Origin of the sequence: Pseudomonas sp. UW4, assembly GCF_000316175.1 — a bacterium.
Lineage (GTDB): Bacteria > Pseudomonadota > Gammaproteobacteria > Pseudomonadales > Pseudomonadaceae > Aquipseudomonas > Aquipseudomonas laurylsulfatiphila.
The window spans coordinates 55,867-110,000 of record NC_019670.1 but is presented as its reverse complement, the minus strand read 5'-3'; the positions used below and the strand labels follow the sequence as shown (position 1 = coordinate 110,000).

The 54,134-nt window shown below is 59.7% G+C and carries 57 protein-coding genes (2 of these 57 only partly in view); 30 read left to right on the top strand and 27 right to left on the bottom strand.

Going from position 1 to position 54,134, the window contains the following annotated elements; all coding sequences use genetic code 11:
* Together PPUTUW4_RS00545 and PPUTUW4_RS00540 are read right to left on the bottom strand one after the other, a co-directional pair.
* Nucleotides 1-635, bottom strand: the 5' portion of a protein-coding gene (locus PPUTUW4_RS00545) for a CaiB/BaiF CoA-transferase family protein (RefSeq protein WP_015092940.1). The gene continues 586 nt to the left of window position 1, outside the view; 635 of the gene's 1,221 nt are visible here — the first part of the coding sequence; the start codon lies at nucleotides 633-635; its stop codon lies beyond the left edge, outside the window.
* Between the two features lie 13 nt (nucleotides 636-648).
* The gene (locus PPUTUW4_RS00540; RefSeq protein WP_007992884.1) at nucleotides 649-1,830 is read right to left on the bottom strand and encodes an acyl-CoA dehydrogenase; all 1,182 of its coding nucleotides are present in this window, start codon (nucleotides 1,828-1,830) and stop codon (nucleotides 649-651) included.
* 157 nt (nucleotides 1,831-1,987) lie between these two features.
* Here PPUTUW4_RS00540 and PPUTUW4_RS00535 point away from each other — a divergent pair, with 157 nt between their 5' ends.
* The 11 genes from PPUTUW4_RS00535 to PPUTUW4_RS00485 all read left to right on the top strand — a co-directional run bounded on the left by PPUTUW4_RS00535 (nucleotide 1,988) and on the right by PPUTUW4_RS00485 (nucleotide 12,152).
* Nucleotides 1,988-2,887 (top strand): LysR family transcriptional regulator, encoded by a 900-nt coding sequence (locus PPUTUW4_RS00535; RefSeq protein ID WP_015092939.1) that lies wholly within the window; start codon nucleotides 1,988-1,990, stop codon nucleotides 2,885-2,887.
* Between the two features lie 435 nt (nucleotides 2,888-3,322).
* Nucleotides 3,323-4,444: a Re/Si-specific NAD(P)(+) transhydrogenase subunit alpha gene (locus PPUTUW4_RS00530; protein ID WP_007969746.1), complete on the top strand. Its 1,122-nt coding sequence runs from the start codon at nucleotides 3,323-3,325 to the stop codon at nucleotides 4,442-4,444.
* 11 nt (nucleotides 4,445-4,455) lie between these two features.
* Nucleotides 4,456-4,812, top strand: a complete 357-nt coding sequence (locus PPUTUW4_RS00525; RefSeq protein WP_007992881.1) for an NAD(P) transhydrogenase subunit alpha — start codon at nucleotides 4,456-4,458, stop codon at nucleotides 4,810-4,812.
* Nucleotides 4,809-6,242 carry an NAD(P)(+) transhydrogenase (Re/Si-specific) subunit beta gene (locus PPUTUW4_RS00520; RefSeq protein WP_007969748.1) on the top strand — a complete coding sequence of 478 codons (1,434 nt, stop codon included), beginning with the start codon at nucleotides 4,809-4,811 and terminating at the stop codon, nucleotides 6,240-6,242. Before PPUTUW4_RS00525 ends, PPUTUW4_RS00520 begins: the two co-directional genes overlap by 4 nt.
* Before the next feature lie 213 nt (nucleotides 6,243-6,455).
* Nucleotides 6,456-7,949 carry an acetyl-CoA hydrolase/transferase family protein gene (locus PPUTUW4_RS00515; RefSeq protein ID WP_015092938.1) on the top strand — a complete coding sequence of 498 codons (1,494 nt, stop codon included), beginning with the start codon at nucleotides 6,456-6,458 and terminating at the stop codon, nucleotides 7,947-7,949.
* A 320-nt stretch (nucleotides 7,950-8,269) separates the two neighbouring features.
* A complete protein-coding gene (locus tag PPUTUW4_RS00510; RefSeq protein WP_007969750.1) occupies nucleotides 8,270-8,485 on the top strand; it encodes a DUF1127 domain-containing protein in 216 nt (71 codons plus the stop codon).
* 259 nt (nucleotides 8,486-8,744) lie between these two features.
* Nucleotides 8,745-8,954 (top strand): DUF1127 domain-containing protein, encoded by a 210-nt coding sequence (locus PPUTUW4_RS00505; protein ID WP_015092937.1) that lies wholly within the window; start codon nucleotides 8,745-8,747, stop codon nucleotides 8,952-8,954.
* 145 nt (nucleotides 8,955-9,099) lie between these two features.
* On the top strand, nucleotides 9,100-9,420 hold the full coding sequence (locus PPUTUW4_RS00500) for a DUF2388 domain-containing protein (RefSeq protein WP_015092936.1): 321 nt from the start codon (nucleotides 9,100-9,102) through the stop codon (nucleotides 9,418-9,420).
* Between the two features lie 107 nt (nucleotides 9,421-9,527).
* The gene (locus tag PPUTUW4_RS00495) at nucleotides 9,528-9,845 is read left to right on the top strand and encodes a DUF2388 domain-containing protein (protein WP_015092935.1); all 318 of its coding nucleotides are present in this window, start codon (nucleotides 9,528-9,530) and stop codon (nucleotides 9,843-9,845) included.
* A 28-nt stretch (nucleotides 9,846-9,873) separates the two neighbouring features.
* A complete protein-coding gene (locus tag PPUTUW4_RS00490; RefSeq protein ID WP_008045884.1) occupies nucleotides 9,874-10,194 on the top strand; it encodes a DUF2388 domain-containing protein in 321 nt (106 codons plus the stop codon).
* Nucleotides 10,191-12,152 (top strand): DUF4105 domain-containing protein, encoded by a 1,962-nt coding sequence (locus tag PPUTUW4_RS00485; RefSeq protein WP_015092934.1) that lies wholly within the window; start codon nucleotides 10,191-10,193, stop codon nucleotides 12,150-12,152. The genes PPUTUW4_RS00490 and PPUTUW4_RS00485 overlap by 4 nt, the downstream gene beginning before the upstream one ends.
* Nucleotides 12,153-12,300: 148 nt before the next feature.
* Here the strand turns inward: PPUTUW4_RS00485 and trpA are convergent, their stop codons facing one another.
* Complete coding sequence (trpA, locus tag PPUTUW4_RS00480) at nucleotides 12,301-13,113, bottom strand: tryptophan synthase subunit alpha (RefSeq protein WP_015092933.1); 813 nt, start codon at nucleotides 13,111-13,113, stop codon at nucleotides 12,301-12,303.
* Nucleotides 13,113-14,333, bottom strand: coding sequence for a tryptophan synthase subunit beta (gene trpB / locus PPUTUW4_RS00475; RefSeq protein WP_015092932.1), 1,221 nt, complete (start codon nucleotides 14,331-14,333; stop codon nucleotides 13,113-13,115). Before trpB ends, trpA begins: the two co-directional genes overlap by 1 nt.
* Before the next feature lie 124 nt (nucleotides 14,334-14,457).
* Between trpB and PPUTUW4_RS00470 the strand changes: the two genes are divergently transcribed.
* On the top strand, nucleotides 14,458-15,351 hold the full coding sequence (locus tag PPUTUW4_RS00470; RefSeq protein ID WP_015092931.1) for a LysR family transcriptional regulator: 894 nt from the start codon (nucleotides 14,458-14,460) through the stop codon (nucleotides 15,349-15,351).
* Here the strand turns inward: PPUTUW4_RS00470 and PPUTUW4_RS00465 are convergent.
* Nucleotides 15,348-15,671: a DUF883 family protein gene (locus PPUTUW4_RS00465; RefSeq protein ID WP_015092930.1), complete on the bottom strand. Its 324-nt coding sequence runs from the start codon at nucleotides 15,669-15,671 to the stop codon at nucleotides 15,348-15,350. The two genes, PPUTUW4_RS00470 and PPUTUW4_RS00465, sit on opposite strands and share 4 nt — an antisense overlap.
* Nucleotides 15,672-15,828: 157 nt before the next feature.
* On the opposite strand from PPUTUW4_RS00465, the gene PPUTUW4_RS00460 reads away from it, so the two are divergent.
* Together PPUTUW4_RS00460 and PPUTUW4_RS00455 are read left to right on the top strand one after the other, a co-directional pair.
* Nucleotides 15,829-16,044 (top strand): dodecin, encoded by a 216-nt coding sequence (locus PPUTUW4_RS00460; protein ID WP_015092929.1) that lies wholly within the window; start codon nucleotides 15,829-15,831, stop codon nucleotides 16,042-16,044.
* A gap of 121 nt (nucleotides 16,045-16,165) precedes the next feature.
* On the top strand, nucleotides 16,166-16,390 hold the full coding sequence (locus PPUTUW4_RS00455; RefSeq protein ID WP_015092928.1) for a DUF1161 domain-containing protein: 225 nt from the start codon (nucleotides 16,166-16,168) through the stop codon (nucleotides 16,388-16,390).
* A 67-nt stretch (nucleotides 16,391-16,457) separates the two neighbouring features.
* Here the strand turns inward: PPUTUW4_RS00455 and PPUTUW4_RS00450 are convergent, their stop codons facing one another.
* Nucleotides 16,458-17,459: an LLM class flavin-dependent oxidoreductase gene (locus PPUTUW4_RS00450; protein WP_015092927.1), complete on the bottom strand. Its 1,002-nt coding sequence runs from the start codon at nucleotides 17,457-17,459 to the stop codon at nucleotides 16,458-16,460.
* Between the two features lie 239 nt (nucleotides 17,460-17,698).
* On the opposite strand from PPUTUW4_RS00450, the gene PPUTUW4_RS00445 reads away from it, so the two are divergent.
* Both PPUTUW4_RS00445 and PPUTUW4_RS00440 read left to right on the top strand, forming a co-directional pair.
* Entirely contained in the window at nucleotides 17,699-18,130 is a 432-nt protein-coding gene (locus tag PPUTUW4_RS00445) for an OsmC family peroxiredoxin (RefSeq protein WP_015092926.1), read from the top strand.
* 183 nt (nucleotides 18,131-18,313) lie between these two features.
* A complete protein-coding gene (locus tag PPUTUW4_RS00440; protein ID WP_015092925.1) occupies nucleotides 18,314-18,547 on the top strand; it encodes a DUF1161 domain-containing protein in 234 nt (77 codons plus the stop codon).
* 4 nt (nucleotides 18,548-18,551) lie between these two features.
* On the opposite strand, the gene PPUTUW4_RS00435 is transcribed toward PPUTUW4_RS00440, so the two are convergent.
* Together PPUTUW4_RS00435 and PPUTUW4_RS00430 are read right to left on the bottom strand one after the other, a co-directional pair.
* Nucleotides 18,552-18,974, bottom strand: a complete 423-nt coding sequence (locus tag PPUTUW4_RS00435) for a lipoprotein (RefSeq protein ID WP_015092924.1) — start codon at nucleotides 18,972-18,974, stop codon at nucleotides 18,552-18,554.
* Nucleotides 18,975-19,014: 40 nt separating this feature from the next.
* Entirely contained in the window at nucleotides 19,015-19,437 is a 423-nt protein-coding gene (locus tag PPUTUW4_RS00430) for a hypothetical protein (protein ID WP_015092923.1), read from the bottom strand.
* 59 nt (nucleotides 19,438-19,496) lie between these two features.
* Between PPUTUW4_RS00430 and PPUTUW4_RS00425 the strand changes: the two genes are divergently transcribed.
* Nucleotides 19,497-20,594, top strand: a complete 1,098-nt coding sequence (locus PPUTUW4_RS00425; protein ID WP_015092922.1) for an aminopeptidase — start codon at nucleotides 19,497-19,499, stop codon at nucleotides 20,592-20,594.
* Here the strand turns inward: PPUTUW4_RS00425 and PPUTUW4_RS00420 are convergent.
* The 4 genes from PPUTUW4_RS00420 to PPUTUW4_RS00405 form a co-directional block, all read right to left on the bottom strand.
* On the bottom strand, nucleotides 20,576-21,805 hold the full coding sequence (locus PPUTUW4_RS00420; RefSeq protein ID WP_015092921.1) for a spore maturation protein: 1,230 nt from the start codon (nucleotides 21,803-21,805) through the stop codon (nucleotides 20,576-20,578). The genes PPUTUW4_RS00425 and PPUTUW4_RS00420 overlap by 19 nt on opposite strands.
* Nucleotides 21,806-22,005: 200 nt before the next feature.
* Nucleotides 22,006-23,337, bottom strand: coding sequence for a glutamate/aspartate:proton symporter GltP (gltP, locus tag PPUTUW4_RS00415; protein WP_015092920.1), 1,332 nt, complete (start codon nucleotides 23,335-23,337; stop codon nucleotides 22,006-22,008).
* Between the two features lie 840 nt (nucleotides 23,338-24,177).
* Nucleotides 24,178-24,342, bottom strand: coding sequence for a DUF1328 domain-containing protein (locus tag PPUTUW4_RS27675; RefSeq protein WP_003177151.1), 165 nt, complete (start codon nucleotides 24,340-24,342; stop codon nucleotides 24,178-24,180).
* Nucleotides 24,343-24,413: 71 nt separating this feature from the next.
* Entirely contained in the window at nucleotides 24,414-24,701 is a 288-nt protein-coding gene (locus tag PPUTUW4_RS00405; protein WP_015092919.1) for a hypothetical protein, read from the bottom strand.
* Between the two features lie 438 nt (nucleotides 24,702-25,139).
* Between PPUTUW4_RS00405 and algB the strand changes: the two genes are divergently transcribed.
* On the top strand, nucleotides 25,140-26,486 hold the full coding sequence (gene algB, locus PPUTUW4_RS00400; RefSeq protein WP_015092918.1) for a sigma-54-dependent response regulator transcription factor AlgB: 1,347 nt from the start codon (nucleotides 25,140-25,142) through the stop codon (nucleotides 26,484-26,486).
* A gap of 10 nt (nucleotides 26,487-26,496) precedes the next feature.
* Nucleotides 26,497-28,287, top strand: coding sequence for an ATP-binding protein (locus tag PPUTUW4_RS00395; protein ID WP_015092917.1), 1,791 nt, complete (start codon nucleotides 26,497-26,499; stop codon nucleotides 28,285-28,287).
* 7 nt (nucleotides 28,288-28,294) lie between these two features.
* Here PPUTUW4_RS00395 and PPUTUW4_RS00390 read toward each other — a convergent pair whose 3' ends face one another.
* The 7 genes from PPUTUW4_RS00390 to PPUTUW4_RS00360 form a co-directional block, all read right to left on the bottom strand.
* The gene (locus tag PPUTUW4_RS00390; RefSeq protein ID WP_015092916.1) at nucleotides 28,295-29,911 is read right to left on the bottom strand and encodes an EAL domain-containing protein; all 1,617 of its coding nucleotides are present in this window, start codon (nucleotides 29,909-29,911) and stop codon (nucleotides 28,295-28,297) included.
* 76 nt (nucleotides 29,912-29,987) lie between these two features.
* Nucleotides 29,988-30,767 (bottom strand): N-acetylmuramoyl-L-alanine amidase, encoded by a 780-nt coding sequence (locus PPUTUW4_RS00385; RefSeq protein ID WP_015092915.1) that lies wholly within the window; start codon nucleotides 30,765-30,767, stop codon nucleotides 29,988-29,990.
* 104 nt (nucleotides 30,768-30,871) lie between these two features.
* Complete coding sequence (locus tag PPUTUW4_RS00380) at nucleotides 30,872-32,851, bottom strand: GGDEF domain-containing protein (RefSeq protein WP_015092914.1); 1,980 nt, start codon at nucleotides 32,849-32,851, stop codon at nucleotides 30,872-30,874.
* A complete protein-coding gene (locus tag PPUTUW4_RS00375) occupies nucleotides 32,848-33,726 on the bottom strand; it encodes an endonuclease/exonuclease/phosphatase family protein (protein ID WP_015092913.1) in 879 nt (292 codons plus the stop codon). Before PPUTUW4_RS00375 ends, PPUTUW4_RS00380 begins: the two co-directional genes overlap by 4 nt.
* A gap of 14 nt (nucleotides 33,727-33,740) precedes the next feature.
* Nucleotides 33,741-34,382, bottom strand: a complete 642-nt coding sequence (dsbA, locus tag PPUTUW4_RS00370) for a thiol:disulfide interchange protein DsbA (protein WP_015092912.1) — start codon at nucleotides 34,380-34,382, stop codon at nucleotides 33,741-33,743.
* A 199-nt stretch (nucleotides 34,383-34,581) separates the two neighbouring features.
* Nucleotides 34,582-35,211: a c-type cytochrome gene (locus PPUTUW4_RS00365; RefSeq protein ID WP_015092911.1), complete on the bottom strand. Its 630-nt coding sequence runs from the start codon at nucleotides 35,209-35,211 to the stop codon at nucleotides 34,582-34,584.
* Nucleotides 35,212-35,256: 45 nt separating this feature from the next.
* Nucleotides 35,257-35,547, bottom strand: coding sequence for a c-type cytochrome (locus PPUTUW4_RS00360; RefSeq protein WP_015092910.1), 291 nt, complete (start codon nucleotides 35,545-35,547; stop codon nucleotides 35,257-35,259).
* 191 nt (nucleotides 35,548-35,738) lie between these two features.
* On the opposite strand from PPUTUW4_RS00360, the gene yihA reads away from it, so the two are divergent.
* Nucleotides 35,739-36,383, top strand: a complete 645-nt coding sequence (yihA, locus tag PPUTUW4_RS00355; RefSeq protein ID WP_008018454.1) for a ribosome biogenesis GTP-binding protein YihA/YsxC — start codon at nucleotides 35,739-35,741, stop codon at nucleotides 36,381-36,383.
* A gap of 404 nt (nucleotides 36,384-36,787) precedes the next feature.
* On the opposite strand, the gene polA is transcribed toward yihA, so the two are convergent.
* Nucleotides 36,788-39,592 (bottom strand): DNA polymerase I, encoded by a 2,805-nt coding sequence (polA, locus tag PPUTUW4_RS00350; protein WP_015092909.1) that lies wholly within the window; start codon nucleotides 39,590-39,592, stop codon nucleotides 36,788-36,790.
* A gap of 74 nt (nucleotides 39,593-39,666) precedes the next feature.
* Between polA and PPUTUW4_RS00345 the strand changes: the two genes are divergently transcribed.
* Entirely contained in the window at nucleotides 39,667-39,957 is a 291-nt protein-coding gene (locus tag PPUTUW4_RS00345) for a DUF2782 domain-containing protein (RefSeq protein ID WP_015092908.1), read from the top strand.
* 57 nt (nucleotides 39,958-40,014) lie between these two features.
* Entirely contained in the window at nucleotides 40,015-40,965 is a 951-nt protein-coding gene (locus PPUTUW4_RS00340) for a homoserine kinase (protein WP_015092907.1), read from the top strand.
* Between the two features lie 90 nt (nucleotides 40,966-41,055).
* On the opposite strand, the gene PPUTUW4_RS00335 is transcribed toward PPUTUW4_RS00340, so the two are convergent.
* Nucleotides 41,056-41,976 carry a zinc ABC transporter substrate-binding protein gene (locus PPUTUW4_RS00335; RefSeq protein ID WP_177325091.1) on the bottom strand — a complete coding sequence of 307 codons (921 nt, stop codon included), beginning with the start codon at nucleotides 41,974-41,976 and terminating at the stop codon, nucleotides 41,056-41,058.
* Between the two features lie 66 nt (nucleotides 41,977-42,042).
* Between PPUTUW4_RS00335 and zur the strand changes: the two genes are divergently transcribed.
* The 4 genes from zur to PPUTUW4_RS00315 are packed head-to-tail and all read left to right on the top strand — an operon-like array spanning nucleotide 42,043 to nucleotide 44,845.
* Nucleotides 42,043-42,525 carry a zinc uptake transcriptional repressor Zur gene (zur, locus tag PPUTUW4_RS00330; protein WP_008045818.1) on the top strand — a complete coding sequence of 161 codons (483 nt, stop codon included), beginning with the start codon at nucleotides 42,043-42,045 and terminating at the stop codon, nucleotides 42,523-42,525.
* Complete coding sequence (gene znuC, locus PPUTUW4_RS00325; protein WP_015092905.1) at nucleotides 42,525-43,310, top strand: zinc ABC transporter ATP-binding protein ZnuC; 786 nt, start codon at nucleotides 42,525-42,527, stop codon at nucleotides 43,308-43,310. The genes zur and znuC overlap by 1 nt, the downstream gene beginning before the upstream one ends.
* A complete protein-coding gene (gene znuB, locus PPUTUW4_RS00320) occupies nucleotides 43,303-44,091 on the top strand; it encodes a zinc ABC transporter permease subunit ZnuB (RefSeq protein WP_015092904.1) in 789 nt (262 codons plus the stop codon). Before znuC ends, znuB begins: the two co-directional genes overlap by 8 nt.
* A gap of 37 nt (nucleotides 44,092-44,128) precedes the next feature.
* The gene (locus PPUTUW4_RS00315) at nucleotides 44,129-44,845 is read left to right on the top strand and encodes a PA5502 family lipoprotein (RefSeq protein ID WP_015092903.1); all 717 of its coding nucleotides are present in this window, start codon (nucleotides 44,129-44,131) and stop codon (nucleotides 44,843-44,845) included.
* A gap of 121 nt (nucleotides 44,846-44,966) precedes the next feature.
* On the opposite strand, the gene katE is transcribed toward PPUTUW4_RS00315, so the two are convergent.
* A complete protein-coding gene (katE, locus tag PPUTUW4_RS00310; RefSeq protein WP_015092902.1) occupies nucleotides 44,967-47,105 on the bottom strand; it encodes a catalase HPII in 2,139 nt (712 codons plus the stop codon).
* Between the two features lie 210 nt (nucleotides 47,106-47,315).
* Here katE and PPUTUW4_RS00305 point away from each other — a divergent pair, with 210 nt between their 5' ends.
* From PPUTUW4_RS00305 to PPUTUW4_RS00295, 3 genes are read left to right on the top strand one after another with little or no spacing between them, the layout of a single operon-like run.
* A complete protein-coding gene (locus PPUTUW4_RS00305) occupies nucleotides 47,316-48,323 on the top strand; it encodes a methionine ABC transporter ATP-binding protein (RefSeq protein ID WP_015092901.1) in 1,008 nt (335 codons plus the stop codon).
* The gene (locus PPUTUW4_RS00300; RefSeq protein ID WP_008002212.1) at nucleotides 48,323-48,997 is read left to right on the top strand and encodes a methionine ABC transporter permease; all 675 of its coding nucleotides are present in this window, start codon (nucleotides 48,323-48,325) and stop codon (nucleotides 48,995-48,997) included. Before PPUTUW4_RS00305 ends, PPUTUW4_RS00300 begins: the two co-directional genes overlap by 1 nt.
* Before the next feature lie 60 nt (nucleotides 48,998-49,057).
* Nucleotides 49,058-49,831: a MetQ/NlpA family ABC transporter substrate-binding protein gene (locus PPUTUW4_RS00295; protein WP_015092900.1), complete on the top strand. Its 774-nt coding sequence runs from the start codon at nucleotides 49,058-49,060 to the stop codon at nucleotides 49,829-49,831.
* 173 nt (nucleotides 49,832-50,004) lie between these two features.
* Here PPUTUW4_RS00295 and PPUTUW4_RS00290 read toward each other — a convergent pair whose 3' ends face one another.
* From PPUTUW4_RS00290 to PPUTUW4_RS00270, 5 genes are read right to left on the bottom strand one after another with little or no spacing between them, the layout of a single operon-like run.
* Complete coding sequence (locus PPUTUW4_RS00290; RefSeq protein WP_015092899.1) at nucleotides 50,005-50,640, bottom strand: SCO family protein; 636 nt, start codon at nucleotides 50,638-50,640, stop codon at nucleotides 50,005-50,007.
* On the bottom strand, nucleotides 50,637-51,536 hold the full coding sequence (gene cyoE, locus PPUTUW4_RS00285; protein WP_015092898.1) for a heme o synthase: 900 nt from the start codon (nucleotides 51,534-51,536) through the stop codon (nucleotides 50,637-50,639). The genes PPUTUW4_RS00290 and cyoE overlap by 4 nt, the downstream gene beginning before the upstream one ends.
* Nucleotides 51,524-52,597, bottom strand: a complete 1,074-nt coding sequence (locus PPUTUW4_RS00280) for a COX15/CtaA family protein (protein WP_015092897.1) — start codon at nucleotides 52,595-52,597, stop codon at nucleotides 51,524-51,526. The genes cyoE and PPUTUW4_RS00280 overlap by 13 nt, the downstream gene beginning before the upstream one ends.
* A gap of 10 nt (nucleotides 52,598-52,607) precedes the next feature.
* Nucleotides 52,608-53,201 (bottom strand): hypothetical protein, encoded by a 594-nt coding sequence (locus tag PPUTUW4_RS00275; RefSeq protein WP_015092896.1) that lies wholly within the window; start codon nucleotides 53,199-53,201, stop codon nucleotides 52,608-52,610.
* Complete coding sequence (locus PPUTUW4_RS00270) at nucleotides 53,167-53,907, bottom strand: SURF1 family protein (RefSeq protein ID WP_015092895.1); 741 nt, start codon at nucleotides 53,905-53,907, stop codon at nucleotides 53,167-53,169. Before PPUTUW4_RS00270 ends, PPUTUW4_RS00275 begins: the two co-directional genes overlap by 35 nt.
* Nucleotides 53,908-53,978: 71 nt before the next feature.
* Between PPUTUW4_RS00270 and PPUTUW4_RS00265 the strand changes: the two genes are divergently transcribed.
* Nucleotides 53,979-54,134: the 5' portion of a twin transmembrane helix small protein gene (locus PPUTUW4_RS00265; protein WP_015092894.1), read on the top strand. The gene runs 48 nt beyond the window's last position; 156 of the gene's 204 nt are visible here — the first part of the coding sequence; its start codon is at nucleotides 53,979-53,981; the stop codon falls past the right edge of the window.

Sequence of the window (54,134 nt, the reverse complement as noted above, 5' to 3'; positions counted from 1 at the left end):
TCCAGCAGCGCCATGTCGATATGCTGACCACCACCGTCGTGATCCCGATGCGCAAGCGCAGCCAGGATCGCCACGGTCGAGTAGAGCCCGGTCAGGATGTCCGTCAGTGCCACGCCAACCTTCACCGGCCCCGCACCTTCTTCGCCTTCAGGTCGCCCCGTGAGGCTCATGAGACCGCCCAGCCCCTGGATCATGAAGTCATAACCCGCACGCCTGGCGTAAGGACCGGTCTGGCCAAACCCGGTGATCGAGCAATAGATCAGGTCCGGATTGATCGCCTTCATCGATTCATAGTCCAGGCCATAGGCCGCCAGACCACCAACCTTGAAGTTTTCGATCAGGATGTCCGACTTCGCCGCCAGTTCACGCACCAGCTTCTGCCCTTCGGGGCGAGTGAAGTCGATGGTGACCGATTGCTTGTTGCGGTTGGCCGACAGGTAATAGGCAGCCTCGCTGGTGTTTTCCCCGTAAGCGTCTTTTAGGAACGGTGGCCCCCAGGCGCGCGTGTCATCACCATTACCGGGGCGCTCGACCTTGATCACTTCAGCGCCGAGGTCGGCCAGGATCTGCCCGGCCCAAGGCCCGGCCAGCACCCTCGATAAATCCAGTACCCGTAGATGCGATAGCGCGCCCATGGACGTCCTCCTGTTAATAGAACGCCTGGATGCCGGTTTGCGCGCGACCGAGGATCAGTGCATGAACGTCGTGTGTACCTTCATAGGTATTCACCACTTCCAGGTTCACCAGATGGCGAGCAACGCCGAACTCATCGGAGATGCCGTTGCCGCCCAACATATCGCGAGCCATGCGCGCGATGTCCAGGGACTTGCCGCAAGAGTTGCGCTTCATCATCGAAGTGATTTCGACCGCCGCAGTACCTTCATCCTTCATACGCCCCAGACGCAGGCAGCCTTGCAGCGCCATGGTGATTTCGGTCTGCATGTCGGCCAGTTTCTTCTGGATCAACTGAGTGGCTGCCAATGGACGGCCGAACTGTTGACGATCCAGGGTGTACTGGCGAGCGGTGTGCCAGCAGAACTCGGCCGCACCCAATGCGCCCCAGGAGATGCCGTACCGTGCCGAGTTGAGGCAGGTGAAAGGACCTTTCAGGCCACGGACATCCGGGAAGATGTTCTCTTCCGGTACGAACACGTTGTCCATCACGATTTCACCGGTGATCGATGCCCGCAGGCCAACCTTGCCGTGAATCGCCGGAGCGCTCAGGCCTTTCCAGCCTTTCTCCAGAACGAAGCCGCGAATGTCGCCGGCATCATCCTTGCCCCAGACCACGAACACGTCGGCAATCGGGCTGTTGGTGATCCACATCTTGCTGCCGGTGAGGCTGTAGCCGCCTTCCACTTTGCGCGCACGAGTGATCATCGAGCCCGGGTCGGAACCGTGGTTAGGCTCGGTCAGACCGAAGCAGCCGATCCACTCGCCCGAGGCCAGTTTCGGCAGGTACTTCTGCTTCTGCGCTTCGGTACCGAACTCATTGATCGGCACCATCACCAGCGAGGACTGAACACTCATCATCGAGCGATAACCGGAGTCGATACGCTCGACTTCACGGGCGATCAGGCCATAGCTGACGTAGTTCAGGCCGCTGCCACCGTACTGCTCGGGGATGGTTGCACCCAACAGACCCACTTCGCCCATTTCGCGGAAGATCGCCGGATCGGTCTTCTCATGGCGGAAAGCTTCAAGAATGCGCGGCGCCAGGCTCTGCTGAGCGAACTGCGCAGCCGTGTCGCGAATCATGCGTTCTTCTTCAGTGAGCTGTTGATCCAGCAGCAGGGGATCGATCCAGTTGAAGCTAGCTTTACCGCCCATGAGTGTGTCCTCTCGAATCGGGTCAAATAACGTGGAGTGATCCTAGGCCTGGATCGGCGCTACGGCAAACGAGGATTTCGCATACTGTTGTGCTAATTTCTCACTCCGAAACGTCGCAAAAGAGCTTTTATGCGATGCATTAGTGAGGTTGACGTACATGCGCAGGAAGATACCCAGCACCACCGCCCTGATCAGCTTCGAGGCCGCGGCGCGCCATGAAAGCTTCACCAAGGCCGCCCAGGAGCTTTCGCTGACCCAGGGGGCGATTTGCCGACAGATCGCCAGCCTTGAGGAGTTCCTCAGCGTAGAACTGTTCCGACGTTCGCGGCGTGGAGTGAAGCTGACGGAGGCCGGGCTTTCCTACAGCCGCCGGATCGCCACTCAACTTGATGCGGTTGAGCGCGACACCTTGTCCGTGATGGGCCAGCAGGGCACCAACGTAATCGAATTGGCCGTGGTTCCGACCTTCGGCACCCAATGGCTGCTGCCACGACTCAAGGACTTCCAGCACAAGCACCCGGAAGTGACGGTCAACCTGACCAACCGCACACGCCCCTTCCTGTTCGCCGACACTGATTTCGATGCCGCGATCTACTTCGGCGACGCGGATTGGTCAGGTACAGAATCCCACAGGCTGATGGGTGAAAATCCGATGCCCGTTTGCAGCCCCAACCTGCTCGGAAACAACAACAGCCTTACGCCCGGCGAAATCGCCGATTTGCCCCTGCTGCAACAAACCACCCGTCCTTATGCCTGGCGCCAGTGGTTCGATTCCCAACACCTGAATGTCCCGCGAGACATGACAGGCCCCCGCTACGAGCTATTCTCCATGCTCGCCCAAGCGGCCATGCATGACATGGGCATTGCCCTGATTCCGCCGTTCCTGATTCAAAGGGAGTTGAAAGAAAAACGTCTGGTGATCGCCAACCCGCAAGCACTGTCCAGCATCAAGGCTTATTACCTGATGATTCCTGAGCGAAAGGTCGAATCCGCGTCTTTAAGGGCATTTCGTGACTGGCTGGTAAACCAGGCGCACAGCTACAGCCTAGAAGAATAAAGGCTCCACCGCGTTACCTGACTACGTAGTCAACAAAAACAAAGCCCTACAGATGTACGTATTTGTCGCATAACAGCAAACTGTATCGAAAAGTCGTACAAACGTCCCACAAGCGCCAGATCACGCGGCTTTGGGCCACTATTTCGAGGCGATGCCGCATCATTCATACGGCCGATGTATAAATTCTTCAATTTCGGCCAGAATCCTTGTAAAGCACGGTTTGCAAGGGATCGAGCCGGTTGGTTGCGACATTCGGTCACGGGGTGACTTGTAGTTAATTTTCCGTCACCCGTCATAATCCCTTGAAGGGCACAAAGTTCGCCTGCAAAATGCCGCGCCCCGCCCTGATTTGGCGGGATCGTGCTGATCGGCCGCCCCAGCCGCACCATCCGTAGTGCATGGGTTTACTCAATAAGATCACGCAGGAGATTTGACGTGCACATTGGTGTTCCTCTCGAAACCCAGACCGGTGAAACACGGGTTGCTGCAACCCCGGAAACCATCAAGAAGCTGATCAGCCAGGGTCATAAGGTCACTGTACAAAGCGGCGCCGGCGTTAATGCCAGCGTTGTCGACAGTGCCTATGAAGCGGCAGGCGCAACCATTGGCAGCGCCAATGATGCGTTTGGAGCAGAGCTGATTTTGAAGGTGGTCGCCCCCAGCGACAGCGAGCTGGCGCTGATCAAAAGCGGCACCGTTGTGGTGGGTATGCTCAATCCGTTCAACAACGAAACCATCGCCAAGATGGCCGAGTGCGGCATTACCGCCTTCGCCCTGGAGGCTGCGCCACGCACCTCCCGCGCCCAAAGCCTGGATGTGCTGTCGTCGCAAGCCAACATTGCCGGTTACAAGGCTGTCTTGCTGGCCGCTCACCATTACCCTCGTTTCATGCCGATGCTGATGACGGCTGCGGGCACCGTAAAAGCGGCGCGCGTGCTGATCCTTGGTGCCGGTGTGGCTGGATTGCAGGCCATTGCCACGGCAAAACGCCTGGGTGCGGTGATCGAAGCCTCTGACGTGCGTCCTGCGGTGAAAGAGCAGATCGAATCCCTCGGCGCGAAGTTCGTCGACGTGCCTTACGAGACCGACGAAGAGCGTGAATGCGCCGTTGGTGTCGGTGGTTACGCCCGGCCGATGCCGGCCAGCTGGATGCAGCGTCAGGCCGCGGCCGTGCACGAGCGCGCCAAGCAGGCTGACATCGTCATCACCACAGCACTGATTCCCGGTCGCAAGGCACCGACGCTGCTCAGCGCAGAAACCGTGGCACAGATGAAACCGGGCTCAGTAGTCATCGACCTCGCGGCCGCCCAGGGCGGTAACTGCCCGCTGACCGTGGCCGATCAGGTGGTCGTCGAAAATGGCGTGACCATCGTTGGCCCGACCAACCTGGCGGGCGCAGTGGCGGCCGATGCTTCGGCGCTGTACGCACGCAACCTGCTGGACTTCATGAAACTGTTGTTCGATAAAGAAGGACAACTGGTGATCAACCTTGAAGACGATATCGTCGCCGCGTGCCTGATGTGCCGCGACGGCCAGATCGTGCGCAAGAACGGCTGAGGATAAAAACAATGGAAGACATGCTGATCTCTCACGGTATCTACAACCTGATCATCTTCGTGCTGGCCATCTATGTCGGCTACCACGTGGTCTGGAACGTTACACCTGCACTGCACACGCCACTGATGGCTGTCACCAACGCCATCTCGGCCATCGTGATTGTCGGCGCCATGCTCGCCGCCGCCCTCACTGTGACCCCGCTGGGCAAGACCATGGGCACCCTGGCCGTGGCCCTGGCCGCGGTCAACGTCTTTGGTGGCTTCCTGGTCACCCGACGCATGCTGGAGATGTTCAAGAAGAAAGCGGCCCCGGCAAAAGCTCCGGCCGCCAAGGCCGAAGCAGTCAAGGCTGAGGTGCAGCAAGCATGAGCATGAACCTGGTTACTTCCCTGTATTTGATCGCCTCGGTTTGCTTCATCCAGGCGCTCAAGGGCCTTTCGCATCCCACCACGTCGCGTCGCGGCAATCTGTTCGGCATGCTCGGCATGGGCCTGGCGATCCTCACCACGGTCGGCCTGATCTACAAACTCGGTGCCGAACTGGCCCATGACGGTATCGTCTACGTGATCGTCGGCCTGCTGATCGGCGGCACTGCCGGTTCGATCATGGCCAAACGCGTTGAAATGACCAAGATGCCCGAACTGGTCGCCTTCATGCACAGCATGATCGGCCTGGCCGCGGTGTTCATCGCCATTGCAGCGGTCGTCGAGCCGCAGTCGCTGGGTATCGTTGCGCAGCTGGGTGACGCGATCCCGGCCGGTAACCGCCTGGAGCTGTTCCTCGGTGCCGCCATTGGTGCGATCACCTTCTCCGGCTCGGTCATCGCCTTCGGCAAGCTGTCGGGCAAGTACAAGTTCCGCCTGTTCCAGGGCGCACCGGTACAGTTCACCGGTCAACACAAACTGAACCTGCTGCTGGGCGTGGCTACTCTGGGCCTGGGCATCACCTTCATGTTGACCGGCGACCTCAGCGCCTTCGCCTTGATGCTGGCCCTGGCCTTCATCATGGGTGTGCTGATCATCATCCCGATCGGTGGCGCGGACATGCCAGTGGTCGTGTCGATGCTCAACAGCTACTCCGGCTGGGCAGCGGCAGGTATCGGCTTCTCGCTGAACAACTCGATGCTGATCATCGCGGGTTCGCTGGTAGGTTCGTCCGGTGCGATCCTCTCGTACATCATGTGCAAGGCGATGAACCGCTCCTTCTTTAATGTACTGCTCGGCGGTTTCGGCAATACAGCCGACGCAGGTCCGGCAGGCGCCAAGGAAGCACGCCCGGTGAAATCCGGCTCGGCTGACGACGCGACTTTCCTGCTGACCAACGCCGACACCGTGATTATCGTTCCGGGCTATGGCCTGGCGGTAGCACGGGCGCAGCATGCACTGAAGGAACTGACCGAGAAGCTGACCCATCGCGGCGTGACCGTGAAGTACGCGATCCACCCCGTTGCCGGTCGTATGCCGGGCCACATGAACGTGTTGCTGGCCGAGGCCGAAGTGCCTTACGACCAGGTGTTCGAGATGGAAGACATCAACTCCGAGTTCGGTCAGGCCGACGTGGTGCTGGTGCTGGGCGCCAACGACGTGGTCAACCCGGCCGCGAAGAACGATCCGAAATCGCCGATTGCCGGCATGCCGATCCTCGAAGCGTTCAAGGCCAAGACCATCATCGTCAACAAGCGTTCGATGGCCAGCGGCTATGCCGGCCTGGACAACGAACTGTTCTACCTGGACAAAACCATGATGGTGTTCGGTGACGCCAAAAAGGTCATCGAAGACATGGTAAAAGCCGTCGACTAATCCTCTGCGGCACACACAACGCCCCGACTCGTCGGGGCGTTTTTGTTTGCGCAAATCGTCGGACAAACTATTCTTTTGTTACCGATCCGGTAACGGTGTTTTGCTTGAAAGGCCCGGAATAGACGCCTCGATTGCGACCTTGGTAGCGGGACAGAAGTCGACGCAATTCACTAGACTGCACGTCCTGCTACCTGTTGCCCGAGATAACAATCCATGTACCGTGACCGTATTCGCCTGCCTTCGTTGTTGGACAAAGTGATGAGCGCTGCCGACGCTGCCGCCCTGATTGAGGACGGCATGACCGTCGGCATGAGTGGTTTTACTCGCGCCGGCGAAGCCAAGGCCGTTCCCCAGGCGCTGGCCGAGCGCGCCAAGGTCACGCCGCTGAAGATCAGCCTGATGACCGGCGCAAGCCTGGGCAACGACCTCGACAAGCAGTTGACCGAAGCTGGTGTGCTATCGCGGCGCATGCCGTTTCAGGTCGACAGCACCCTGCGCAAGGCGATCAACGCCGGTGAAGTCATGTTCATCGACCAGCACCTGTCGGAAACCGTGGAGCAGTTGCGCAACCAGCAATTGAAACTGCCGGACATTGCCGTGATTGAAGCCGTTGCGATCACAGAGCAAGGGCATATCGTGCCAACCACTTCGGTAGGCAACTCGGCCAGCTTCGCGATTTTCGCCAAGCACGTGATCGTCGAGATCAACATGGCACACAACCCGAACCTCGAAGGCCTGCACGACATCTATATCCCGACCTATCGCCCGACCCGCACCCCGATTCCATTGGTCAGAGTCGACGACCGCATTGGCAGCACCGCCATCCCGATTCCAGCGGAAAAAATCGTCGCCATCGTGGTCACCAATCAGGCTGACTCACCCTCCACGGTGCTGGCGCCAGACGCCGAGACCCAAGCCATTGCCGACCACCTGATCGACTTCTTCAAACAGGAAGTGGCCGCCGGACGCATGACCAACAAGCTCGGTCCGCTACAAGCCGGTATTGGCACCATCGCCAACTCGGTGATGTGTGGCCTGATCGACTCGCCGTTCGAAGACCTGACGATGTATTCCGAGGTGCTGCAGGACTCGACTTTCGACCTGATCGACGCCGGTAAGCTGAGCTTTGCTTCGGGCAGCTCGATCACCCTGTCGAGCCGGCGCAACGCCGATGTGTTCGGCAACCTGGAGCGTTACAAGGACAAGCTGGTCCTGCGCCCGCAGGAAATCTCCAACCACCCGGAAGTCGTGCGCCGCCTCGGCATAATCGGCATCAACACGGCGCTGGAGTTCGACATCTACGGCAACGTCAACTCCACCCACGTCTGCGGCACCCGGATGATGAACGGCATCGGTGGCTCCGGCGATTTCGCGCGCAACGCGCACCTGTCCGTGTTCGTGACCAAGTCGATTGCCAAAGGCGGCGCAATCTCCAGCGTGGTGCCGATGGTCAGCCATGTTGACCACACCGAACATGATGTCGACATCCTAGTGACCGAAGTAGGCCTGGCAGACTTGCGAGGCTTGGCGCCCCGGGAGCGTGCCCGGGTCATCATCGACAGGTGCGTGCACCCGGATTACCGCCAGGCGCTGAATGATTACTTCAGCGCAGCGTGTGCCATCGGCGGACATACCCCGCACATCCTGCGTGACGCACTCAGTTGGCACATAAACCTGGAAGAAACCGGGCACATGCTGAAGAAGTAATTGCTACAGATAACAGCTGGCGCAAACACAGTTTCGCCAGCTTGCTCTTGCCACCCTCGCAATATGAAAAAAACTGTACTGCTGTACTGGTCATTTCCTACGGAAAACTCCTACCTTCTCCGGGCAAAACAGAGTTTTTGCACCAAATTGGTGCAGATAGGTACAGTTGCCTCAATTTCGACCAGTACACCCCCTATAAACAGTTAACTGAGCCCTCACAATACAGATGAACTGTATCTACAGAGACTAGGCAAACAAGAGGATCATGGGCACCAGTTAAACCACTACCTAATCCCGCCACAAGCGGAAGGATGACCACCATGGAACGTACACTCAGTTCCGATCTGTTCTTCGAAGACACTGCTGCAAAAACCCAGGCTTCCCTGCCTCTGCGCGTTATCGCCAACCTGATGTTGTGGCAGCGCCGCATTACCAGCCGCCATCAACTGGCTCGCCTGGATTCGCGTCTGCTGGCTGACGCCGGGATTAGCGAAGCACAACGCTACGAAGAGCTGAGCAAGCCGTTCTGGCGCTAAGTTAGCGTCGCTGGCTCTGACCTTAAGGTCCACCGCCAGCAACCCGAATTGAAAAAACAAAACCCGTCGTGGGCAACCACGACGGGTTTTGTCGTTTTGGCCTGGCAAATCCGGTCTTACAGAAGACAAACCTGACAACCAGTACAGTTTGCAAAAATAACAAACTGAATGAGTACAATATCGCCAGCGTGTGTCTGTCATGGATATTCGACGGGTGTCAGCATGGAGCTCTCCACTTAATCAGGACAGGGACCGTGCCATGAAGAACCTACAGGATTTTTCCATTCCCTCGGCTCAATCGAGACCGTACCAGCAGGGGCTTCGAGGGATGCTGAAGGGGCTCTGCGCCGGCCTGGAAAGGGCGAGAACGCGACGTTTGCTGGCTCAACTCGATGATCGCCAGCTAGCGGATCTGGGTATCAGCCACGCCGACCGCAGCAATGAATTGGATAAACCGTTCTGGCGCTGACTTCCTGCGTGAAGAGTCAAGACTGTGCGAACCGACACAGACAGGCCTAATATCACTTCAGAACGTGGCGAACGCCGAGTGCCTGGCGTCTGACTTTGCAGACACTGCGCCATATTTCAAATGGTCTACCAAAAGGAGTTACCCCATGTCCCGTCTTCGCCTGCTTAGCGCCGCGGCCCTGTTTGCCGTGGCTGCCGGTGCCCAAGCCTCCAGCTTTATCGTGACCACGGATGCTGTGGTCAACGCGCTCAAGGCCACATCCGATGCGACCACCAACATCGTTTCGTCGTCGTTCAAGGATGACAAGATCGTCCTCGCCGCCCGTGACGACGCCGCCAGCTTCGTCGCCAGCGAAGGCTCCATCCGCGGTGTGAAGCTGGAAAGCGCCCTCGATCACATTCGCCATAAGGCGCCGCAACTGAGTGCAACAGACGCACAACTGGCTCAGGCGATCCTGACCATCTAAACGGCAGTACAGACATGGGGCACGCCCGGCGTGTCCCAATGTTTCGGCACTGGCTCTAGACCGGCCCTTGCGCTAGCCTTGGGACTCACTTTCAACTGTCGAGTCTCATGCGTTTTCTTTCCATTCCCTTGATCGCTCCAGTTTTTCTTACCTTGGGTTACTGCGCATCAGCCCACGCTTATGACGCCTTTAACCTGTCCACACAGGGCACCGTCGCCAGCGGTTACGCCACAAGCCTCGTGACCTCCGCCCCCTTCGACCATAAACTACTGCTCGCCGCCCACGACGACGCCGCGGCATTCATTGCCAGTGACGGTCTGATGAGAGGCGCACGACTGGAGTCGGCCCTTCGGTATCTGCGCCAGACCCAGGCAAAACTTCATGCCAGCGACCTTGAACTGGCGCAAGCAATTCTCGTCCAATAGTTATCCCCGTTTTTCTGGAGTTCGATCCATGCGTAACCCGCTGATTGCTGCCATCCTCGGCCTGCTGCTATTGGCCGATGTGGCCCAGGCACATACTCTGGTTGCCACCAGTAACATCCTGATCCGTGCTACCCAGCGCACCCTCGATTTCACCTCCGACACCACCACGTCCATTCGCGATTCGAAAATCGTGCGCGAAGCCCAGGACGACGCCGCCAGTTTCGTCGCCAGCAATGGCGACATTCGCGGCGCCCACCTGGAGTCCGCTTTCAACCTGCTGCGCACCCGCGTGCCGGAAGCGCGCGACGCCAGCGATCAGGATCTCGCCGAAGCCATCCTCGCACTGTGAGGTGTCCACGTACCTGGCTGCTGACCGGGGCCCTGTTGCTGTTCGGCAACACGGCCCACGCAGGCCTTCAGTTGCAACTCAGGACAGAAGGTCTGACGCCCTCGCAACAGCAAGCCAGCCAAGCGTTGCTTGATGAAGCCATGCAGGCGCTGCCGCCACGTTTCATCGAGCAGTTGGACCGGCGTATCGTCGTCGGCTGGACCGATGACATGCCGCGCAATGCCTACGGCCAGGCATCGCTGGTGTCCGAACTCGATCTGAACCGCAACCTGTTGGCCGGTCTCACCGATGGCAGCGCCGCGAGCAAAAAAACCCATCGCCCTCATGGCACCGTGCGTCGGGAAATGCTGGCCACTGTGTTGCACGAGTTGACTCACATCTACGACCGTTCGCGCCTGTGGCCTGATGACGAGCGCAAGCTGATTCAGCGCTGCACCCGGCGCAACAACAGCTCAGGGCTGGTCGGCATACCCGACCAATGTCGGGGCCAGTCCGATCGGCGCTTTACCCTCAGCGACGATCCGCGCCTGCTCGACCTGGCCGGCTGGCAGCAATACGTAGGCCGTCGGGGTGAACGCGAACAGCACAATCGCCAGATTGCCCGCAGTCCGGATATCTACGAGACCAGCAGCCCCAAGGAATTCGTCGCGGTCAACATGGAGTATTTCCTCCTTGACCCGAGCTACGCCTGTCGCCGTCCCGCACTGTATCGCTACTTCAAAGAGCATTTCGGCTGGGCGCCCGCCGCCAGTGACACCTGCAGCAAAACCGTCGCGTTCCTCAATGCCGGCAACGATTTCGCCAAGACACCGCTGGGGCAGGTCGATCCGGAGCGGGTCTATGCCGTTGACTATCTGCTGGCCGAGGCTAACCAGAACCTGTTCAGCCGCTGGGGCCACAGCATGCTGCGTCTGGTGATCTGCGCGCCGGGCCGCCCCCGTGGCCCGGATTGCCGACTGGACCTGGACCAGCACCTGGTGCTGTCGTATCGCGCATTCGTCGGCGACGTACAGTTGTCGAGCTGGGATGGCCTGGTCGGTAAATACCCGTCGCGGCTGTTTATCCTGCCGCTGTCCCAGGTCATCGACGAATATACCAAGACCGAACTGCGCAGCCTGGCCTCCGTGCCCCTGAACCTGTCGCGCACAGAGGTTGAAGACGTGGTGGAACGTGCCGCCGAGATGCACTGGAGCTACGACGGCAACTACTTCTTCCTGTCGAACAACTGTGCGGTGGAAGAACTGAAATTGCTGCGCGGCGGCACCAACAACCCGAAATTGGTAGGGCTCGACAACATCATGCCCAACGGTTTGCTGGAAGTGCTCAAAGGTCGAGGGCTGGCGGACACCAGTGTGCTGGACGATCCGCGGGAAGCCTTGCGCATGGGTTATCGTTTCGATTCCTTCCGCGAACGCTATCAGGCGATGTTCGAAATCCTGAAAAAGCACTTGCCGATCAAACAGGAAACCGTCGAAGAGTGGCTGGACTTGAAAGCCGCGGATCGTCGGCAATGGTTCGAGCAGGCGGACCTGCGCACCAGCGCGGCGTTGCTCCTGCTGGAACAGGCCAGTTTCCGTCAGCAGATGCTGCTGGCTCAGGATGAAGTGAAGCAGCGCTATCTGGGCGCCCGGGAACTGCAGAATGGCGGCATGGACAAGGCCAACCAGACGCTCAAGGACATTCTCGCCAACAGTGGCTTCCTCAGCCGTCCGGCGGAACTACTGGGCACCAACGGATATGGCTTGCCACAGCCGAGCGAGTGGGAGCATCTGGAATCGGAAAGCAGCCAGCGCCAGAAGCAGCTTCTGGCGCTGTCCGGGGACCTGGACAAGGAAGTGAGAGCGTTGCTCGAACCGGGTCGTGCCGCCGAAATGGCCGCCAACGAAGCCAACGTGAAGCAGATTGGCGAGCATTTGCGCAAACTGCACAAGGCAGCAGGCGGATTAGAGTTGCCTTGACCCGCAACCTTGTAGGAGCGAGCTTGCTCGCGATGAGGGCTGCACATCCAGCATTGATGTTGGCTGACACGCCGCTATCGCGAGCAAGCTCGCTCCCACAAGGTTTACACCGTTTTGCTGTTCAGTCTCTGAATCAGGAACGTTGCCTTCAGCTAACGCGCGCCTTACGCACGCCTTCGGCCAATGCCGAGCACAGGCTCAGCACGCCATCCACGGCTTGTTCCGGGGACGTGGCATTGGCGATGTGATCGATCAACGCCGAACCCACCACCACGCCATCAGCCAGACGCGCAATGGACGCTGCCTGTTCCGGAGTCCGGATCCCAAAACCGATGCTGATCGGCAGGTCAGTATGGCGGCGCAGACGGGCAACCGCTTCCTCGACGTGTTCCAGCGTGGCGGCACCGGCACCGGTCACACCGGCCACCGACACGTAGTAGACGAAACCGGAGCTGCCGTTGAGAACGGTCGGCAGGCGCACATCGTCAGTGGTTGGCGTGGTCAGGCGAATGAAGTCCAGGCCCGCAGCCTGCGCCGGGTCGCACAGCTCGCCGTTGTGCTCTGGCGGCAGGTCGACCACGATCAGGCCGTCAACGCCGGCCTCTTTGGCTTCGGCAATGAAGCGCGGTACACCGTACATGTGAATCGGGTTGAAGTACCCCATCAGCACCAGCGGCGTTTCGTTGTTGTCCTGGCGGAACTCGCGAACCATTTGCAGGGTTTTGGCCAGATTCTGCTTGGCACCCAACGCACGGATGTTGGCGAGCTGGATGGCCGGGCCGTCAGCCATCGGGTCGGTGAAGGGCATGCCCAGCTCGATCACATCGGCGCCAGCCGCCGGCAAGCCCTTGAGGATTGCCAGGGAGGTGTCATAGCCCGGGTCGCCGGCGGTAACGAAGGTCACCAGGGCGGCGCGGTTCTGTTCCTTGAGTTCGGCAAAACGCGTTTGCAGGCGGCTCATCAGTGTTTCTCCTGCGTTGATTGTTCCATGTGGTGCATCACGGTCTGCATGTCTTTGTCGCCACGGCCGGACAGGTTGACCACCATCAGGTGATCCTTTGGCAGGCTCGGTGCGCGCTTGAATACTTCAGCCAGGGCATGGGCGCTTTCCAGGGCCGGGATGATCCCTTCCAGGCGGCAGCACTGATGGAACGCGGCGAGGGCTTCGTCGTCAGTCACCGAGGTGTACTGAACGCGGCCGATGTCGTGCAACCAGGCGTGTTCCGGACCGATGCCCGGGTAGTCGAGGCCGGCGGAGATCGAGTGGGCATCGATGATCTGGCCATCGTCGTCCTGCAGCAGGAAAGTGCGGTTGCCGTGCAGCACGCCTGGAACGCCACCATTCAGGCTGGCCGCATGCTTGCCGGTCTCGATGCCGTAACCGGCCGCTTCAACGCCGATGATCTCGACACTCTTGTCGTCGAGGAACGGATGGAACAGGCCCATGGCGTTGGAGCCACCGCCAATGCACGCCACCAGGCTGTCCGGCAGGCGACCTTCCTGGGCTTGCAACTGCTCGCGGGTTTCCTTGCCGATCACGGCCTGGAAGTCGCGGACCATTGCCGGGTAAGGGTGCGGTCCGGCCACGGTGCCGATCAGGTAGAAGGTGCTGTCGACGTTGGTCACCCAGTCACGCAGGGCTTCGTTCATTGCATCCTTCAGCGTGCCGGTGCCGGCGACCACCGGGATAACCTCGGCGCCCAGCAGCTTCATGCGGAACACGTTGGCCTGCTGGCGTTCGATGTCAGTGGTGCCCATGTAGATCACGCAATCCAGGCCGAAACGCGCAGCCACGGTGGCAGTCGCCACGCCGTGCATGCCGGCACCGGTCTCGGCGATGATGCGCTTCTTGCCCATGCGCCGCGCCAGCAGGATCTGGCCGATGCAGTTGTTGATCTTGTGCGCGCCGGTGTGGTTCAGCTCTTCGCGCTTGAGATAGATCTTTGCGCCGCCACAGAACTCGGTCAGACGCTCGGCGAAGTACAACGGGCTTGGACGTCCGACGTAGTCGCGCTGGAAGTAGGCCAGTTCTTCCTTGAATGCAGGATCTTCCTTGGCCAACTCATATTCACGGGCCAGGTCGAGGATCAACGGCATCAGGGTTTCGGCGACGTAGCGGCCACCGAACGCGCCAAACAGGCCGTTGGCATCAGGGCCGTTGCGCAGATTAGTCTGGGTCATTTGGCGCTCCAGTTGAATGCATTAAGTGATGCATAAAGAGATAGTGGGCTTCACTCTACCCCTGACGTCCCGGCCTGAAAACCGATAAGATCGCCACAACCTGTCAGGAAAACTCACAGATACCATGAGCCATGACCTTCCTCCGCTGAATGCGCTTCGCGCCTTCGAAGCCACTGCCCGCTTGAACAGCGTCAGTCAGGCGGCCGAGCAGTTGCATGTCACCCATGGTGCGGTCAGCCGGCAGCTCAAGGTGCTTGAAGAACACCTTGGCGTCAGCCTGTTCATCAAGGACGGTCGCGGCCTGAAACTCACAGATGCCGGCTTGCGCCTGCGTGACGCCAGCAGCGAAGCCTTCGAGCGCCTGCGCAGCGTCTGCGCAGAACTCACACAAAGCACGGCCGACGCCCCGTTCGTACTCGGTTGCTCGGGAAGCCTGTTGGCGCGCTGGTTTATCCCGCGACTAGGGAGACTCAATGCCGACTTGCCGGACCTGCGTCTGCACCTGTCGGCCGGAGAAGGCGATCTCGATCCGCGAAGACCGGGACTGGATGCCTTGCTGGTCTTTGCCGAGCCACCCTGGCCGGCGGACATGCAGGTTTTCGAGCTGACCAGCGAACGTATCGGTCCGGTCATGAGCCCACGGTTCGCCGGCTATGAGCGGCTCAAGCAAGCGCCGGAAAGCGCACTGCTGAACGAACCCTTGCTGCACACCACCTCACGCCCGCAAGCCTGGCCAAACTGGGCGCAACAATGCGGCCTCGACCCCAGGGCATTGATGTACGGCCAGGGATTTGAACATTTGTATTACTTGCTGGAAGCCGCCGTCGCGGGTCTGGGCGTGGCGATTGCCCCCGAACCCTTGGTGGCGGAGGACTTGAAGGCTGGCCGCCTGGTTGCGCCATGGGGCTTCAGTGAAACTCCGGCGCAACTGGCGTTGTGGCTACCCAAGCGCGCCGCGGACGGGCGCGCCCGGCAACTGGCGCAGTGGCTTAAAAACGAGCTGCGCCAAACGGATTAGTCACGCTTGCACAACAGATAAGCGGCCAGCAGGCCCAATGCGCCCACGGCGACACCGGCTGTAGTCCAGGGGTGCTCCTGGGCGTAGTCCCGGGTGGCAATCCCTGTTTCACGGGTTTTGACCTTGACCTCCTCATAGGCGTCGGCAAGCAGATGACGCGAGTGCTTCAAGGCATTCTCGGCGTTGCCTTTCAGGGACTTGAGGGTTTTACGCGACTCGTCCGAGGCATCGTCCTTCAGGTTTTCCAAAGACTTGAGCAGACTCTCGATCTCGGCTTCCATGCTTTGCAATGAGGCTTTGCGTAACGAGGTGCTGGCCATGGTGGCTCTCCTGCATTGGTGATGAGTGGCGTGTGTTGGTTGGGACTTCAGAGGTTCGAGAAAGTGCAGAAAATCTGAGCTTCACTCTCAGAACGGCCAACAGAAGAAATAGGAAAAATCACTGCTAGGCTGTAATTCACACGCCAAGGAGAACGCCATGTCTGACCATCACACCTACAAGAAAGTCGAGCTGGTCGGCTCGTCCACCAGCAGTATCGAAGATGCGATCAACAATGCTCTGACCGAAGCCAGCAAAAGCATCAAGTACATGGAATGGTTTGAAGTAACCGAGACCCGTGGGCACATCAGGGACGGCAAAGCTGCGCACTTTCAGGTGACCCTGAAAGTCGGATTCCGGATTGCCAGCAGCTGACTTTGGGCTAGTCTTCTGAACTTGCACGCCGGCCGAATGCCATAGGGAATGGCAAAGCGCTGAATGAGTGCGTCCGGCTGACGGCTGGTTACCCCTATGATCCGACCAGGGAATGCAACCGATGAAGAAGTTTATGTTGGCGGTAGGTTTGTTGAGCCTTGCGGGGACCGTATTGGCAGATGGTGGCAAGCCATGCGAAGAGCTGAAAGCCGAAATCGCAGCGAAACTTGATGCCAAGGGCGTTTCCGGTTATTCGCTGGAGATTGTCGATAAAGGTAGTGCATCTGGCGGAAAAGTTGTTGGTCAATGCGAAAAGGGCGCCAAAGTGATCGTCTACAAAAAGTAGGCTGATCCTCGCCTGATTGAAAAGCCGACGCCCTGGCGCCGGCTTTTTCATGCCTGCCGTTTGAGTATCAGCCGCGCATGACCTGCGCGAGCAGCTCGTAGGAATGCACGCGATCCGAATGTTCGTACAGGTCACAGGTGAAAATCAGCTCGTCAGCCTGGGTCTGTTCGATCAGGACCTCGAGTTTGGCGCGGATTTTCTGTGGGCTGCCAATCATGGCCAGTCCAAGAAAATCGTGCACAGCCTCTTTCTCATGGGGCAGCCACAGGCCGTCCATGGTGTTCACCGGCGGACGCTGTACCAGGCTTTGGCCGCGCATCAGGGCAAGAATCCGCTGGAACACCGAAGTCGCCAGGTATTCGGCCTGCTCGTCGGTATCGGCTGCCACCAATGGCACGCCGAGCATTACGTAGGGCTTGTCCAAAACGGCTGAGGGCTTGAAGTGATTGCGGTAGACCCGAATCGCTTCATGCATGTAGCGCGGCGCGAAATGCGAAGCGAAAGCGTAGGGCAAACCGCGTTCACCGGCCAGCTGTGCACTGAACAGGCTCGATCCCAACAACCAGACCGGCACATTGGTCCCGGTTCCCGGCATGGCGATGATCCGTTGATCCGGGGTACGTGGGCCGAGGTAGCGCACCAGCTCCGCCACATCTTCCGGGAAGTCGTCGGCACTGCCGGAGCGCTCGCGGCGCAACGCACGTGCAGTCATCTGGTCGGAACCGGGCGCGCGCCCCAGGCCCAGATCAATCCGGCCTGGATACAGGCTTTCCAGGGTGCCGAACTGCTCGGCAATCACCAAGGGTGCGTGGTTGGGCAACATCACACCGCCCGAACCGACACGAATGGTCGACGTGCCACCGGCCAGATAACCGAGCAGTACCGAGGTCGCGGAACTGGCGATGCCGTCCATGTTGTGGTGCTCAGCCACCCAGAAGCGGTTGTAACCGAATTTCTCGACATGCTGCGCCAGGTCCAGCGAATTGCGCAGCGACTGGGCCGCGCTGCCGTTCTCGCGCACCGGCACCAGATCGAGGGTCGAGAACTTGATATCGGACAGTCGTTTCATAAACCTGCTTCTCCAATTGAGGGCGCAGGTTTGTTCTTGCGAACGCAAACCTGCCGAATCCAAAAGCGTGTTCATGCAATGTGGGCATATACCCGAGTTTCAATAGCCCGGTAAAAAATCCCGCGAAAAAAGCAGATTGATCGGACGAAGTGAACTTTGCCCCTTCGTCTATCCTCACAACCCTGGCAACCGTAAACCCCACAGGCGCGACCTTTCGCGCCGACCTTCAGGAGGCAGGCATGGCTATCATCAAGAAAGCATCGGCACATTGGGAAGGTGATCTGAAAACCGGCATCGGCGCGATTTCCACAGAAACCGGCGTGCTCCGGGAAGCCCCCTACGGCTTCAAGGCGCGCTTCGAAGGCGGCCGGGGCACCAACCCGGAAGAGTTGATCGGCGCTGCCCACGCCGGCTGTTTTTCCATGGCGTTCTCCATGATTCTCGGTGACGCCGGCCTGAAGGCCGATAGCATCGATACCCAGGCAGAAGTCACTCTGGATCAAGTGGACGGCGGTTTTGCGATCACCGCAGTGAAATTGATTCTGCAGGCAAAAATCCCCGGGGCAAGCCAGGCGCAGTTCGAAGAACTCAGCAACAAGGCCAAAGAGGGCTGCCCGGTGTCCAAAGTGCTGAATGCCAAGATCAGCCTGGAGGCAACATTGGTCAGCTAGATCTTCATTTTTGCAAAGAAAAGATCGCAGCCTTGCGCAACTTGTCGGGATCATTCGGCAAGAGGTGCCCAAGGCTGCGATCTTTTTTGCGTCGTGACAGATTTGCCCGCTAATAATATGGTCGAATAAATGACAGCAGCGAAAACCTGTAAATAGGCGTGCTGCCTCAAAGGAGCTTCAACCATGAAACGTTTTGCCCTGGCGGTTATCTGTTGTGCGCTGGCCACGTCGGCCCTCGCAGCACCGAAACCCTGCGAAGAGCTCAAGGCCGAGATCGAAGCCAAGATCCAGGCCAGTGGCGTCACTTCCTACACGCTTGAAATCGTCACCAACGACGAAGTGCACGACCAGAACATGGTCGTTGGCTCGTGCGAAAACGGCAGCAAAAAAATCATCTACCAGAAGAACGACCGCTGACATCTCACATCAGGCAGTTGGCTTCCCGGTCTTCAGCGACGATCTCGCGCTTGGCGTTGTACAGGCGGGCGCCGGGGGTAAACGCAATGGAGCGGCCTTCAAGCACGTAACGCTGACCGGCTTCGAAATGATCGTAACGGATGGTCAGGTAGCATAGCCGCTCAGAGGGCCCGCTCATCGTACTCAAGCCACCGCCGCCGGGGACTTCAAAGTCGAAACGCACGATCAGTTCGTGGCTGCCGGGCGTCACTTCGAAATAACGCCCATCGCGCAATCGTTGTTTGTCCAGGCGTTCAGCCATCAACAACTTGTCGTTAGGGAAGGGCGTCGAAAAATCAACCCAGGCCATTTTTGGATCAGGTGTCGGCATCGGGCTTTGACAGCCCGCGACCACTCCGACGGCGAGTAACAGCATTAACCTGCGCATGATGGATGTCCCAGGGGATAGGCATCCAGCATAACGCCGATCAGGTATGTTGGCAGCCCGCAGGGGTGCCATGGCCGATCACTTTTCGCTGCTGATCATAGAGCTTGGCCCACGGCCGGAAACCGATGTTCCCCGCTTGCAGTTGATAACGTTCGCCGGCGTTGAAATCCTTGAACTTCACGTTCAACTGACAATCGCGCCACAATGGCTCGGCGTCGGGGCCGATGTTGGTGGGCTGCACCGGAAACTGGTAGCGGACTGTCAATTCATGGCTACCGGGCTGAACCTCGAAGTAGCGTTTATCGTCGGTGGCCTTGTCATCGACCTCCAGTGCCTGCAACGCCGTATCTTCTTGCTTCGAGTCCAGGTCGATCCAGGCTTGCGCAGGATCATGGCGGGGTATTCCGAATCCGGCACAGCCGGCCAGCAACAGCAGACTTCCTGTCAGTATCATCGTGCGCATAGCGGAGCTCCAGTCAGGCGGGATAGTCTTGCGAGAAGACTCTCCAAGGAAGAATTATTGTGATCAGGCCGCTTCCTAGCCTTGGGTTACTTGATCGCGTTTTTCGCGTTTTGTTTCCGGGCGTGTTGTTTTTGTTGCTCAACGGTTGCACCAGCATCAGCTATTACAGCCAACTGGCCAGCGGCCAACTGCAGTTGCTGCGGGCCAGGGAGCCGGTTTCCAGCGTGATTGCCGACCCGGCGCGCGACCAAAAACTGCGTATACACCTGGAGCAATCACAAAAGGCCCGAACGTTCGCCAGCCGGCAACTGCACCTGCCGGACAACCAGAGTTACCGCTTGTACGCGGACATTGGCCGCCCCTTCGTCGTCTGGAATGTCTTCGTCACGCCGGAATTTTCCCTCAAGCCTGTAAACCACTGCTTTCCCATCGCCGGCTGCGTGGCCTATCGCGGGTACTACAGTCAGAGCGCAGCTCGCGGCGAAGCAGCCTTGCAACGCTTGCAGGGCATGGACGTGTCGATTGGCGGTGTCGAGGCCTATTCGACACTCGGCTGGTTCAACGATCCGATCATCAGTTCGATGATGGGCTGGGGGGATGAGCGACTGGCCACGCTGATCTTTCACGAACTGGCCCATCAGCGCGTCTATGTGAAGGACGACACCGAGTTCAACGAATCCTTTGCCACCTTCGTCGAGCAGGAAGGTACTCGCCAATGGCGGGCCTATCGCCACCTGCCACCGGACAACAATGCGCAGGCGCGTCAGCGCGACCAGTTCACTGAATTGGTGCTGGAAACCCGCGCCAGGCTGGAAAAGCTCTACGCCTTGCCATTGCCAACCAAACAGATGCGCCAGCGCAAGGCGGCCGAGTTCGAGCGCTTGCGCAGCGAATACCGGCAACTGCGCGACAGTCAGTGGGCTGGAGACAAACGCTACGACGCCTGGATTCATGCCCCCATGAACAATGCCCGGCTATTGCCGTTTGGCTTGTACGACCAGTGGGTACCGGCATTTGACGCGCTGTTCCATCAGGTGGATGGCGATTGGCCCAGGTTCTATGCCGCCGCGGAAAAGCTCGGCGGCTTGCCGACGGATGAGCGCAAGGCCGCGCTTAAGACGCTGGCTGACGACGTCGATCAACCAAAGAACCAGTAGCAAACACCGATTGCACCCAGCACCCCGGCAAGCTCCGCCAGCAAGGCGCAGCCAACCGCATGGCGCGCACGCTGGATGCCCACGGCACCGAAGTACACCGCCAGGACATAGAACGTGGTCTCGGTACTGCCCTGGATTGTCGCCGCCACCAGCGCCGGGAAGCTGTCCACGCCCGAAGTCTTCATGGTTTCAATCAGCATCGCCCGGGCGGCACTGCCGGAGAAAGGTTTGACCATCGCCGTCGGCAGCGCATCGACGAAGCGCGTGTCCCAACCGGCCCACTCCACCAGATGACGAATCCCGTCCAGGCCGAAGTCCAGCGCCCCGGAGGCCCGCAGGACACCCACCGCGCAGAGCATCGCCACCAGATAGGGCAGCAGGTTCTTGGCGACGTCGAAACCCTCTTTGGCACCTTCAACGAAGGCCTCGTACACCTTCACTTGGCGCAGCGCGCCGATCAGCAGGAACAGCATGATCAGGCCAAACAGCGTCAGGTTGCCGAGGATCGATGACAAGCCCGCCAGCGCGGTCGCTGAAAGGGTCGCCAGCAACGCCATGAAACCACCGAGGGCGAGGGCGCCGGGGATCAGGTAGGCCAGCACCACCGGGTCCCAGACGCGCAGGCGCTGCATGAACGCCACCGACAGGAAGCCGACAATGGTCGAGCAACTGGTCGCCAGCAGGATCGGCAGGAACACCAGCGTCGGGTCAGGCGCGCCTTGCTGGGCGCGATACATGAAGATGGTCACCGGCAGCAGGGTCAGCGAAGAGGCGTTGAGCACCAGGAACAGGATCTGTGCGTTACTGGCGACGGTAGCGCTGGGGTTGAGTTCTTGCAGCGCTTTCATGGCCTTCAGGCCAATAGGCGTGGCGGCGTTGTCCAGACCGAGGCCGTTGGCGGCGAAGTTCAGGGTGATCAGGCCGATGGCTGGATGACCAGGCGGGACTTCGGGCATCAGGCGCAAAAACAATGGCCCCAAGGCCCTGGCCAACCATTCGACGATGCCAGCCTTCTCGGCAATGCGCAGAAAACCCAGCCAGAGGGTGAGGGTGCCGAACAGCAGCACCATGACCTCGACCGACAGCTTGGCCATGGCAAAAATGCTCTCCACCATCGCCGCGAATATCCCGGCGTTACCACCAATCAGCCACTGCGCCAGCGCCGAAACGGCTGCCACGATGAAGAAGCCAAGCCACAGGCCATTGAGCATCAGTCAAATCCCCCAAAAGATCCGCGAATGATAGCGGGGTGACCAGAAACGACAAACCCCGGATTTCTCCGGGGTTTGTCTGGTGCGGCTTTCGTAGATCACTGTGGGAGCGAGCTTGCTCGCGATAGCGGTGTATCAGTCGACATCAATGTCGGCTTTAGTCGGTCATCGCGAGCAAGCTCGCTCCCACAGGTTTTGTATCAGTTGCTGGAGGTTTCACCCGCCGGCAGCTTTTCCTTGCTACGCCAGTGCGGCAGGGAGTTCCAGTAACGCTGGCCCTTGGCGTCGTCGTACATGCCTTCCCAACGAGCGATAACCAGAACAGCCAGGGCGTTGCCGATCACGTTCAGTGCGGTACGGGCCATGTCCATGACGCGGTCGACACCGGCGATGAACGCCAGGCCTTCCAGTGGAATACCGACGCTGCCGAGGGTGGCCAGCAGGACCACGAAGGACACGCCCGGTACGCCGGCGATGCCTTTGGAGGTGACCATCAACGTCAGGACCAGCAGCAGTTGCTGGCTGATCGACAGGTCGATGCCATAGAGCTGGGCAATGAAGATCGCCGCAATGCTTTGGTACAGGGTCGAGCCGTCGAGGTTGAACGAGTAACCGGTCGGTACCACGAAGCTGCAAATGGCTTTCGGCGCGCCGTAGGCTTCCATCTTCTCGATCACGCGCGGCAGCACGGTTTCGGAGCTGGCGGTGGAGTAGGCCAGTACCAGCTCATCCTTGAAGATGCGCATCAGCTTGATCACCGAGAAGCCGAACAGGCGAGCGATCAGGCCCAGGATCACGAACGCGAAGAAGGCGATGGCGACGTAAACCAGGATCACCAGCTTGGCCAGCGGTATCAACGACGCGAAGCCGAAGTTGGCCACAGTCACCGCGATCAGTGCGAACACGCCGATCGGGGCGTAGTTCATGATCATGTGAGTGACCTTGAACATGCTTTCCGACACGCCCTGGAACATCTTCACCAGCGGCTCGCGCAGGTCCGCCTGCAAGCTCGACAGCCCGAGACCAAACAATACGGAGAAGAAGATGATCGGCAGCATTTCGCCGCGAACCATGGCCGCGAAGATGTTCGACGGGATCAGGTTGAGGATGGTTTCGATGAACGCGTGTTCATGCTGGACCTCGGCGGCAGTCGCCTGGTACTTGGAAATGTCCACGGTGCCCAGGGTGCTCATATCGATGCCGGCACCCGGATGGAACAGGTTGGCCAGCAGCAGACCGACCACGATGGCGATGGTAGTGACGATTTCGAAGTAGACGATGGTCTTGAAGCCGATGCGCCCCAGCTTCTTGGCGTCACCGACGCCGGCAATGCCGACGATCAAAGAGGAGATGACGATCGGGATCACGATCATCTTGATCAGACGGATAAAGATATCGCCTGCTGGTTGCAGGACGTTGCTGATCCACCAGGCTTTTTCGGCACTGAAATGGTTGAGCAGCGCACCGATTGCTATCCCCAATACCAGACCGATGAGGATCTGCCAGGCGAGGCTAAGCTTTGCCTTCTTCATATCTTTACCCTTACTTGCGTTTGACTCAGGGAGATGCGCGAACTGGAACGCTCATGGCGAAAAAGTCTAGTGCATCTACCCCCCGTATAAGGTGCCCCGGAACGCGTGTTTGCGGCTCTCTGGCAGGCGAAAAAAGGCGCAACTATTCCGATGCAAGGAAGCGCCGTCTAATGCCGTAAACGCCTACCCTATGCCGAATCGGCATGAAGTTTTTTTGCTGAATGCGGCGTCGCAATCGGTTCGATTGCGACATTTCGGCAGGCATAAGTGCCGTGAACCGGTCATCACAGAGCAGATTGAATGTTTTTTGAGCAGTGGCCGAGCGTTGATTTTTCAACAAAATCCCGTAGGACAAAGCGAAAAATCGCGACCAAAAAAAAGGGATTTTTCTCGATATACGGTCGCCTGTGAAACACCGGGAAAAGTAATTTCCGACGTAACAGGGACAGGGAGCCGATAACAGTGATGAAATCGAGACGAGCGCTCTATTTCAATGTGTTGCTTGATCCAGCCCTGCGCAAGCTCGTCGAGCCATGGTGGTCCGGCGAACTTGCGCAGCAGCTTTTCCTGACCCGGCCCTTACGCAGGTACTCCCTGTACCCGTAGGTCACTCCGCCCCTGAAGCAGGCAGAACATCCCGACCCCTTGGTCATGCGCCCACCTTCCTCAGGTGACGCAGATAGAAAGAGGCGCTGTGACCTCCTTCGTGTACAAATTCTGTTCTACCGACAAGCCCTGCATGAGGGCCTCAGGCATGCCGCAGAAGCCTCAGCCCGCATGCCATGGCACTACCGCCCTGATAGCAGGGCGGCTGCCAGCGTATTGAACAAACCTTTCATGTCAGCCTCGACCGCGACGGCCAAAGAAGAAGGAAGCAATGAACATCACCAGGAACACGACAAACAGAATCTTGGCGATACCCGTGGCGGTGCCCGCGATACCACCGAAGCCCAGTACTGCGGCGATGATGGCAATGATCAGGAATGTGATTGCCCAGCTCAACATGGTGATTCTCCTTACGCTTCTATTTAGAGGTGTTGCGTTTCCCGGCACATCGCTGCGGCGGAATTTTTTACCTAGAACACCCAGCGCTCCTGGTGATGTATCTCACCTGCAGGCCCGGCCTGGTCGACGTCCATCATGCGCATCGGGGGGCTATCGGTCTGAAGGCTGCCAACAGCACTGAAATGGGTTTGGGTCGGATGCTCAATTGACAGTTGTGGCGCTTGCGGCTGCAGACTCTGCTCCCAGCGCAGAAACTGTTGGCCACCGATAAGGGTGAGCAACAACGCCAGAACAGCAAACAGTCCTTGCTGAATATGCAAAGGCGAGAGGTGCAGGTGGGCGACACGTTGACGGTTCATCCTGGAGCTCCTACCACTAGGGTCGGTATTCGATAGCGGGCGTCTGTTTTTGAATGCCCTGGTCAACCAGACAATTGCAGCCCGCATGCCAGCATTGAAATGAATTAATTTCTTTTAATATCAACACTTTAAGACCATCAAAGAAATCACATCGTACGCATCCTGCACGATGCCACTTGTACGGTCGTGCGTATTGCACGATTCGTTTGAAGGAGGATGTAAATTTTTTGAATTGAGAGGAGGACGCAGATGTCAGAAATACACACTGGCCGCTGTCGGAAACCGGACATCTATTAAAAAAGCCGCGACATCAGCTGGCAAACCGATACATCGGATGAAAGCTACCCTGCCATGACAGGAATGGCCCAGAATCAATCATGCAACTTGCCCGATTTCTCCGGGACTAAATCAAGATCATTCATTAAGGAGCGTAGGAAAATGGAATCAGCCACTGAGCACCAAGGCCGCATTCTGCTGGTTGATGATGAATCCGCCATCCTGCGCACTTTCCGTTACTGCCTTGAAGACGAAGGCTACAGCGTGGCCACCGCCACCAGCGCCGCGCAGGCAGAAGCCCTGTTGCAGCGCCAGGTCTTCGACCTGTGCTTCCTCGATTTGCGTCTGGGTGAAGACAACGGCCTGGATGTGCTGGCCCAGATGCGTATCCAGGCGCCCTGGATGCGGGTGGTGATCGTCACTGCGCACTCAGCCGTCGACACCGCGGTGGATGCGATCCAGGCCGGTGCCGCCGACTATCTGGTCAAACCGTGCAGCCCCGATCAATTGCGCTTGGCAACCGCCAAGCAACTGGAATTGCGGCAGCTGTCGGCGCGGCTCGAAGCCCTGGAAGGTGAAGTGCGCAAGCCCAAGGATGGTCTGGACTCCCACAGCCCGGCCATGAAAGTGGTACTCGAAACCGCGCGTCAGGTGGCCACGACCGATGCCAATATCCTGATTCTCGGTGAATCCGGCACCGGCAAGGGTGAGCTGTCCCAAGCCATTCACGGCTGGAGCAAACGCGCGAAGAAATCCTGTGTCACGATCAACTGCCCGTCGCTGACCGCCGAGCTTATGGAAAGCGAGCTCTTCGGCCACAGTCGTGGCGCCTTCACCGGCGCCAGCGAAAGCACCCTGGGTCGAGTCAACCAGGCGGACGGCGGGACGCTGTTTCTCGACGAAATCGGCGATTTTCCCCTGACATTGCAGCCGAAGTTGCTGCGTTTCATTCAGGACAAAGAGTACGAGCGCGTCGGTGATCCGGTGACCCGCCGTGCCGATGTGCGCATCCTTGCAGCCACCAACCTCAACCTCGAGGACATGGTCCGCGATGGGCGTTTCCGTGAAGACCTGCTCTATCGCCTGAATGTCATTACCCTGCACCTGCCACCGCTACGCGAACGCCGTGAAGATATCCTGAACCTGGCCGATCGTTTCCTGGCGCGTTTCGTCAAGGAGTATGCCCGTCCCGCGCGCGCGCTAAGCGACGAGGCCCGGGAAGCCCTGCTGGGCTATCGCTGGCCGGGCAACATCCGTGAGCTGCGCAACGTGATAGAGCGCGCGAGCATCATCTGTCCGCAGGAGCGGGTCGAGATCAGTCATCTGGGCATGGCCGAAACCCCGGTCAACAATGCACCGCGCATCGGCGCAGCGCTGAGCCTGGATGAGCTGGAAAAGGCCCACATCGGCGCGGTCCTCGCCACCGCCGACACGCTGGATCAAGCGGCAAAAACCCTGGGCATCGATGCCTCGACGCTGTACCGCAAACGCAAGCAGTACAACTTGTGAGCAATAGCCGATGAAACTGGCGATGAAATTGCGGACCCGGCTTTTCCTGAGCATCTCCGCACTGATCACTGTCGCCTTGCTCGGTCTCCTGCTCGGGCTGGTCAGCGTGATGCAGATGGCCGGCAGCCAGGAAGCACTGACCCGCAGTAACTTCATCACCCTGGACCTGGGACTCAAGCTGCGCCAGACCCTGGGTGATCAACTGATCATCATGCTCAGCGAGAAGCCTGACTCCGCCGCTTTCGCCGCCTCGAAGCAGCACTACTTCCAATTGCTGGAGGAAGGCATCGCCCAGGAACCCGAGCTAAACGCAAGCGAGTACGGCTTCAGAAAAGCCAAGGCTGACTACGAGCGCTTTATCGAAGCTTATGAGGCGTCCCCGGACCCTTCGACTGTGCTCAGCAGCCATGACAACCTGACGGAAAAATTCAACGCACTGCGCAATGGTCTGATCGCCGAGCACAAGCGCGCCCTGGATAACATCAATGATACCGAGCGCCAGGCCCGGGAGCGGGCACTGCTGATTGCAGGGTTACTTGCCCTGGTGGGGCTGGCGGTGCTGATCATCGGCTTCGTGACCGCGCAGGCCATTGCCCGGCGTTTCGGGGCACCCATCGAAGCCCTGGCCAAGGCGGCGGACAATATCGGCCAGGGCAATTTCGATGTCACCCTGCCGATCTCCTCGGCAGTGGAGCTCAACCAGCTGACCCGGCGTTTCGGGATCATGGCCCAGGCGCTGCGTGAACACCAGGCCACCAACGTCGATGAGTTGCTGGCCGGCCAGCAGCGTTTGCAGGCCGTGCTCGACAGCATCGACGACGGGCTGCTGATGATCGACCGTCAGGGCCATCTGGAACACCTTAACCCTGTGGCCCAGCGTCAGTTGGGCTGGGAGTCCGATCGCCTGGGACAGGGACTGGGCACGGCACTGGAGCGCCCCGAACTCGATGAGCAACTGCAACTGGTGCTGCGCGGCGGCACCCTGGAAAGGGCGCCGGAGGACTTGAGTGTCGAAGTCGACGGCGAGTCGCGACTGCTGACCTTTAGCCTGACCCCGGTCAGCCACACCCAGGGCCATATTCTCGGTGCCGTGATGGTGCTGCATGACGTCACGGAGCAGCGTGCCTTCGAACGGGTACGCAGCGAATTTGTATTGCGCGCCTCCCATGAATTGCGCACACCGGTTACCGGCATGCACATGGCCTTCGGATTGTTCCGCGAGCGCACACACTTTGCCCCGGACTCCCGGGAAGCCGACCTGCTCGATACCGTGAATGAAGAGATGCAGCGACTGATGCAGCTGATCAATGACCTGTTGAATTTCTCCCGTTACCAGAACGGTTTGCAGAAACTCACCCTGGCGCCGTGTTCCATCGAGGCGTTGCTGGAACAGGCTCAGTCACGCTTTGCCACATCGGCCGAAGAGAAGGAAATCAGTCTGCTGGTGGAAGTGCAGGGGCCTTTGCCGCGTTTGCAGGCCGATCAGCCACAACTGGAGCGGGTACTCGATAATTTGATCGACAACGCCTTGCGTCACACCGGGCCCGGCGGGCGGATACGCTTGCACGCCCGGCGCCACGGCGATCGGGTCATCATCAGTGTCGAGGACAACGGCGAAGGCATTGCCTACGGTCAGCAGGGGCGGATCTTCGAGCCGTTCGTGCAGGTCGGACGCAAGAAAGGCGGAGCCGGTCTCGGCCTGGCATTGTGCAAGGAAATCGTGCAATTGCATGGCGGACGGATAGGCGTCTATTCACGGCCGGGGCAGGGCACTCAGTTCTACATGGCGCTGACGGTTTAGATCGTGGTCACGCTTCGTCATCCAGGCGCCGGCCGCCCGCCAGACGTCGCCCCCGGGTGATCAATTCAATGAACTGAACCGCGCTCAGCGCGTGGGCGAACAGCCAACCCTGGCCGAACTTCACGCCTTCACTGCTCAGGAACTCGGCCTGGGCCTCATGTTCGATGCCCTCGGCAATCACCTTCAAATGCAGTGACTGGGCCATGTGAATGATGTGCGGGGCCACACCGCTGCTGGCGGCGTCATGTCCCAACGCATCAATGAACGCCTTGTCGATTTTCAGGCAGTCCACCGGCAGGGTTTGCAAATAGGCGAGGCTGCAGTAGCCAGTGCCAAAATCATCGATCAACACCTGGTGCCCGACATCCCGCAGCGATTGCAGGTTTTCCCGGGCCACCACCACATCGACCAGCCCACGCTCGGTAACCTCGAAGGCGATTTGCCGCGCAGCGACGCGGTGCAGGGTCAGCAGCCTCGCCATCACCTGGCCGATGCGCGGAACCATCACATCACACGCCGCGAGATTGACCGAGATGTACAGTTGCGGGTTGGCACGCAGCAACTGGCCGAGTTGCTCGAGCAAACGTTGCAAGACGAAATCCGTCATCTGGCGAATCTGCCCGGTGTCCTCCGCCATCGGAATGAACAGGTCGGGACTGGTCAGGGTACCGTCCGGCCTGCGCCAGCGCAGCAGCGCTTCAGCCCCGACACAGTTGCGGCTATCGAGGTCGAAGATCGGTTGATACAGCACCTGCAACTCGCCCCGGCGAATCGCCCCGGCCAGTTCGGCATCCAGCGACTGCCGCTGTTGCACCAGCAGGAACACCAGGAACCCGACGCATATACCCAGCGCAAGGCTGGCCGGTAGCAGCCACCACCAGACCGAAGGGATATGCATGCCCGTACGCAGGCTGATCAACACCAATTGATACTCCGGGTTGTCGGTGGGCATGCGGTATATCAGGCGTGTCTGGGTGATCTGCAGCGCATCGCGATTTTTCGGGGGCCAGGCCTCGACCGGTGGCCAGATCTGCGAAGAACCCAACACCGGAATCGCGCGCTTACCATGGTCCAGGACTACCAGCAGGCTGCTGCCCGGCGACAGGTCGACCATATCGGTCAAATGCCCGCGAGAGGTCGCGACCCGGAAATTCCCGCGCCCGAGCATCAGGGCGGCGCGGTTTTCATCGGGTTCGGTGGTGGTATTGAGCCAATAGCTGTAGGTCGGGCCTTTGATGTCTGGCGGTCGAATCAGCGACAGCCCTTCCTGGCGAGGGCGATTGGAGCAGATTCGCGAGGAATCCATGTAGGCGGCTTCGTAGACGAAGCGATAATTGAACGTAACCTGTTGCAAGGTCGCGATCATTTCAGCATCGCAACCACGCAGCGGTTGCGCTTCAAGGTCGTCCAGGCTTTCCCGCAGTTGCCCGAAGAGCTGTTCCAGGCGGGCGAGAAAACGTTCACCCTGAGCATTCATTTCTTCGCTTTCGTTTTGCTCGACCTGATGAATGGCGACGAACAGGCTGCCGGCCATCAATAACGTTGCGCTCAAGACAGCCGACATCAGCCCCAGGAACCAGGGGCGATGGAACCAACTACGGAAGGTCTCTCGAGCAGCAGTCATTGCGTAATATCCGATGGATTACCAATGAGTTATAGCTGCTGATTGGGAAATAGCCCGGACCGCCGGGCGGGCGCCATTATTTTGTCTGATTCAACACCAAAAGCAGCGCGGCTGTTTGCGCATCCGGAGTGCCATCGAAGCGTGCCGGGCGGAAGTGCATCTGGAATGCCGCTATCACATGTCGTGTCGCAACATCGAGCTCGCCGGTTTGTGGCGAGGCATAACCCAGGCGGGCCAATTGCGCCTGAAACCAGCTGATGCTCGGTAACTGATCGGCAAACAGCATTTGCTGGCGCGCGACCGCCTGTTCGTTCGGCCAGATACCCAGACCCTCGGCAGCCAGACGCTTCCAGGGGAACAGCGGCCCTGGGTCCAGTTTGCGCAACGGCGCAATATCGCTATGTCCGATGATGTCGCGAGGCTTGATGCCCTGACGCTTGCTGATGTCCTTGAGCAATACGATCAAGGACTGAACCTGATCTTCGCTGTAGGGGTACCACACGCGCCCGTTTGGAGTGTCCTTGAACCCCGGGTTGACGATTTCGATACCAATGGAACTGGAATTGAGCCAGGTCCGGCCATCCCATTCGCTCTCCCCGGCGTGCCAGGCACGAACATTTTCATCCATCAGCTTGTAGATTGTGGCGCCCTTGTCGTCACCGATCAGGTAATGACTGCTGACTTCGCCGCGGGTCAGCAGTTGCAGCGAACGCTCCATCGAGGCGTTGGTGTAATGCACCACCACGAACTGCACACGACTGTCGTAATTGGCTGAAGGATGACTGGTGTCAAAACGGGGACCGCTGGCGCAGCCAGCCAGCAGAACAAGTGACAGGATCAGAGCAAGATATTTCATGGCGAAAGGCAGTACACACAAGACAATAATGCAACAGTGTAACGTAATGCCTTGCGGGTTGACGGCAATCGCCACGAATTAAACAAATATGGAACAAATAATGCTCAGCCCGGCTCCACGCGGTTGCGTCCGGCATTTTTTGCACGGTACAACGCCTGATCGGCTCTTTTAAGCACTTGATCGCTGTGCTCACCCGGCCTGAACGCCGACATTCCGACAGACACGGTAATGGTCACCGGCTCTCCCTTGAAGTGGAACGGACAGGCCTCGATGGAGGCACGCAGGCTTTCCAGCAACTTCAGTCCCGCCGCCGGCACTGTGGATGGCATCAACAGCACAAACTCCTCGCCGCCGAACCGGGCAATGAAGTCCGTTGCGCGAAGACGCTTGCGCAACACGCTGGCAATGATCTTCAGCACTTTGTCACCGGCCAGATGCCCGTAGTTATCGTTGATGCGCTTGAAATGATCGAGGTCGAGCATGGCCAGTAACAGCGTATTGCCATGTTGCTGCCATTGTTTGACTTCATGCTCCAGGCGCTCGCTCCAGGCCGCGCGGTTGGGCAGGCCGGTCAACGGGTCGACCAATGCCTTCTGCCGTTGCTCTTCAAGATGCTCACGGTAACCCTGGGCCTCCTGCTCCATATGGGCGACGCGCTCGGCCAGGCTGTGCAGGCGCGCAGCGACCTCTTGCTCGCGCTCATCGCGTTGTTTCTGGTGCTGGTCCATGGTGCCCAGCAAGCCTTCGAGATGGTTTTCCAGAACGTGTTTGAGACCTTCCAGGTCCGCGGCTTCCTGCATGCTGCTTTGCAAGCCATCAACCTGTTCGCGGATCTGCGTGTCCATCTGCCGCGCAGCCGAACGGTTGTCGGCGTGCCCTGCGGTGGCGGCCTGCAAGTTGCTCTGGAACGATTCGAGGCGCTCGTTCAATCGTTGCAGGTAGGCTTCGAACTCATGCTGGCCGCTGTCGGTAATGGCCAGCATCAACGTGGCGAAGTCGTCGAGAATCGGTAGTAATTCGTACCAGTTCAACCCGTTTTTCAGACGATCGCGCATGGATTCGGCTTGCGGGCGATGACGCTCGGGCAATGTCAGGTCTTCGAGCAGCCCCAGCAGCGTGTGTTCGATGTGGCTGGCCACCGAGCTGTAGGAGGGCTCTGGGGTATCCGGGAGTGCATAGAACGTGTCGTGACCGGATAGAGACTGATCTGCGGCGACCACCTCCTCTGTCGGAGTCGCAAGCAAGGCCTGGCCATCCGGCGATGCTGGCACGATCAGCTCGTCGGGGTTCACTTGCGACTCAAGAGGTGTTTCGATGGTTTCCGGGGTCGGCTTCTCGGTCGACCCGGTTTCTGCCGCGCCTGCACTGGCGGATTGAGGCTCCGCAGCCGCAGGTGCCAGGGCCACGACTGCCGGAGCAGGGGAGGCCTCGGCTGGCTCGGCCGGCGCGGACGCCTCTTCAACTCGCTCAGCCATGGGCACTTCGCAAATTACCGTCTCAATCGCGTCCGGGGCCGCTGGCGCAGGAGAAGCAGTCGTTGATGCCACCGCTTCTTCCGCTTCACGACCGCCGAACAATCGCTGCAACAAGCCCGGCCGACCAGGTTCCGTCGGGGTCTCCAGCTGGCTCAGGGCCTTGCCTTGCAAGCCACTCAGCTCGCTGAGCAACAAGGGCATCTCACGCGCCTGACTGACCCGCGCATCCAGTTGCCTGGCGAAACTCTTGAGTGGCCGGCTCACATCCCGAGGCAGCGGCAATGTTTGCAGTTGAGTGACCAGTGCAGTCAGGGCGGCACTGGTCTGGTTGATCCGGGTTTCCCGACGCTGCTCGGAGTCGAGCACGGCTTTTTCCAGGCGTGGAATCAGCGCGGCCAGGCCGGCGTCCATGTCGTCGGTACGCACGACCTCGCGCATTTCCTTCATGCATTGGTCAACCGCGCGGTCAGTACCTTCCGCCGCCAGGGTGCTGCGCACAAGTCCACGGCGCAGCAAGTCGAGCCGCGCGTCCCAGCGACGTTCGAGCTTTTCCTGTTGTTCGATGCTTTTGAGGTATTTCTCTTTCCAGCGCTGTGCTTCGTCGCTCATTCATGGGTTCCGCGAGGGGCAGGACTCAACGCGGGCAATGCATCGGCCGTGAGCGAACCCGGCAGACGAATCTCTACCGCGACCGGCAGGTGATCGGAAATGGGCTGTGCCAGCACCTCGACCTTTTCCAGGGTCAGGCTCGGGCTCAGCAGGATATGGTCCAGGCAGCGCTGTGGACGCCAACTGGGGAACGTTGCTTCCATTTGCGGCGCGAGCAGGCCGAGATCGCGCAACGCGGAATTTTGCAGCAAGTCACTGGCATGGGTGTTCATGTCGCCCATCAGCACCTGGTGTTTGTAGTCGCCAATCAGATCGCGGATATAGGCCAGTTGCAGGCTGCGCGCCCGGGCACCCAGCGCCAGGTGCATCATGACGACTACCAATGCTTCCGGGCCTTCGCCGAAGCGCACCAGGATGGCTCCGCGCCCCTTTGGGCCCGGCAACGGATGATCTTCAATGGCCCACGGGCGCAATCGACTGAGCACGCCATTGCTGTGCTGGGCCAGGCGACCGAGATTGCGATTGAGTTGTTGATACCAGTAGGGGAAGGCGCCGAGCTGGGCCAGATGCTCAACCTGATTGACGTAGCCTGAACGCAGGCTGCCACCATCGGCCTCCTGCAAGGCGACCAGATCGAAGTCGCCCAGCAGATTGCCGATTTTCTGCAGATTGTCGGCACGCCCGGTGTGCGGCAGCAGATGCTGCCAGCCCCGGGTCAGGTAATGCCGGTAACGCTCGGTGCTGATGCCGACCTGGATATTGAAACTGAGCAAGCGCAGACGACTGTCTGCGGGCAAGCCCGTGGATTCCAGATGATGCTCGTTGACCCGCGGATGATGCAGGCCAACGATGCGTTCAGTACCCCATCGGCGCATGGCAGTGACTGCCCTTAGTTGGCGGCAGCCTTGTTAGCCGCTCGCTCTTTGTCGATCAGTTTGTCGGCCAGTTGCAGGGCCTGTTCGGCACCGCCGGCGGAGCCTACGTCAAAGCGGTATTTGCCATTCACAATCAGGGTTGGAACGCCGGAGATCTCATATTTTTTGGCCAGTTCACGGGCCTGAACTACCTGTCCCTTGATCGCAAAGGAGTCGAAAGTGGCCAGGAATTTTTCCTTGTCTACGCCCTGGGTAGCCAGGAATTCGGCCATATCATTCTTATCGGTCAGCTTCATTTTCTTGTTCTGGATCGCGTCGAACACCGCGGCATGAACCTTATGCTCAACACCCATGGATTCAAGAGTCAGGAACATTTGACCATGAGCGTCCCAAGGACCGCCGAACATCGCTGGAATACGCTTGAAGTTCACATCCGATGGCAGTTTTTCGGCCCAGGGATTGATTGTCGGCTCAAAGTGATAACAGTGCGGGCAGCCATACCAGAACAGCTCCACCACTTCGATCTTGCCAGGCACGGCGACCGGAACCGGATTGCTCAGTTCGACATAAGGTGCGGCGGGGGCTTCAGCAGCCTGGGCAGTCATGCCGAACAGGCTGGCAGCGGCAAAAACGGCGCTGATGATCAGATTACGCATGCTTCACTCCTGGACAAGTTTTTCGCCTCGCGCAACGTGTTTTCAGACAGGTCCTGGCGGGCTTGAGTTCTGTAGTGTAACGGCAGCGGCCACAAAAAAGGGCGGCCAAGGCCACCCTTTTTATACTCGTTGCAACGGATTAATCGAGCGTTAACGTTGCAGGCGATATTTACCCCGTTCAACGCCCGATCCGCCGGCCTTAGTGCAGGCCCTGGATGTAGCTGGACACCGCGGCGATGTCTTCGTCGCTCAGCCGCTTGGCGATGGTCTGCATGGTCTTGGCATCGCCATCGTTGGTGCGGCCGCCTTCTTCCTTGCGGAAATCGGTCAGTTGCTTGGCGATGTATTGAGCGTGCTGGCCACCCAGGTGCGGGAAGCCGGCGGCTGCGTTGCCGGCGCCATTTGGCGAGTGGCAGCCGGTGCAGGATGGCAGGCCCTTGGCCAGGTCACCGCCACGGAACAGGGCTTCACCGCGAGCGACGACTTTAGGATCGGCGGCACCAACGCTGCCTTTCTGGCTGGCGAAGTAGGCGGCGATGTCCGCCAGGTCCTGATCGCTCAGGTTGGTCAGCAGGCCGGTCATTTCCAGAACAGTGCGCTTGCCCGACTTGATGTCGTGCAATTGCTTGGTCAGGTAGCGTTCACCCTGACCCGCCAGTTTGGGAAAGTTTGGCGCCATGCTGTTGCCATCCGGACCGTGGCAGGCGCCACAGACGGCGGCTTTGGCCTGGCCAGCTTTAGCATCACCCGGTTGTACTGCCTCACCTGCAGCATGGGCTATGCCGGAGATGCCCACGGTCAACAGCAGACTCACGATCAATTTCTTCATCAGCTAATCCAACTACGGCTAAGGGTTAAGAGTTATGGACCGGGCTTACTCGCTCATCCAAAGGATGATGGCTTGGTAATCCTCGGCACTGCAGTCCATGCACAAACCACGCGGCGGCATCGCCTTGAAACCCTGGGTCACGTGTTGCACCAGCGTCTCCATACCTTTCGCCAACCTCGGCGTCCAAGCATCCTGATCGCCTTTTTTCGGCGCCATGGGTAGTTGGCCGGAATGACAGGCACCACAAACACGGTTGTACACAGCTTCCGGATCCTGTGTAGCCTGAGCGCTGTAAAGCGGCATCAAGACACCGGCAGCTAGCAGCCATTTCGTCATAAAACGACCTTTTCAGGGTTGAGAGCGAGCTGCGTTCTAGTGCGCAATCAAGGTCTGTCGCTCTCGTGAACTTCATCCTACGCTGGGACAAAGCGCACACAAAATCTGCGGCATTATATACTGGCGTCACTGAAACGGAAGCGACACTGCTTGCCGCACCCATTCCTGGCGCCGCCCACATCGGAAATCCCATGCAACTCAAGAATCCCATCCTCGGTCTGTGCCAACAGTCCACCTTCATGCTCAGCGCCGCCAAAGTCGACCAATGTCCGGATGACGAGGGCTTCGAAGTCGCCTTCGCCGGGCGTTCCAACGCCGGCAAGTCGAGTGCCTTGAACACCCTGACCCACGCCAGCCTGGCGCGCACCTCGAAAACCCCGGGGCGCACGCAACTGTTGAATTTCTTCAAGCTAGACGATGAACGCCGTCTGGTCGACCTGCCGGGCTACGGTTATGCAAAAGTACCGATCCCGCTCAAGCAACACTGGCAGCGTCACCTGGAAGCGTACCTGGGTGGTCGCGAGAGTTTGAAAGGCCTGATCCTGATGATGGACATCCGCCATCCGATGACCGATTTCGACCTGCTTATGCTCGATTGGGCCGTGGCTGCCGGCATGCCGATGCACATTCTGCTGACCAAAGCGGACAAGCTGACCTATGGCGCGGCCAAGAACACGCTGCTCAAGGTTCAGGCGGAAATCCGCAAGGGCTGGGGCGATCTGGTGACGATTCAGCTGTTCTCGGCCCCGAAACGCATGGGCCTGGAAGAAGCCTATACCGTACTGGCAGGCTGGATGGAGCTGGCGGACAAGGGCGCCGAGGTAGAAGCCCAGTAAGGCAGCGAAAGCTGTCTGGGCACTCCAGACAGCTTTCTGCAGGCAAAAAAACCCCGGGCTTCATATGGGGAGGGAGAAGTTCCGGGGTTCAAGCTCTAGACCGCTAGGGCGGGGTCCAGATATCTGCCAACACTTAACACAACATAGGAGCATCGAAGGGCTTCACCAGCCATTCAGTACCTCTGAGTGGTGCTTCGCAAGATTAGTTCAGATTTTTTTCAAATAGCTTTGAAATAACGCCGATAGCCTTGCGGACTAAGCTGTTTGCACCCTTCTGCCGCGGCACCATGCCGCAGCAAGAACACGACATTTTCTGTAGGAGCGAGCTTGCTCGCGATGGAATTTCAGTCGAACACGATGTGCCTGACACTCCATCGCGAGCGAGCTCGCTCCTACAGGAAGGCTCAGTGAGCCTCATCCCAGTTATTTCCAACACCCACTTCGACCAGCAACGGCACGTCCAGTTTCGCGGCTTCGCTCATGTGTACGCGAATTTCATCGCGAACCTTGTCGACCAGGTCTTCACGCACCTCCAGCACCAGTTCATCGTGCACCTGCAAAATGACTTTGGCGTCGAGGCCGGACGCGGTCAGCCAGTTATCCACAGCGACCATGGCTTTCTTGATGATGTCCGCAGCGGTGCCTTGCATCGGTGCGTTGATTGCCGTGCGTTCGGCGGCGGCGCGTTCTTGCGGCTTGTTGGAGTTGATGTCCGGCAGATACAGGCGACGCCCGAAGAACGTCTCGACATAACCTTGCTCGGCGGCCTGGGCACGCGTGCGGTCCATGTACTGGCGTACGCCGGGGTATCGGGCGAAGTAGGTATCGATGTAAGCCTTGGCGGTCTTGGTGTCGACGCCAATGTCCTTGCCGAGCTTCTGCGCCCCCATGCCGTAGATCAGGCCGAAGTTGATCGCCTTGGCGCTGCGGCGCTGGTCGGAGGTCACGTCGGCCAGTTCGACCTTGAACACTTCGGCGGCGGTCGCGGTGTGCACGTCCAGATTGTGGCGGAAGGCGTTCATCAGCCCTTCATCCCGTGACAGGTGCGCCATGATCCGCAACTCGATCTGCGAGTAGTCCGCCGCCAGCAGCTTGTAACCGGCCGGGGCCACGAAGGCCTGGCGGATACGACGCCCTTCGGCGGTACGCACCGGGATGTTCTGCAGGTTCGGATCGCTGGAGGACAGGCGCCCGGTGGAGGCGACAGCCTGGTGGTAAGACGTATGGATCCGCCCGGTGCGCGGGTTGATCTGTTCCGGCAAACGATCGGTGTAAGTGCTTTTCAGCTTGCTCATGGAGCGATATTCCATGAGCACTTTCGGCAATCGGTAGTCGTCTTCCGCCAGCTTGGCCAGCACCTCTTCGGCCGTGGACGGCTGGCCCTTGGCAGTCTTTTTCAGCACTGGCAGGCCGAGTTTCTCGTAGAGGATCACGCCGAGCTGCTTGGGCGAACCGAGGTTGAATTCCTCGCCAGCAATCTCGAAGGCTTCGCGCTCAAGTGCGACCATCTTGTCGCCCAGCTCGATGCTTTGCACGCCCAGCAGAGCGGCGTCGACGAATGCGCCCTGGCGCTCGATGCGCGCCAGCACCGGCACCAGCGGGATTTCGATGTCGGTCAGCACACTGGCCAGGCTCGGAATGGCCGAGAGCTTTTCGAACAGGGCCTGGTGCAGTCGCAGGGTGATGTCCGCATCTTCGGCGGCGTAAGGCCCGGCCTGCTCAAGGGCGATCTGATCGAACGTCAGCTGTTTCACGCCTTTGCCGGCGATGTCCTGGAAGCTCACCGTGGTGTGGTCCAGATACTTCTGAGCCAGGCTGTCCATGTCATGGCGCGTGGCCGTGGAGTTGAGCACGTAGGACTCGAGCATGGTATCGAAGGCGATGCCGCGCACGGTGATGCCGTTGTCCTGTACGCCACCGATTGCGCAGTTGGCCAGGATGTTCATGTCGAACTTGGCGTGCTGGCCGACCTTGAGCTTGTTCGGGTCTTCCAGAATCGGCTTTAGCGCGCGCAGGACCGTGTCGCGATCCAGCTGCTGCGGCACGCCGATGTAGGAATGGGTCAACGGGATGTAGGCCGCTTCGTTAGCCTGAACCGCGAATGACAGCCCCACCAATTGCGCCTGCTGCGCGTCGATGCCGGTGGTTTCGGTGTCGAAGGCAAACAGCTTGGCGTTGTTCAGCTTTTCCAGCCAGGCATCGAAACGCGCCTGATCGAGGATGGTTTCGTAGGCGGCTTCAGCAGCGGCGGCCGGTGCTTCGGCCTCTGGTTCGCTGAACAGATCGTTGGCCGGTGCAGGCTCGGCGGCAGCGCTCAGTTCCAGGCGTTTGGCGTCGCGATCAAGGTCGTTCAGCCAGCTCTTGAACTCCAGCAGGCTGTACAACTCGTAGAGTTTCGCCGGATCTTCCGCGCCCATTTGCAGGTCGTCGAGGCCAATGTCCAGCGGTACGTCGACCTTGATGGTCGCCAACTGATAGGAAAGGAAGGCCATTTCCTTGTGCTCTTCGAGCTTGGCCGGCAGGGTCTTGGCACCGCGAATCGGCAGGGTTGGCACGATGTCGAGCTGCGCATAGAGCTCGGTCAGACCGCCGTTCACACCGACCAGCAGGCCTGAAGCCGTCTTCGGGCCAATCCCCGGAACGCCCGGAATGTTGTCGGAAGAATCGCCCATGAGCGCCAGATAATCGATGATCTGCTCCGGAGCGACGCCGAATTTCTCCTTCACGCCCTCCACGTCCATGCTGCTACCGGTCATGGTGTTGACCAAGGTAATGTGACCATCGACCAGTTGCGCCATATCCTTGTCGCCCGTGGAGATGATTACCGGACGATCCGCCGCCGCACTGCTGCGGGCCAGGGTGCCGATCACGTCATCGGCCTCTACGCCTTCGACGCACAGCAGCGGGAAGCCCAGGGCGATCACGCTCTGGTGCAGCGGCTCGATCTGCACGCGCATGTCGTCAGGCATACTCGGACGGTTGGCCTTGTATTCGGCGTACATGTCATCGCGAAAAGTCCCACCCTTGGCGTCGAACACCACGGCAAACGGACTATTCGGATATTGCTTGCGCAGGCTCTTGAGCATGTTCAACACGCCCTTGACCGCGCCGGTCGGCAGGCCTTTGGACGTGGTCAGCGGTGGCAGCGCGTGAAAGGCGCGGTACAGGTAAGAAGAACCGTCCACCAGGACGAGGGGGGCTTGGCTCATGAGCAGGATCAACCTTTTCGGCGGGTCCGGCGCTAGAATAGCGGGACCGTTGACGACAAAGGGACAAGGTTATCATGCGCACACTAAATCGCCTGTTGCTGGCTGGCTTGTTTGCAATCACTCCATTGGCCGTCATGGCGGCGGACGATGCGCCATCGCCGGAACCGGATGTGACCATTCGCACGGAAGGCGACAATACGATCAAGGAATACCGCCAAAATGGCTTCCTGTATGCCATTCAGGTAACACCGAAGGGCGGAAAACCCTACTTTCTGGTGCGCGCCGATGGATCGGACGGTAACTTTATCCGCTCGGATCAGCCCGATATGCTGATTCCGTCGTGGAAGATTTTCGAGTGGAAGTAGTTTCTTAATTTCAATCGGCGCTGGCTCAACAATGGCGCCCGTACTGGCAGCTTAAACATGTCTGTGTTCACCCCCCTGGCTCGGCCCGAGCTGGAAGCTTTTCTCGCCCCTTATGGCCTCGGCCGCCTGCTTGATTTCCAGGGGATTGCCGCCGGTAGCGAAAACACCAATTTTTTTATCAGCCTGGAGCAGGGCGAATTTGTCCTGACCCTGGTCGAGCGCGGCCCGGTTCAGGAAATGCCGTTCTTCATCGAACTGCTCGACGTGCTGCACGGCGCCGACCTTCCAGTGCCTTACGCCCTGCGCACCACCGACGGCGTGGCCTTGCGCGAACTGGCGGGCAAACCGGCATTGCTGCAACCACGCCTGGCCGGCAAGCACATCAAGCAAGCCAATGCGCAACATTGCGCGCAGGTCGGTGAGTTGCTTGGCCATCTGCACCTGGCGACCCAGGCCAACATGATCAAGCGCAAAACCGATCGCGGCCTGGACTGGATGCTGGAAGAGGGCACGCAGTTCCTCTCGCACCTCGGTGCCGAACAGAAGGACCTGCTGCAACGGGCGCTGGAAGAAATCACCCGACAGAAAGAAAAAATCCTCGCTCTGCCGCGGGCGAACATTCACGCCGATCTGTTCCGCGACAACGCAATGTTCGAAGGCACACACCTGACCGGACTGATCGACTTCTACAACGCCTGCTCCGGGCCGATGCTCTACGACGTGGCGATTGCCTTGAACGACTGGTGCTCGGACGACGAGGGCGTGATCGATGGACCGCGAGCACGGGCCTTGCTGGGCGCTTATGCGGCCCTGCGACCGTTCACTGCTGCCGAAGCCGAGTTGTGGCCGACCATGCTGCGGGTGGCTTGCGTACGGTTCTGGTTGTCACGCTTGATCGCGGCAGAGTCGTTTGCCGGGCAGGACGTGTTGATTCACGATCCGATGGAATTCCAGCTGCGCCTGGCGCAGCGGCAGACGGTCAATACGCCGTTACCTTTCGCCCTTTAAAGGCTTCGCGAGCAGGCTCGCTCCCACAGGTTCACGGTGATCCTTGTGGGAGCGAGCCTGCTCGCGAATGGGGGCGCCATTTTTTTCGAATTACAACGACTCCAGGCACCCCGCCAGATCATTCCCCAATTTCTCCAGCACCTGCTCATAGCCCTGGGCCGTCGCCGGCGTGTAACCGCCCAACGCATCCAGTTCCGCCAGCTTCACCGGTAAACCCGCCACCAGGGTTTCCGCCAGGCGCGGACGCAGCGGTGGTTCGCTGAACACGCAGGTCTTGCCGACTTCCTGCAAACGCGCGCGCATCGCCGCGACATGCTGGGCACCGGGTTGCACTTCGGCCGCGACGCTGAACACACCCACGTGCTTGAGGCCGTAGGCGTCTTCGAAGTAATCGAACGCTTCGTGGAACACGAAGTAAGGCTTGCCCTGAACATCGGCCAGGCGTTTCTTCAGGCGCGCATCCAACGCATCGAGACGCTCGTCGAAGGCTTTCAGGTTGCTCTGATAGCGCACGGCATTGTCAGGATCGACGGCACTCAGGTCAGCCGCCATTTTCGTGGCGATGACCCGGGCGTTGACCGGCGACAGCCACAAATGTGCATCCAGGCTGCCTGGGCGATGATCGTGGTCGTGGTCGTCGGCTTCTTCGGCGTGGGAGTGGCTATCTTCGGCAAAACGGCGCAGTTTCATGCCTGGCAAATCCTGCACGGCCACGCTGGGCAGTGTACGACCATTGAGCACGCGAGGCAGGAAACCTTCCATGTCCGGGCCGATCCAGTACAGCAGGTCCACCGATTGCACCTTGCGTACATCGGAAGGGCGCAGCGCATAGTTGTGCGGCGAGGCACCCGGTGGCAGCAAGACCTCAGGAATCGCCACGCCGTCCTGCACCGCTGCGGCGATCAACTGCAGGGGTTTGACGCTGGCAAGGACCTTGACCTCGGCCTGCGCCGGACCGATCAGCAGAAAACTTGTGAAAAATGCGACAAAGATAGAAAAAAGACGGGACACGATGACCACTCGAAGAGGCGAGAACGGGTAACATAATAACGTCTCTCACAAAACTCGTCGCCGCTCATGCTAAAAACACCGATTGCCAGCCGCCCCCACGACCACTCGCATTGCGTTCACAGCGCTTTGTCCGAGGCCGATGCCCTGTGCGCTCGTCAAGGCCTGCGCCTGACCGCATTGCGCCGGCGGGTGCTGGAACTGGTGTGGCAAAGCCACAAGCCGTTGGGCGCCTACGACATTCTTGCGGTCCTCAGCGAGCAGGACGGTCGCCGCGCCGCGCCGCCGACGGTGTACCGCGCGCTGGATTTCCTGCTGGAAAACGGCCTGGTCCATCGGATTTCCTCGCTCAACGCCTTTATCGGCTGCAATCACCCGGAACATGCACACCAGGGTCAGTTCCTGATCTGCCGTGTGTGCCACGCCGCCATCGAGCTCGAGCAAAAATCCATCAGCGACGCGATCATCGCCAGCGCCAGGGATGTCGGGTTTGTCGTCGAAGGCCAGACCGTCGAAGTGGTTGGTCTGTGCTCGGGTTGCCAGGGGGCTTGATGAGCAACGCGCTGATCCGTCTAGAGCAGGTTGCCGTCACGTTCGCCGGGCAACCGGTGCTGGACAACATTGAGCTGAGTGTCGAGCCGGGGCAGATCGTGACCCTGATCGGCCCCAACGGCGCCGGCAAAACCACACTGGTACGTGCCGTGCTCGGCCTGTTGAAACCGGACAGCGGCAACGTCTGGCGCAAGCCGAAACTGCGGGTCGGCTACATGCCGCAAAAACTCCATGTCGATCCGACCCTGCCGCTGTCGGTGCTGCGCTTCCTGCGCCTGGTGCCGGGCGTAGACCGTGCGATGGCCTTGGCGGCACTCAAGGAAGTCGGCGCCGAGCACGTCATCGACAGTCCGGTGCAAAGCGTTTCCGGTGGTGAAATGCAACGCGTGCTACTGGCCCGGGCCCTGTTGCGCGAACCGGAACTGCTGGTACTGGACGAACCGGTACAGGGTGTCGACGTGGCCGGCCAGGCTGAGCTGTACAGCCTGATCACCCGCCTGCGCGACCGTCACGGTTGCGGCGTGCTGATGGTCTCCCACGATTTGCATCTGGTGATGAGCACCACGGATCAAGTGGTTTGCCTCAATCGTCACGTCTGCTGTTCAGGCCATCCCGAGCAGGTCAGCGGCGATCCGGCGTTCGTCGAGCTGTTCGGAAAAAACGCACAAAGCCTGGCGATTTATCACCACCATCACGACCACGCCCACGACTTGCATGGCTCAGTGGTCAAGGCGCCCGCATCGGGCAAACCCCATGTTCACGGAGATGGCTGCAAGCATGGCTGATTTTCTGCTCTACGCCCTGCTTGCAGGCCTGGCCCTGGCCGTTGTCGCGGGCCCGCTGGGGTCTTTCGTGGTCTGGCGGCGCATGGCTTATTTTGGCGACACCCTGTCCCACGCGGCACTGCTCGGCGTGGCCCTGGGCTTCCTGCTGGATGTCAGCCCGACGGTTGCCGTGACCGTTGGCTGTCTGCTGCTGGCGGTGTTACTGGTGACCTTGCAACAACGTCAGCCCTTGGCATCCGACACGCTTTTGGGAATTCTCGCCCCCAGCACGCTCTCTCTGGGCCTGGTGGTACTAAGCTTCATGCACGAAGTGCGGATCGACCTGATGGCGTATCTGTTCGGCGACCTGCTGGCAATCAGTCCAACCGATCTGGCCTGGATTCTTGGCGGCAGTGCGGCAGTGCTGGCCTTGCTGGTTGCATTGTGGCGGCCATTGCTGGCGATCACGGTGCATGAAGAACTGGCCAGGGTCGAAGGCCTTCCGGTGGCCGGATTGCGCCTGGCGCTGATGTTGCTGATCGCCGTGGTGATTGCCGTGGCGATGAAAATCGTCGGCGTGCTACTGATCACTTCGTTGCTGATCATCCCGGCGGCTGCGGCACAACGTCACGCCCGCTCGCCGGAGCAGATGGCACTGGGCGCGAGCCTGCTGGGCATACTCGCCGTGTGTGGCGGGCTGGCGTTGTCCTGGTTCAAGGACACCCCGGCCGGCCCGTCGATTGTGGTGGCAGCCGCCGCGCTGTTTCTGCTGAGTTTTGTTCTGCCCCGCCGAGGGGTGTAGACTTGCTCGTTTTTTGCGCAAATAGAGAGTCGCAGGAATGAAGTCGTTCGCCTCCCGTTATCTGCTCCTTGTCGCATTTTCTTTGCTGCTGGGCGCCTGCCAAAGCACGCCACCGGCGGCCACCGAGGCCGCCAATGCGCGAGCCACGGCCATCGTACAGCTGGAACAAAACATCGCCAGCGATGAACTGGCCACCGCCGAAGACCAATTGGCGGCCTTGCAGGCCGAATCGCCCAACGATGCATCCCTTGAGCAGTACCAGCGGCAACTGGCCGAAGCCTATCTGCGCCGCAGCCAGATCGTGCTGCAAAAAGGTGATGTGGATGCCGCTGCAACCGCCCTGAGCCGTGCCCGCGCGTTGATGCCCAAGGCTCCGGCACTGACCGGCGGAGTCAACGGCTCGATTGCCCAGGCGCGCAAGGCCGAGCTGGAAAAAGCCGAAGCCGCCCTGAAGGCTGCCGAAGCCAAGCCAAAAGCCAAGGTCATCGATCTGACGGCTGAAAGCACCACGGTCGCGCTGAATATCAACGATATGGGCAAACTGCGTCGCCAACTGGATGCCATCGCCGCCGATGTGGTGAATTTTCAGTGCGGCGTGAGCATTCAGGCTCCACGCACCGATGATTACCCTTGGCTGGCGACATTGCTGACAAAACGGGTGAACAAACTCGATCCCGAGTTTGACCTGAAACTGGAGCGACAGATTTTGCGCAGTGTTCCGGCGCAGATGGTTCTAACGCCCCGCAAATCTTAAAAGCATCGCGAGCAAGCTCGCTCCCACAGTAGAGACGTGTTGGTCACAAGATTTGTGGCAACTCGGATCCCTGTGGGAGCGAGCTTGCTCGCGATGGCGGCCTCTTTAACTCCAAAGATCCTCAGGCCGGAATCGCCCTGGCCTTCGCCTCCCTGTCCCAAACCCGATGTTGCCCGATCGCGGCGAAAAACCCTTTGATCAACTTCGCGTCCGTCCCCACGATCAATCCCGCATCAGCCTCCAGCTTCAACACATCCAGCAACTGCTTCGCTTCACCCTGCAAGGCGATAGCCTTGAGATGTTTGTATGCCTCCAGCAGGTAATGCAGCGCCACGCCGTCCGTACTCAGCGCCTTGATCGACGCGGCTCCGCCCGGCACGAACACCGCGTCGAATGCCACCGACGGCGAGCCCTCCATCGAAGCATCGACCACCAGGGTTTTGCCATCGGCGGTTTTCACGGGTGCAGAGGTCGGCCCCAGTAACTTCGCGTGAGCGCCCTGCGCTGCAAGCGCTTTCTTCATCGCATCAATCGCAACGCTATCAACGCCATTGGCCGCCAGAATCGCGACTTTTCGCGTCTTGATGTTCTCCGGCAATAAATTGGCCTGGCTCAATGCCGGAGAGTGATCCGGTGCGGTTTTGCGCACCTCGACGGTTCCTCGAGCCGGCGTAGGCAATCCAAGGTTCTGCGCCACTCGCTTGGCCAACTCCAGATCGATATTGGCGAGAATTTCGTTCACTTCCCGGGCGCGGATCGCCTCACGCTCAACCTTGCCCAATTCAAAGCTGTAGGCCGAGATGATGTGCTCCCGTTCATGCTCACTCATGCTGTGGAAAAACAAGCGAGCCTGGGAGAAGTGGTCAGCGAACGATTCGCTGCGCTGGCGAATCTTGTTGGCGTCGATGCGCTCCGGATAACTCTCGAATCCTCCATCCTGCGCCGAAACAGGCGTTTCCTTTGGCCAGCCGCCATCGATGGAGTTCGGCTCATAAGACGCACGTCCCTTGTCGATGGTGGCGCGGTGCTGCGCATCCCGCTGACCGTTGTGGAAGGGCGACACCGGACGGTTGATCGGGATCTCGTGAAAGTTCGGCCCGCCAAGTCGGCTGATTTGCGTGTCGGTGTAGGAAAACAATCGACCTTGCAGCAGGGGGTCGTTGGAGAAATCGATCCCCGGAACGATATGCCCGGGGCAGAAGGCAACCTGCTCGGTTTCGGCGAAGAAGTTGTCCGGGTTGCGGTTCAGCACCATCTTGCCCAACGGCGTGATGGGCACCAGTTCTTCGGGGATCAGCTTGGTAGGGTCGAGAATGTCGAAATCGAAGGCGTGTTCATTTTCCTCTTCGATGACCTGCACCCCCAACTCCCATTCCGGGTAGTCGCCGATCTCAATCGACTCCCACAGATCACGCCGATGGTAGTCGGCGTCCTTTCCCGCAAGTTTCTGCGCTTCGTCCCACACCAGGGAGCAAGTGCCGGCGGTAGGGCGCCAGTGGAATTTGACGAAGCGCGACTTGCCCTCGGCATTGATCAGGCGAAAGGTGTGCACGCCGAAGCCCTGCATGCTGCGCAGGCTTTTCGGGATCGCCCGGTCGGACATTGCCCACATCACCATGTGCGCCGACTCCGGTACCAACGAAACAAAGTCCCAGAACGTATCGTGGGCCGAGCCACCGGTAGGGATTTCGTTATGCGGCTCGGGTTTGACCGCGTGCACGAAGTCGGGAAACTTGATCGCATCCTGTATGAAAAACACCGGCATGTTATTGCCCACCAGGTCGAAGTTGCCTTCGTCGGTGAAGAACTTCACGGCGAAACCCCGTACATCACGCACGGTATCGCCTGACCCTCGCGGCCCCTGTACCGTGGAAAAGCGCACGAACACCGGCGTTTTCTTCGCGGGGTCCTGCAGGAAACCGGCCTTGGTCAGCACCGAGTGGTTTTCATAGCTCTGGAAATAACCATGGGCACCGGTGCCGCGAGCGTGAACGATGCGTTCGGGAATGCGCTCGTGATCAAAATGCGTGATCTTTTCACGCATGATGAAATCTTCCAGCAGCGACGGTCCGCGGGCCCCGGCCTTCAGGGTGTTCTGGTTGTCCGCCACCTTCACACCCTGGTTAGTGCGCAAGGCCTGCTCAGTGGCATCGGAGCGAAATGCTTCCAGGCTGTCGAGCTTGGCGTTGGTGTTGTGGCGGTCCGGGGTATCGGTCCCGGCCAGGACGCTCTTGGTGGCGGCAGGCTTCTTGGTACTCATCAGGCGTGAACTCCTCAGGCATATTCCAGTGGCCTAAGTAGTGACTGACGAGCTTATTCAGCCGTTCCTTTTTTCTGACCTTTGATCGCGTTATTGCCAAATGACAGGACAAATGCGAAATAAATGCTAAGAACCTCTATACGGACAGGCTAAAATGCGCGCCCGGCTAACCGCTGACCCTTTTCTAACGCGCCCCACAAGGTTCGCTACGTGATCGAGTTTCAAAACGTCCATAAAACCTACCGCGTCGCCGGTAAGGAAATCCCCGCGCTGCATCCGACCAGTCTGACGATTGAGAACGGGCAGGTTTTCGGCTTGATCGGTCATTCCGGCGCAGGAAAAAGTACCCTGCTGCGTCTGATCAATCGCCTGGAAAACGCCAGTGGCGGCAAGATCACCGTCGACGGTGAAGAAGTCACCGCGCTCGACGCCAACGGCCTGCGCCGCTTCCGTCAGCAGGTCGGGATGATTTTCCAGCACTTCAACCTGCTGGCCTCCAAGACCGTCGCCGACAACGTCGCACTGCCACTGACCCTGGCCGGCGAACTGTCGCGCAGCGAGATAGATTCGCGCGTGGCCGAGTTGCTGGCGCGGGTCGGTTTGTCCGACCACGCGAAAAAGTACCCGGCGCAATTGTCCGGCGGGCAAAAGCAGCGTGTCGGCATTGCCCGCGCCCTGGCGACCAAGCCAAAAATCCTGCTGTGCGATGAAGCCACCAGCGCTCTCGACCCGCAAACCACTGCATCGGTCCTGCAATTGCTGGCCGAGATCAATCGCGAGCTGAAACTGACCATCGTGTTGATCACCCACGAAATGGACGTGATCCGCCGGGTCTGCGACCAAGTGGCCGTGATGGACGCCGGCATGATCGTCGAGCAAGGCTCGGTGGCCGAGGTGTTCCTGCATCCGAAGCACCCGACCACCAAACGCTTTGTGCAGGAAGACGAGCAGATCGACGAAAGCGAACAGCGTGACGACTTCGCTCACGTACCGGGGCGCATCGTGCGTCTGACCTTCCAGGGCGATGCGACCTACGCGCCGTTGCTGGGCACCGTCGCCCGGGAAACCGGGGTGGACTACAGCATCCTGGCCGGTCGTATCGACCGCATCAAAGACGTCCCTTACGGGCAACTGACCCTGGCCGTGACCGGCGGTGACATGGAGGCGGCGTTCGCCCGCTTCACCGCAGCCGACGTCCACATGGAGGTGCTGCGTTAATGGAAGCCCTGACAAGTTTCTTCGCCAATATCGACTGGTTCGAAATCTGGCTGGCCACTGGCGACACCCTGCTGATGCTCGGCGGTTCGCTGTTGTTCACCGTGCTGCTCGGCTTGCCGCTGGGCGTACTGCTGTTCCTGTGCAGCCCGCGCCAGTTGCTGGAAGCCAAAGGTGTCTACGCGATGTTGTCGCTGGTGGTGAACATCCTGCGTTCGCTGCCGTTCATCATCCTGTTGATCGTGATGATTCCGTTCACCGTGTTGATCACCGGCACATCCCTCGGCGTTGCCGGTGCGATCCCGCCACTGGTGGTGGGTGCCACGCCGTTCTTCGCGCGCCTGGTGGAAACCGCCCTGCGTGAAGTGGACCGCGGCATCATCGAAGCCACCCAGGCCATGGGTGCGACCACGCGACAGATCATCACCAATGCGTTGCTGCCTGAGGCTCGTCCGGGCATCTTCGCGGCGATTACGGTGACCGCAATTACACTGGTGTCCTACACGGCGATGGCGGGTGTTGTCGGCGCCGGTGGTCTGGGTGACCTGGCGATCCGCTTCGGTTACCAGCGTTTCCAGACCGATGTGATGGTCGTGACAGTGGTGTTGCTGCTGGTATTGGTCCAGGTACTACAAACCGTTGGCGACAAGTTGGTCGTCCACTTTTCCCGCAAGTAAGACATGAGCCGGCCATTCGCTGGCAGGCGCCAAACGGGCGCCTCACAAGGAGTTAGCTGAATGAAAAAACTACTCGTCGCCTTCGCTGCCGTTGCCGCATTCTCGGCCCACGCGGCTGACACCCTGACCGTCGCGGCCACCCCGGTGCCACACGCCGAGATCCTCGAATTCGTGAAGCCGACCCTGGCCAAAGAAGGCGTGGACCTGAAGGTCAAGGTCTTCACCGACTACATCCAGCCGAACGTGCAGGTCGCGGAAAAGCGCCTGGATGCCAACTTCTTCCAGCACCAGCCGTACCTGGATGAGTTCAACAAGGCCAAGGGCACAAACCTGGTATCCGTCGCCGGCGTGCACCTGGAACCCCTGGGCGCTTACTCCAGCAAGTACAAGACCCTCGCTGAATTGCCTGGCGGCGCCAACGTGGTGATCCCGAACGACGCCACCAATGGCGGCCGTGCACTGTTGCTGATGGCCAAGGCCGGGCTGATCAAGTTGAAGGATTCGAACAACATCCTGTCGACCGTGAAGGACATCACCGAGAACACCAAGGACCTGAAAATCCGCGAACTGGAAGCCGCGACCATCCCGCGCGTGCTGACCCAGGTCGACCTGGCGCTGATCAACACCAACTACGCGCTGGAAGCCAAGCTTGATCCGGCCAAGGACGCGCTGGTCATCGAAGGCAACGACTCGCCGTACGTGAACATCCTGGTGGCTCGCCCGGATGACAAGGACAGCGAGGCGATGAAGAAGCTGGTTGCAGCTCTGCACAGCCCGGAAGTGAAGGCCTTCATCCTCGAGAAGTACAAAGGCGCGGTAGTGCCGGCGTTCTGATTGAACTGCGGAAACGAAACAGGGGACGCCAAGTGCGTCCCCTTTTTTGTGCCTTGAAATATAGACCCCTGTGGGAGCGGGCTTGCTCGCGAAGGCGGTGTGTCAGCCACTATCAATGTCGGCTGAACCACCGCCTTCGCGAGCAAGCCCGCTCCCACAGGGTTTTGTGTCGCTTAATTACGCTTGAGCATCACCGGCAACTGCGCCACCAGCTTCGCGTTGTTCAACGGCGCCCGGATGAAGCCGCGCTGCGTGCCGTCCGGCCCGATCACCGCGAGGTTGCCACTGTGGTCGACGGTGTAGTTTGGCTTGTTGGTGTCCGCCGGAATGAACGGAATGCTCACCGCGTTGGAGACCTTTTGCAGCTCATCGATCGACTTTGGCGTCAGGCCGACAAATTGCGGGTCAAAGTAGCCCAGGTACTGCTTGAGCTGCTGGGGGGTGTCGCGATTGGGGTCGATACTGACCAGCACGATCTGCAGCTTATCCACCGCCTCGGGCGGCAACTCGCTCTTGATCTGTCGCAGCTGGGCCAGGGTGGTAGGACAGACGTCCGGGCAGAAGGTGTAGCCGAAAAACAGCAGGCTCCACTTACCCTTCAATTCATTGATCGCGACCGGCTGGCCGTCCTGATTGGTCATCGTCACGTCCGGCAGATTGCGGCTTTGCGGCAGCAAAATGATACCGGCGTCGATCAGCGCCGTCGGGTCGCCCTGGTCTTTCCCGGACAGTACCTTGTTGACGGTCAGGCCCAGGATCAGTGCGACCAGGGCGACGAGGATGAAGACGGTTTTCTGGGTTCGAGTCATAGGTTCAACAGTAAGTAGTGGTCTACGAGCAGGGCGATAAACAGCAGGAACAAGTAGTAAATAGAGTACTTGAACGTGTTGATCGCCGCGTGCGGCCTAGTGCCACGGTACAACACCACGGCCCATTGCAGAAAGCGCGCGCCCAGCCCGAGCGCGCAGACCAGGTAGAGCATACCGCTCATGTGGATCACGTAGGGCATCAGGCTGACGGCGAGCAGCGCAAAGGTATACAGCAGGATATGAATCTTGGTGTAGTGCTCGCCATGGGTGACCGGCAGCATCGGGATGTCGGCCTTGGCGTATTCCTCCTTGCGATGGATTGCCAGCGCCCAGAAGTGCGGCGGGGTCCAGGCGAAGATGATCAGCACCAGCAGCAGCGGTTCGGCGCTGACATGACCGGTGGCTGCGGTCCAGCCGAGCAAGGGCGGCGCGGCACCGGCCAGACCGCCGATGACGATGTTCTGCGGGGTCGCACGCTTGAGGAATCCGGTGTAGATCACCGCATAGCCAAGCAGCGAGGCGAGGGTCAGCCACGCGGTCAGAGGGTTGGTAAACGCCAGCAGCATGGCTTGCCCGAGGGCCGCCAATACCAGCGCGAACGTCAGCGCGGCGGTCGGAGATATCCGGCCTTCGGCGAGCGGCCGTTTGTGGGTGCGCGCCATCACCGCGTCGATGCGCCGGTCCACCACATGATTGACCGCCGCGGCGCCACCGGCACACAGGGCGATGCCCAGGTTGCCGAACACCAGCACCGTCCACGGCACCCCGGCACGGGTCGCGAGGAACATCCCCACCAGTGACGTGATGAGCATCAGCACCACGACTTTGGGTTTTGTCAGTTCCAGGTAGTCACGCCAGATCGCCTGACTGGGACGTTCGCCGATCAGAATCGCCATGGCATCTCTCCTTTTATTGTTATGGGCCCGGCTGAATGTTTACGCAGGCTGAAGCGCCAGCGCGTTGGCTGTTTGACCCGGACCAGACTGGTTCGGGCGTGGTAGTTGACCAGCACCATGGTCAGCAACAGCGCCGCGCCGCCCGCGTTATGCGCGACGGCCAGCGGCAGCGGCAAATGGAACAGCACATTGCTGATGCCCAGGGTGATTTGTGCGCCAAGGGCGATCAGCACCAGGGCTGCCAGGCGTGTCATGCCGACCGCCTTCAATTGCCAGGCCAGACCGAGCAACACCAGGGTGACCAGCAAGGCGCCGATGCGATGGGTCAGGTGGATGGCCGTACGGGCATCGCTGTCCAGTTGCCCGCCGAGGTAATTCGGGCCGATGTGTTGGGTCAGATGAAAGCCATTGGCAAAATCGGCAGGCGGCAGCCATTGGCCGTGACAGGTTGGAAAGTCGATGCAGGCCACGGCGGCGTAGTTGGAACTGACCCAGCCACCGAGGGCGATTTGCCCGATCACCAGCAACAGCCCCGCCGTCGCCCAGTGCTGCAAACGTCGTGGCACGGTCAGCGCCGGCAGCACGCCGGACAGGCGCAAGGTCAGCAGAAACAACAGGCTCAAGGTCGCGAAGCCGCCAAGCAAATGCCCGGTGACCACCTGCGGCCAGAGCTTGAGCGTTACCGTCCACATGCCGAACGCGGCCTGTCCGATGACCACCGCCAACAGAAACAATGGCAACTTCACCGGTTGCCCCGGATGACGGCGATGCAACCACGCACGACCAGCCAACACCGCGATCAACACGCCCAGCGTGCCAGCGAAGTAGCGGTGTATCATCTCGTTCCAGCCCTTGTGGGCCTCGACCGGAGCGTCCGGGAAATGCAATTCGGCATGGGCCAGCTGGGCTTCGCTTTTCGGCACGCTGATGAAACCGTAGCAGCCTGGCCAGTCCGGGCAGCCGAGGCCGGCGTGGGTCAGGCGGGTGTAGGCGCCGAGCAATACCACGATCAGAGCCAGCAAGGTGGCAAACAACGCGAGGCGAAATCCAGGCTTGGCCATGACGATGCCCTTATCCGATGTTCGACAGTTTCAGCAGGTGGCGCAGATCGTTCAGCAGGTCCTTGCCCTTCACCGACGGGTCGTAGCGCAGCACCAGATTGCCGTGGGGGTCGATGATCCACAGGTGCGGCGCGTCATTGCTCTGAGCGCCTTTTGTGTAGGCAGGCAAGTCCAGTGAATAGCGTTGCAACTGCGGGTACTCGCGTTGAAGTTTAGTCTCGTAATCGCTGTTCAGCGCCTGCGCGGCGGCCAATGCATGGCTAGCGCGGGACGCATCGCGGCCGAGGCCGATCTGGATCTGCCGCGCCAGATACACCAGTTGCTGGCAGTCCACCGCGCAATCTTTGGGCGCGGTCACCAGGATTTGCCAACGCTCTTCCTGGGCCTGCACGCCAATGTCCGCGCGGGTCTGACCGTTGCCGATCAGTTCGCCGTGATAACTGCGGCCCTCGGGCACCCAGAAATTCAGCTTGTACATGCCGGTGGCAAGGATCATCGGACCGATTACCCCGAGCAGGATCAGCAGCAGTTGCATACGGCCCTTGCGCCGGTTCACCGAAGGTTTCGCCTCAGACATGCTGGGTGGATTCATGGCCGCTCCCATGGTGTTTCTCCTTTGCGTTGTGCCAGCCGAGATAGAGATAAAGACCGAACAGGGCGATCGCCATGGCGAACCACTGCACGGCATAAGCGATGTGTTTTTCCGGGCCCATGGCGACTACCGGCCAGTCGGCCTGATAGGTGGCGTGGCCGGTTTCGGCGCGTAGCTCAAAGGCAAAGCCTTCGCGGTTCAGCGTCTTCCAGAGACGGGCCGGTTCAACGGCCGTAATCAGCTTCGGCCACGTCGCTGTTTCCGGGTCTGCATGCAACTGAAATGGTGCACCGGGGGAGACGTAGACCCACGCGTCGAGGCTGACTGCCTCGGCAGGTGTCTTGAATTGCACGGGTGTGCGGCGTTCCGGCCAGGGCAGCCAGCCGCGATTGACCAGCAGCCAGAGCCCGCTGGCCTGATCATGAAAGGGTTGCAACAGCTCGACGCCGACCCTGCCGTTACGTTGACTGTTGTCCAGCAGCAGGCTGTGTTCGGCATCGAAGCGGCCGTGCAGGCGAACCCGGCGGAAAGCCGGGTCAGCGGTGTATTGCAGTTCAGTGCTGGCCATCGGCTCGGCGGCCCGGCGCTCGGCGTAGGTGTGCAGCAGCGCGCTTTTCTCCGCGCCCCGGCTCAATTGCCAGAACCCCAGGGACACCAGTAGCGGCAGCAACAGTGCGACCACCAGCGTTGGCACGATACCCGGCCGAAAGCGCTTCATGGCATCGCCAGAAAGTTGGTCATCGCGATAGCTATACTCAAGTGCATCGCTTGTCCCCCGGAGGTCCCACCATGCTCAAAGCAGCCATCGTCCTGATGCTGATTGCCACGGTTGTCAGCCTGTTCAGCGGCCTGTTTTTTCTGGTCAAGGACGACAGCAGCTCAAACCGCCTCGTCATTGCCTTGAGTGTGCGAGTAACGCTGGCCGCCCTTACCCTCGGTCTGATC

Coding starts and splice junctions, on each gene's coding strand:
- polA (WP_015092909.1), bottom strand. CDS start 39,592: ATGAGCCAAGCCCCCCTCGTCCTGGTGGACGGTTCTTCTTACCTGTAC.
- PPUTUW4_RS00420 (WP_015092921.1), bottom strand. CDS start 21,805: ATGCTCAATGGCCTGTGGCTTGGCTTCTTCATCGTGGCAGCCGTTTCG.
- PPUTUW4_RS00340 (WP_015092907.1), top strand. CDS start 40,015: ATGTCTGTGTTCACCCCCCTGGCTCGGCCCGAGCTGGAAGCTTTTCTC.
- PPUTUW4_RS00280 (WP_015092897.1), bottom strand. CDS start 52,597: ATGGCCAAGCCTGGATTTCGCCTCGCGTTGTTTGCCACCTTGCTGGCT.
- katE (WP_015092902.1), bottom strand. CDS start 47,105: ATGAGTACCAAGAAGCCTGCCGCCACCAAGAGCGTCCTGGCCGGGACC.
- PPUTUW4_RS27675 (WP_003177151.1), bottom strand. CDS start 24,342: ATGTTGAGCTGGGCAATCACATTCCTGATCATTGCCATCATCGCCGCA.
- PPUTUW4_RS00520 (WP_007969748.1), top strand. CDS start 4,809: ATGAGCATGAACCTGGTTACTTCCCTGTATTTGATCGCCTCGGTTTGC.
- PPUTUW4_RS00490 (WP_008045884.1), top strand. CDS start 9,874: ATGCGTAACCCGCTGATTGCTGCCATCCTCGGCCTGCTGCTATTGGCC.
- PPUTUW4_RS00385 (WP_015092915.1), bottom strand. CDS start 30,767: ATGAAATATCTTGCTCTGATCCTGTCACTTGTTCTGCTGGCTGGCTGC.
- gltP (WP_015092920.1), bottom strand. CDS start 23,337: ATGAAGAAGGCAAAGCTTAGCCTCGCCTGGCAGATCCTCATCGGTCTG.
- yihA (WP_008018454.1), top strand. CDS start 35,739: ATGCAACTCAAGAATCCCATCCTCGGTCTGTGCCAACAGTCCACCTTC.
- PPUTUW4_RS00365 (WP_015092911.1), bottom strand. CDS start 35,211: ATGAAGAAATTGATCGTGAGTCTGCTGTTGACCGTGGGCATCTCCGGC.
- PPUTUW4_RS00450 (WP_015092927.1), bottom strand. CDS start 17,459: ATGAAACGACTGTCCGATATCAAGTTCTCGACCCTCGATCTGGTGCCG.
- PPUTUW4_RS00515 (WP_015092938.1), top strand. CDS start 6,456: ATGTACCGTGACCGTATTCGCCTGCCTTCGTTGTTGGACAAAGTGATG.
- PPUTUW4_RS00440 (WP_015092925.1), top strand. CDS start 18,314: ATGAAACGTTTTGCCCTGGCGGTTATCTGTTGTGCGCTGGCCACGTCG.
- trpA (WP_015092933.1), bottom strand. CDS start 13,113: ATGAGCCGCCTGCAAACGCGTTTTGCCGAACTCAAGGAACAGAACCGC.
- PPUTUW4_RS00380 (WP_015092914.1), bottom strand. CDS start 32,851: ATGAGCGACGAAGCACAGCGCTGGAAAGAGAAATACCTCAAAAGCATC.
- PPUTUW4_RS00445 (WP_015092926.1), top strand. CDS start 17,699: ATGGCTATCATCAAGAAAGCATCGGCACATTGGGAAGGTGATCTGAAA.
- PPUTUW4_RS00390 (WP_015092916.1), bottom strand. CDS start 29,911: ATGACTGCTGCTCGAGAGACCTTCCGTAGTTGGTTCCATCGCCCCTGG.
- PPUTUW4_RS00535 (WP_015092939.1), top strand. CDS start 1,988: ATGCGCAGGAAGATACCCAGCACCACCGCCCTGATCAGCTTCGAGGCC.
- PPUTUW4_RS00290 (WP_015092899.1), bottom strand. CDS start 50,640: ATGACTCGAACCCAGAAAACCGTCTTCATCCTCGTCGCCCTGGTCGCA.
- PPUTUW4_RS00500 (WP_015092936.1), top strand. CDS start 9,100: ATGTCCCGTCTTCGCCTGCTTAGCGCCGCGGCCCTGTTTGCCGTGGCT.
- PPUTUW4_RS00495 (WP_015092935.1), top strand. CDS start 9,528: ATGCGTTTTCTTTCCATTCCCTTGATCGCTCCAGTTTTTCTTACCTTG.
- PPUTUW4_RS00460 (WP_015092929.1), top strand. CDS start 15,829: ATGTCTGACCATCACACCTACAAGAAAGTCGAGCTGGTCGGCTCGTCC.
- PPUTUW4_RS00455 (WP_015092928.1), top strand. CDS start 16,166: ATGAAGAAGTTTATGTTGGCGGTAGGTTTGTTGAGCCTTGCGGGGACC.
- zur (WP_008045818.1), top strand. CDS start 42,043: ATGCTAAAAACACCGATTGCCAGCCGCCCCCACGACCACTCGCATTGC.
- PPUTUW4_RS00510 (WP_007969750.1), top strand. CDS start 8,270: ATGGAACGTACACTCAGTTCCGATCTGTTCTTCGAAGACACTGCTGCA.
- cyoE (WP_015092898.1), bottom strand. CDS start 51,536: ATGGCGATTCTGATCGGCGAACGTCCCAGTCAGGCGATCTGGCGTGAC.
- PPUTUW4_RS00375 (WP_015092913.1), bottom strand. CDS start 33,726: ATGCGCCGATGGGGTACTGAACGCATCGTTGGCCTGCATCATCCGCGG.
- PPUTUW4_RS00525 (WP_007992881.1), top strand. CDS start 4,456: ATGGAAGACATGCTGATCTCTCACGGTATCTACAACCTGATCATCTTC.
- znuC (WP_015092905.1), top strand. CDS start 42,525: ATGAGCAACGCGCTGATCCGTCTAGAGCAGGTTGCCGTCACGTTCGCC.
- PPUTUW4_RS00405 (WP_015092919.1), bottom strand. CDS start 24,701: ATGAACCGTCAACGTGTCGCCCACCTGCACCTCTCGCCTTTGCATATT.
- algB (WP_015092918.1), top strand. CDS start 25,140: ATGGAATCAGCCACTGAGCACCAAGGCCGCATTCTGCTGGTTGATGAT.
- znuB (WP_015092904.1), top strand. CDS start 43,303: ATGGCTGATTTTCTGCTCTACGCCCTGCTTGCAGGCCTGGCCCTGGCC.
- PPUTUW4_RS00360 (WP_015092910.1), bottom strand. CDS start 35,547: ATGACGAAATGGCTGCTAGCTGCCGGTGTCTTGATGCCGCTTTACAGC.
- PPUTUW4_RS00505 (WP_015092937.1), top strand. CDS start 8,745: ATGAAGAACCTACAGGATTTTTCCATTCCCTCGGCTCAATCGAGACCG.
- PPUTUW4_RS00315 (WP_015092903.1), top strand. CDS start 44,129: ATGAAGTCGTTCGCCTCCCGTTATCTGCTCCTTGTCGCATTTTCTTTG.
- PPUTUW4_RS00275 (WP_015092896.1), bottom strand. CDS start 53,201: ATGGGAGCGGCCATGAATCCACCCAGCATGTCTGAGGCGAAACCTTCG.
- PPUTUW4_RS00435 (WP_015092924.1), bottom strand. CDS start 18,974: ATGCGCAGGTTAATGCTGTTACTCGCCGTCGGAGTGGTCGCGGGCTGT.
- PPUTUW4_RS00430 (WP_015092923.1), bottom strand. CDS start 19,437: ATGCGCACGATGATACTGACAGGAAGTCTGCTGTTGCTGGCCGGCTGT.
- PPUTUW4_RS00470 (WP_015092931.1), top strand. CDS start 14,458: ATGAGCCATGACCTTCCTCCGCTGAATGCGCTTCGCGCCTTCGAAGCC.
- PPUTUW4_RS00270 (WP_015092895.1), bottom strand. CDS start 53,907: ATGAAGCGCTTTCGGCCGGGTATCGTGCCAACGCTGGTGGTCGCACTG.
- trpB (WP_015092932.1), bottom strand. CDS start 14,333: ATGACCCAGACTAATCTGCGCAACGGCCCTGATGCCAACGGCCTGTTT.
- PPUTUW4_RS00300 (WP_008002212.1), top strand. CDS start 48,323: ATGGAAGCCCTGACAAGTTTCTTCGCCAATATCGACTGGTTCGAAATC.
- dsbA (WP_015092912.1), bottom strand. CDS start 34,382: ATGCGTAATCTGATCATCAGCGCCGTTTTTGCCGCTGCCAGCCTGTTC.
- PPUTUW4_RS00465 (WP_015092930.1), bottom strand. CDS start 15,671: ATGGCCAGCACCTCGTTACGCAAAGCCTCATTGCAAAGCATGGAAGCC.
- PPUTUW4_RS00295 (WP_015092900.1), top strand. CDS start 49,058: ATGAAAAAACTACTCGTCGCCTTCGCTGCCGTTGCCGCATTCTCGGCC.
- PPUTUW4_RS00540 (WP_007992884.1), bottom strand. CDS start 1,830: ATGGGCGGTAAAGCTAGCTTCAACTGGATCGATCCCCTGCTGCTGGAT.
- PPUTUW4_RS00345 (WP_015092908.1), top strand. CDS start 39,667: ATGCGCACACTAAATCGCCTGTTGCTGGCTGGCTTGTTTGCAATCACT.
- PPUTUW4_RS00395 (WP_015092917.1), top strand. CDS start 26,497: ATGAAACTGGCGATGAAATTGCGGACCCGGCTTTTCCTGAGCATCTCC.